The 57,671-nt window shown below is 50.4% G+C and carries 46 protein-coding genes (2 of these 46 running past the window's edge); 27 read left to right on the forward strand and 19 right to left on the reverse strand.

Annotation, left to right across the window (positions count from 1 at the left end):
• A protein-coding gene (locus M0L20_RS00510; protein WP_232558871.1) for a glutamate synthase subunit beta crosses the window boundary here: on the forward strand, nucleotides 1-552 show its end. The gene continues 939 nt to the left of window position 1, outside the view; 552 of the gene's 1,491 nt are visible here — the last part of the coding sequence; the start codon falls outside the window, past its left edge; its stop codon occupies nucleotides 550-552.
• A 57-nt stretch (nucleotides 553-609) separates the two neighbouring features.
• Here M0L20_RS00510 and M0L20_RS00515 read toward each other — a convergent pair whose 3' ends face one another.
• Together M0L20_RS00515 and M0L20_RS00520 are read right to left on the reverse strand one after the other, a co-directional pair.
• On the reverse strand, nucleotides 610-1,056 hold the full coding sequence (locus tag M0L20_RS00515; protein WP_248475178.1) for a RidA family protein: 447 nt from the start codon (nucleotides 1,054-1,056) through the stop codon (nucleotides 610-612).
• 16 nt (nucleotides 1,057-1,072) lie between these two features.
• Nucleotides 1,073-1,783 carry a DUF2461 domain-containing protein gene (locus M0L20_RS00520; protein WP_232558873.1) on the reverse strand — a complete coding sequence of 237 codons (711 nt, stop codon included), beginning with the start codon at nucleotides 1,781-1,783 and terminating at the stop codon, nucleotides 1,073-1,075.
• A gap of 299 nt (nucleotides 1,784-2,082) precedes the next feature.
• On the opposite strand from M0L20_RS00520, the gene M0L20_RS00525 reads away from it, so the two are divergent.
• From M0L20_RS00525 to M0L20_RS00535, 3 genes are read left to right on the forward strand one after another with little or no spacing between them, the layout of a single operon-like run.
• Entirely contained in the window at nucleotides 2,083-2,517 is a 435-nt protein-coding gene (locus M0L20_RS00525) for a DoxX family protein (protein WP_248475179.1), read from the forward strand.
• A gap of 34 nt (nucleotides 2,518-2,551) precedes the next feature.
• A complete protein-coding gene (locus M0L20_RS00530; protein ID WP_232558875.1) occupies nucleotides 2,552-2,749 on the forward strand; it encodes a hypothetical protein in 198 nt (65 codons plus the stop codon).
• A gap of 20 nt (nucleotides 2,750-2,769) precedes the next feature.
• Nucleotides 2,770-2,952 carry a hypothetical protein gene (locus tag M0L20_RS00535; protein ID WP_248475180.1) on the forward strand — a complete coding sequence of 61 codons (183 nt, stop codon included), beginning with the start codon at nucleotides 2,770-2,772 and terminating at the stop codon, nucleotides 2,950-2,952.
• 36 nt (nucleotides 2,953-2,988) lie between these two features.
• On the opposite strand, the gene M0L20_RS00540 is transcribed toward M0L20_RS00535, so the two are convergent.
• Nucleotides 2,989-4,026, reverse strand: coding sequence for a spore photoproduct lyase family protein (locus tag M0L20_RS00540; protein ID WP_248475181.1), 1,038 nt, complete (start codon nucleotides 4,024-4,026; stop codon nucleotides 2,989-2,991).
• 369 nt (nucleotides 4,027-4,395) lie between these two features.
• On the opposite strand from M0L20_RS00540, the gene M0L20_RS00545 reads away from it, so the two are divergent.
• On the forward strand, nucleotides 4,396-4,806 hold the full coding sequence (locus M0L20_RS00545; protein ID WP_248475182.1) for a DUF4345 domain-containing protein: 411 nt from the start codon (nucleotides 4,396-4,398) through the stop codon (nucleotides 4,804-4,806).
• A 75-nt stretch (nucleotides 4,807-4,881) separates the two neighbouring features.
• Here the strand turns inward: M0L20_RS00545 and M0L20_RS00550 are convergent, their stop codons facing one another.
• The 3 genes from M0L20_RS00550 to M0L20_RS00560 all read right to left on the reverse strand — a co-directional run bounded on the left by M0L20_RS00550 (nucleotide 4,882) and on the right by M0L20_RS00560 (nucleotide 10,838).
• Entirely contained in the window at nucleotides 4,882-8,121 is a 3,240-nt protein-coding gene (locus M0L20_RS00550; protein ID WP_232558879.1) for an efflux RND transporter permease subunit, read from the reverse strand.
• 78 nt (nucleotides 8,122-8,199) lie between these two features.
• Nucleotides 8,200-9,363, reverse strand: coding sequence for an efflux RND transporter periplasmic adaptor subunit (locus M0L20_RS00555; protein ID WP_232558880.1), 1,164 nt, complete (start codon nucleotides 9,361-9,363; stop codon nucleotides 8,200-8,202).
• A 128-nt stretch (nucleotides 9,364-9,491) separates the two neighbouring features.
• Nucleotides 9,492-10,838: a TolC family protein gene (locus M0L20_RS00560; protein WP_248475183.1), complete on the reverse strand. Its 1,347-nt coding sequence runs from the start codon at nucleotides 10,836-10,838 to the stop codon at nucleotides 9,492-9,494.
• A 184-nt stretch (nucleotides 10,839-11,022) separates the two neighbouring features.
• On the opposite strand from M0L20_RS00560, the gene M0L20_RS00565 reads away from it, so the two are divergent.
• Nucleotides 11,023-12,750 (forward strand): glutamine--tRNA ligase/YqeY domain fusion protein, encoded by a 1,728-nt coding sequence (locus tag M0L20_RS00565; RefSeq protein WP_248475184.1) that lies wholly within the window; start codon nucleotides 11,023-11,025, stop codon nucleotides 12,748-12,750.
• Nucleotides 12,751-12,895: 145 nt separating this feature from the next.
• Here M0L20_RS00565 and M0L20_RS00570 read toward each other — a convergent pair whose 3' ends face one another.
• Both M0L20_RS00570 and M0L20_RS00575 read right to left on the reverse strand, forming a co-directional pair.
• Nucleotides 12,896-13,396 (reverse strand): YybH family protein, encoded by a 501-nt coding sequence (locus tag M0L20_RS00570; protein WP_248475185.1) that lies wholly within the window; start codon nucleotides 13,394-13,396, stop codon nucleotides 12,896-12,898.
• Between the two features lie 6 nt (nucleotides 13,397-13,402).
• On the reverse strand, nucleotides 13,403-15,046 hold the full coding sequence (locus M0L20_RS00575) for a M14 family metallopeptidase (protein WP_248476588.1): 1,644 nt from the start codon (nucleotides 15,044-15,046) through the stop codon (nucleotides 13,403-13,405).
• A gap of 326 nt (nucleotides 15,047-15,372) precedes the next feature.
• On the opposite strand from M0L20_RS00575, the gene M0L20_RS00580 reads away from it, so the two are divergent.
• Nucleotides 15,373-16,704, forward strand: a complete 1,332-nt coding sequence (locus tag M0L20_RS00580) for a M20/M25/M40 family metallo-hydrolase (protein WP_248475186.1) — start codon at nucleotides 15,373-15,375, stop codon at nucleotides 16,702-16,704.
• Between the two features lie 98 nt (nucleotides 16,705-16,802).
• Here the strand turns inward: M0L20_RS00580 and M0L20_RS00585 are convergent, their stop codons facing one another.
• Nucleotides 16,803-17,828 carry an SDR family NAD(P)-dependent oxidoreductase gene (locus M0L20_RS00585; RefSeq protein ID WP_232558885.1) on the reverse strand — a complete coding sequence of 342 codons (1,026 nt, stop codon included), beginning with the start codon at nucleotides 17,826-17,828 and terminating at the stop codon, nucleotides 16,803-16,805.
• 146 nt (nucleotides 17,829-17,974) lie between these two features.
• Here M0L20_RS00585 and M0L20_RS00590 point away from each other — a divergent pair, with 146 nt between their 5' ends.
• Complete coding sequence (locus tag M0L20_RS00590) at nucleotides 17,975-18,544, forward strand: type 1 glutamine amidotransferase domain-containing protein (RefSeq protein WP_232558886.1); 570 nt, start codon at nucleotides 17,975-17,977, stop codon at nucleotides 18,542-18,544.
• A gap of 67 nt (nucleotides 18,545-18,611) precedes the next feature.
• Here the strand turns inward: M0L20_RS00590 and truA are convergent, their stop codons facing one another.
• From truA to M0L20_RS00605, 3 genes are all read right to left on the reverse strand, one after another.
• Nucleotides 18,612-19,379 carry a tRNA pseudouridine(38-40) synthase TruA gene (gene truA, locus M0L20_RS00595; RefSeq protein WP_248475187.1) on the reverse strand — a complete coding sequence of 256 codons (768 nt, stop codon included), beginning with the start codon at nucleotides 19,377-19,379 and terminating at the stop codon, nucleotides 18,612-18,614.
• Between the two features lie 84 nt (nucleotides 19,380-19,463).
• Nucleotides 19,464-20,786: a DUF6600 domain-containing protein gene (locus M0L20_RS00600; protein WP_248475188.1), complete on the reverse strand. Its 1,323-nt coding sequence runs from the start codon at nucleotides 20,784-20,786 to the stop codon at nucleotides 19,464-19,466.
• Between the two features lie 104 nt (nucleotides 20,787-20,890).
• Nucleotides 20,891-21,343 (reverse strand): hypothetical protein, encoded by a 453-nt coding sequence (locus M0L20_RS00605; protein WP_248475189.1) that lies wholly within the window; start codon nucleotides 21,341-21,343, stop codon nucleotides 20,891-20,893.
• 226 nt (nucleotides 21,344-21,569) lie between these two features.
• Here M0L20_RS00605 and M0L20_RS00610 point away from each other — a divergent pair, with 226 nt between their 5' ends.
• Nucleotides 21,570-22,421 carry a pirin family protein gene (locus tag M0L20_RS00610; protein WP_248475190.1) on the forward strand — a complete coding sequence of 284 codons (852 nt, stop codon included), beginning with the start codon at nucleotides 21,570-21,572 and terminating at the stop codon, nucleotides 22,419-22,421.
• Between the two features lie 73 nt (nucleotides 22,422-22,494).
• Here the strand turns inward: M0L20_RS00610 and M0L20_RS00615 are convergent, their stop codons facing one another.
• From M0L20_RS00615 to M0L20_RS00630, 4 genes are all read right to left on the reverse strand, one after another.
• The gene (locus M0L20_RS00615; protein WP_232558891.1) at nucleotides 22,495-23,331 is read right to left on the reverse strand and encodes a mechanosensitive ion channel family protein; all 837 of its coding nucleotides are present in this window, start codon (nucleotides 23,329-23,331) and stop codon (nucleotides 22,495-22,497) included.
• 100 nt (nucleotides 23,332-23,431) lie between these two features.
• Entirely contained in the window at nucleotides 23,432-24,382 is a 951-nt protein-coding gene (corA, locus tag M0L20_RS00620) for a magnesium/cobalt transporter CorA (protein WP_232558892.1), read from the reverse strand.
• Nucleotides 24,383-24,490: 108 nt separating this feature from the next.
• Nucleotides 24,491-25,783: an amidohydrolase family protein gene (locus tag M0L20_RS00625; RefSeq protein ID WP_248475191.1), complete on the reverse strand. Its 1,293-nt coding sequence runs from the start codon at nucleotides 25,781-25,783 to the stop codon at nucleotides 24,491-24,493.
• A gap of 50 nt (nucleotides 25,784-25,833) precedes the next feature.
• Nucleotides 25,834-28,887 carry an amidohydrolase family protein gene (locus M0L20_RS00630; protein WP_248475192.1) on the reverse strand — a complete coding sequence of 1,018 codons (3,054 nt, stop codon included), beginning with the start codon at nucleotides 28,885-28,887 and terminating at the stop codon, nucleotides 25,834-25,836.
• 199 nt (nucleotides 28,888-29,086) lie between these two features.
• Between M0L20_RS00630 and M0L20_RS00635 the strand changes: the two genes are divergently transcribed.
• The 4 genes from M0L20_RS00635 to M0L20_RS00650 all read left to right on the forward strand — a co-directional run bounded on the left by M0L20_RS00635 (nucleotide 29,087) and on the right by M0L20_RS00650 (nucleotide 33,906).
• Entirely contained in the window at nucleotides 29,087-29,809 is a 723-nt protein-coding gene (locus M0L20_RS00635) for a hypothetical protein (RefSeq protein WP_248475193.1), read from the forward strand.
• 94 nt (nucleotides 29,810-29,903) lie between these two features.
• Nucleotides 29,904-31,202, forward strand: a complete 1,299-nt coding sequence (locus M0L20_RS00640) for a BamA/TamA family outer membrane protein (protein ID WP_248475194.1) — start codon at nucleotides 29,904-29,906, stop codon at nucleotides 31,200-31,202.
• Nucleotides 31,203-31,417: 215 nt separating this feature from the next.
• A complete protein-coding gene (locus tag M0L20_RS00645; RefSeq protein WP_435531812.1) occupies nucleotides 31,418-33,622 on the forward strand; it encodes a carbohydrate binding family 9 domain-containing protein in 2,205 nt (734 codons plus the stop codon).
• Nucleotides 33,623-33,717: 95 nt separating this feature from the next.
• Complete coding sequence (locus M0L20_RS00650; protein WP_232558897.1) at nucleotides 33,718-33,906, forward strand: hypothetical protein; 189 nt, start codon at nucleotides 33,718-33,720, stop codon at nucleotides 33,904-33,906.
• A gap of 149 nt (nucleotides 33,907-34,055) precedes the next feature.
• Here the strand turns inward: M0L20_RS00650 and dapA are convergent, their stop codons facing one another.
• Nucleotides 34,056-34,952, reverse strand: a complete 897-nt coding sequence (dapA, locus tag M0L20_RS00655; RefSeq protein ID WP_248475195.1) for a 4-hydroxy-tetrahydrodipicolinate synthase — start codon at nucleotides 34,950-34,952, stop codon at nucleotides 34,056-34,058.
• A 123-nt stretch (nucleotides 34,953-35,075) separates the two neighbouring features.
• On the opposite strand from dapA, the gene M0L20_RS00660 reads away from it, so the two are divergent.
• Nucleotides 35,076-35,582 (forward strand): hypothetical protein, encoded by a 507-nt coding sequence (locus M0L20_RS00660; RefSeq protein ID WP_248475196.1) that lies wholly within the window; start codon nucleotides 35,076-35,078, stop codon nucleotides 35,580-35,582.
• Nucleotides 35,583-35,597: 15 nt separating this feature from the next.
• Here the strand turns inward: M0L20_RS00660 and ligA are convergent, their stop codons facing one another.
• Nucleotides 35,598-37,643 carry an NAD-dependent DNA ligase LigA gene (gene ligA / locus M0L20_RS00665; RefSeq protein WP_248475197.1) on the reverse strand — a complete coding sequence of 682 codons (2,046 nt, stop codon included), beginning with the start codon at nucleotides 37,641-37,643 and terminating at the stop codon, nucleotides 35,598-35,600.
• A 261-nt stretch (nucleotides 37,644-37,904) separates the two neighbouring features.
• Here ligA and rpe point away from each other — a divergent pair, with 261 nt between their 5' ends.
• The 13 genes from rpe to M0L20_RS00730 all read left to right on the forward strand — a co-directional run bounded on the left by rpe (nucleotide 37,905) and on the right by M0L20_RS00730 (nucleotide 57,510).
• Nucleotides 37,905-38,576 (forward strand): ribulose-phosphate 3-epimerase, encoded by a 672-nt coding sequence (gene rpe / locus M0L20_RS00670; protein WP_248475198.1) that lies wholly within the window; start codon nucleotides 37,905-37,907, stop codon nucleotides 38,574-38,576.
• Nucleotides 38,577-38,629: 53 nt separating this feature from the next.
• The gene (locus M0L20_RS00675) at nucleotides 38,630-40,030 is read left to right on the forward strand and encodes an alpha-amylase family glycosyl hydrolase (protein ID WP_248475199.1); all 1,401 of its coding nucleotides are present in this window, start codon (nucleotides 38,630-38,632) and stop codon (nucleotides 40,028-40,030) included.
• A 111-nt stretch (nucleotides 40,031-40,141) separates the two neighbouring features.
• A complete protein-coding gene (locus M0L20_RS00680; protein ID WP_248475200.1) occupies nucleotides 40,142-42,253 on the forward strand; it encodes an OmpA family protein in 2,112 nt (703 codons plus the stop codon).
• 30 nt (nucleotides 42,254-42,283) lie between these two features.
• Nucleotides 42,284-44,077: a glycosyltransferase family 39 protein gene (locus tag M0L20_RS00685; protein ID WP_248475201.1), complete on the forward strand. Its 1,794-nt coding sequence runs from the start codon at nucleotides 42,284-42,286 to the stop codon at nucleotides 44,075-44,077.
• Entirely contained in the window at nucleotides 44,074-44,925 is an 852-nt protein-coding gene (locus M0L20_RS00690) for a transketolase (protein ID WP_354004167.1), read from the forward strand. The genes M0L20_RS00685 and M0L20_RS00690 overlap by 4 nt, the downstream gene beginning before the upstream one ends.
• Nucleotides 44,926-45,011: 86 nt before the next feature.
• On the forward strand, nucleotides 45,012-47,012 hold the full coding sequence (locus tag M0L20_RS00695; protein ID WP_232558906.1) for an NAD-dependent epimerase/dehydratase family protein: 2,001 nt from the start codon (nucleotides 45,012-45,014) through the stop codon (nucleotides 47,010-47,012).
• 49 nt (nucleotides 47,013-47,061) lie between these two features.
• The gene (locus M0L20_RS00700; RefSeq protein WP_232558907.1) at nucleotides 47,062-47,973 is read left to right on the forward strand and encodes a transketolase family protein; all 912 of its coding nucleotides are present in this window, start codon (nucleotides 47,062-47,064) and stop codon (nucleotides 47,971-47,973) included.
• 83 nt (nucleotides 47,974-48,056) lie between these two features.
• Nucleotides 48,057-49,859, forward strand: a complete 1,803-nt coding sequence (locus M0L20_RS00705; protein WP_248475203.1) for a hypothetical protein — start codon at nucleotides 48,057-48,059, stop codon at nucleotides 49,857-49,859.
• A 50-nt stretch (nucleotides 49,860-49,909) separates the two neighbouring features.
• The gene (locus M0L20_RS00710; RefSeq protein ID WP_248475204.1) at nucleotides 49,910-51,076 is read left to right on the forward strand and encodes an acyltransferase family protein; all 1,167 of its coding nucleotides are present in this window, start codon (nucleotides 49,910-49,912) and stop codon (nucleotides 51,074-51,076) included.
• A 347-nt stretch (nucleotides 51,077-51,423) separates the two neighbouring features.
• The gene (locus M0L20_RS00715) at nucleotides 51,424-52,185 is read left to right on the forward strand and encodes a glycosyltransferase family 2 protein (protein WP_232558910.1); all 762 of its coding nucleotides are present in this window, start codon (nucleotides 51,424-51,426) and stop codon (nucleotides 52,183-52,185) included.
• 83 nt (nucleotides 52,186-52,268) lie between these two features.
• Nucleotides 52,269-53,660: a protoporphyrinogen/coproporphyrinogen oxidase gene (locus tag M0L20_RS00720; RefSeq protein WP_232558911.1), complete on the forward strand. Its 1,392-nt coding sequence runs from the start codon at nucleotides 52,269-52,271 to the stop codon at nucleotides 53,658-53,660.
• 109 nt (nucleotides 53,661-53,769) lie between these two features.
• Nucleotides 53,770-56,496 carry a hypothetical protein gene (locus M0L20_RS00725; RefSeq protein ID WP_248475205.1) on the forward strand — a complete coding sequence of 909 codons (2,727 nt, stop codon included), beginning with the start codon at nucleotides 53,770-53,772 and terminating at the stop codon, nucleotides 56,494-56,496.
• Nucleotides 56,497-56,508: 12 nt separating this feature from the next.
• Nucleotides 56,509-57,510, forward strand: a complete 1,002-nt coding sequence (locus tag M0L20_RS00730; protein WP_248475206.1) for a hypothetical protein — start codon at nucleotides 56,509-56,511, stop codon at nucleotides 57,508-57,510.
• A 75-nt stretch (nucleotides 57,511-57,585) separates the two neighbouring features.
• Here the strand turns inward: M0L20_RS00730 and bshB1 are convergent, their stop codons facing one another.
• A protein-coding gene (gene bshB1 / locus M0L20_RS00735) for a bacillithiol biosynthesis deacetylase BshB1 (protein ID WP_232558914.1) crosses the window boundary here: on the reverse strand, nucleotides 57,586-57,671 show its 3' end. Its footprint extends 634 nt past the window's final position; only the last 86 of its 720 coding nucleotides appear in the window; its start codon lies beyond the right edge, outside the window; it ends in the stop codon at nucleotides 57,586-57,588.

The following is a 57,671-nucleotide window of genomic DNA, read 5'->3' on the forward strand; positions in this document are numbered from 1 at the left end:
GGAGCAGCCAGCATTACTCAAATCGAGTTAATGCCTATGCCACCGAAAGAGCGCGCTACCAGCACACCCTGGCCCAACTGGCCAATGATGCTTCGCACCAGCACTTCGCACGAGGAAGGTTGCGAACGCTACTGGTCGATCAACACAAAGGCGTTCATCGGTGATGAAAACGGCAATCTGAAAGCTTTACGTCTGGTCGATCTGGAATGGAAAAACGAAAACGGACGGATGCAGATGGTTGAACAGCCCGGCTCTGAGCGTGACATCCCCTGCGAGTTGGCTTTGCTGGCGGCTGGTTTCCTGCATCCCCAGCACAACGGTTTGCTGGACGATCTGGGTGTTGAATACGATGAGCGGGGTAACGTAAAAGCAACCAATTATCAGACGACGACCAATCCGAGAGTGTTCACAGCGGGCGATATGCGCCGGGGTCAGTCGCTGGTCGTATGGGCTATTTCTGAAGGACGGGAAGCCGCTCGCGCTGCTGACTGTTACCTGATGGGCGAAACCCTGTTGGAAGGCAAAACCGTTTCTCTGTTGGCCGAAGTATAAAATACGAGAAAAGTCCTACAAGAAAGGCCCCTGGTTTCGATCAGGGGCCTTTCGTTTTTATTTCTCAGCAATTACTTCAACCTCAACCAAGACCTCGTCACGGGCAATTTTGGGTATGCTTTTAATCTCGGCAATGCTTGGCGCTCCCTGCGTGAAGAACGTAGCGCCAACGCTATTGACCTGCTGTGATACAGCCGAATTGACCTGCGTGGTCGTTCCTTTGACGTGGTAGGTTACCTGTTTCACGTCACGCAACGTTAACCCAACGGTTCCTAAAGCAGTCTTGATGTTTTCGAAAACCTGCTGCGTCTGCGTCGTCAGATCGCCGGGACCAACCAGCTCGCCATTGGCGTTAAAAGGACGCTGGTTACTGACGTATACTTGCCTTCCCGACACGCCTGTTTCTACTTTGTACAGATAGCCGGTAGGCTGTTTGGGCTCGGTTTGCGCCTGCACGAAGGAGGTTGTAAGTGCGCAAAACAGAATTGCTAGACAGTGTTTCATCAAGGTATAGTTGGTTTTAAAGCATAACAGGTTCTTCCTTTTCATCGAAGAAAAGGTAATTCAAAAAATCGATGTACGGCTTGATGATACGGCAACCGCGTACAACTTCTTCCGCAAAATTGGCTTTCATTACTTCCTTGTCGGTGTACCGATGGACGAAAAATAACTCTTTACGGCGTAGTAAGTCGATTTCGGGGTGATCAGCCGAATAACCCTTGGGCATCACTTTCAACACTTCGCCGTGTATTTCCGGGAAGTAAGCTTTGAACTCGTCGGCTTCAATGATCTGCTTCAGCTCGTCAACATTATAATCGACCTCCTGACGAAATTTGGCCAGATTAGCTGGTGTCGGCTGCCACATACCTGCTCCTAGAAATGACTGGTTACCTGGCTGAATTTGTACATAATAATCGATTCGGCCTGAGTGCCGACCACCGGGACCAATGGCAAACGCCATGTTGGATTTGTACGGTGCTTTATCTTTAGAGAAGCGAATGTCGCGGTTGATCCGAAAAATGCAATCCTTAACGGCGGTGTTAGCCAAGGGCTCAAACGAGCTTAAATCCGTCAGCACCTGCTGTACAACCCCGCACAATTCATTTTTAGCTGCATCGTAGCGAGCGCGGTTTGTCTGAAACCATTCGCGATTATTGTTTTGAACGAGATCGCGCAGAAAGTCAAAGGTCGGTTTGGTAATGACCGCGTTTGAAGATGATTTTGTTGCCATAACTAACCAAAGATAAACAATTGTAGGCAACATTAATGAATAGACAGTACGGTTTCCGGCGAAAATTTATGGATCGACACCGTACAAAAATGATCGTACTTAATCCGAGAAAGTTACTTTTTGTTTCGATTGCTACACACCTTAAACGCTTACAGCACCAGAACGACAGGCGCTTCTAGGTAACTTGGTATGCGTTGCTTCATTCCACCTAATACAGTGAATAATAGATTGATAACCAGCTTGACTACCAGCGATGATTCCCGTAAATTCGGTTAGTTCTCACTAAACCGCTTACGACAATGAATCTGTTACATCGCATCGAGCACTGGGGCGACACGCATCACCCCGCCTGGACAGACGCCCTTCGTATTATGCTGGGTATTGTTCTGGTTCTGAAAGGAATCAGTTTCATTAGTGACACTACGTATCTGACGCAACTGGTTGGTGGTCTGCACTTCGATTTATGGTCTGTGATGGCCGTACATTACGTCGCGTTCGCGCATTTGATGGGCGGATTCCTGATACTGGTCGGCTGTATGACCCGATTGATGGTACTGTTTCAGTTGCCCATTCTGATCGGTGCTGTCTTTTTCGTCAACATCAGCCGGGGCTTTTCGGCATTAAATTCTGAACTCTGGCTTTCGCTGATTGTCCTGACGCTCTTGTTGTTATTTCTGGTTATCGGTTCAGGTCGGTTTTCGGTCGATGAGTATCTGAAACAAAATGCCCGCTGACCAGTTAAACTCCCATTACTCAACTAACAATGTTATGGCAGACAAGACCCTCGAAAAAGTCGAAGAGGAATACAAAGATCAGCGAATCACTGGTAACCAGGATAACGGTACCGCACATGGTTCGAAAGGCAATGGCCGGAGTTCAACATCGCACAAGAGCGCGAAGCATTCCAAAGGAGGAAGCAGCGCAGGACACGCTAGTGGTGGTAGCAAAGGCGGGCATAGCAACTAGACCATAAAATCGTTTCTGCTATGAACCTGTTCGTTAAATACTACTCTCCGCAGAGTGGCGGTGGCAATAGCCACAAGAATCAGAAGGAAGAAGGCAAAGCGGGGAAAGATGGCAGCCATCAGCGCTCAACCAAAAAGACGACGGAGAAAAACGATCCCGACAAAGTTGAGCAGACAAAAAGTAACGCGAATAGTGTCGATTAATAGCTGAGAAGGCCCGTCCATGACGGGCCTTCTTTGTTAAAAGATATAGCGGATCTGACACCAAGGAATTTCATCCTGAACCAGTCGCTCAAACACAGCGATCATCTTACTCTTTAGCTGGTGGTCGTAGCGAATGTTCCAACCACCGTATTGACTAACCTTGCTTTCCTGCAATTCGGGTACCCATAACAATTCCTCCGCTTTCGGATTAATTGCCAGATTGGCTTGGTGCTGCACTTGGTTGTGTGTCAGGAAAATCACTTCGCATTTGAGCTGCTCCCTAACTTCGGGCCGTAACGCGGAATCGAGTTGACGAAACAACTCCCGATAATCATTTCGCCACTCTTTACCACCGTAAACGATAACCGGCGAAAAATTGACGTGCACTTCATAACCAGCATCGTAAAAATCGTTGATAGCAGCAATGCGCTTTTCAATACTGTCGGTTCGAACATCGACCAGCTTGCTTACATGCGGTGGCAGGAGACTAAACCGAATGCGTACTTTACGCTTCGGATCGAATGTAAGCATGTCTCGATTGACAAACTTCGTCGCAAATGTTGCTTTGGCACGCGGGTGATCACGGTAAAAGGCCAACACCTGTTGTACACCATCCGACAAACTATAGTCGAGAGAAATGTCCGAATTACAGCCAATATCGTAGGTATAGTAATCAGGATCGGTTTGGTTCGCGGCCTTCGGCCAAGGCTGGCTCATCACGTGCTTATCAACCGTTGCCATAATCTCGTCAACGTTGGTGAACAGCGTTATCGGATTTACTTTCTTGTGGCGGTCAACATAACAATAGGCACAAGCGCCAAAACACCCGTTTGCCAGACTCGGCGCGATAAAATCCGAGCTTCGACCGCTCCACTTGATATCTTGTGACTTGAGCTTTCCCAGCACCAGCACGTCCGACTTAACCTTGAAGTGGTTCATTCCCAGTTCGGGCAGACGATTATGCTGCTTTATTTCAAGCGTCTCAGCCTGAGGAAACTGAGCCAGCACAGCTTCTCCCTGCTGGTTCATTGCATCGGCTGTATACAAGATAACACTTGGCTGAAAATCAGGCATAAAAGGGTCGTTGTGTTAGTACATTAATAACATCGTAAAGCATTAGATGGTTCAGCATTCTTCTCGGATAAATAATTCACTTACAGACAGTTATGATAATAAAAATTAACTTCTACGACCGAGATCACAGCGACAACGTAAAAAAGTATATGGGCAGATTATGACGCATTTTTCGACATTATCATCAACAAAACCGATTACGATTTTTGACAAAACGTAGGCACTAATACCCGTAAACATTAGGTACAGACGGGTATAACCACCATAAAAAGAGCTGCTCATACGGAATTGAAACACAAAGAATCTTGGCGAATGCCAAGATTCTTTGTGTTTATCCAGCCCATTTTTGTGCGTCAAATCACAAATACTATGAAAAAACAAGCTCTTTTAAACCGTATTTCGCAAGGATTCATCCTGTTATCCGCAATTGCTCTTTTATCCGTCAGTGTCATGGCCTTCTCAAATCCGCAGTCAGTAATGGATTTGGTACGTGTTCAGTTGACGAATACCGATGCTTTTAGTTCAATCCGTGGTGTTTACGGCGGAGTGGGCCTTACGCTATTTATCAGCCTGCTTTATCTGATGGTTAACGACACCCGAAAAGGGCTGGCCTTTTTAAGTCTGCTGTGGGGCTTTTACGCCTTGTCACGTACAGTCACCATTTTTAGCGAAGGAGCACTCGGCGACTTTGGCAAGCAGTGGTTAATCACCGAATCGGCCTTATGCTTGGTAGCGGTTGTTCTGCTTGTCACAAACCGCAGAACACCAGTTCTTAACTAAACCGTTCTAAAATAAAATCGCCCGTTTAGTGTTAGTAGATCAACACTAAACGGGCGATTTTATTTTTACTACGCTCTAGGCGTTACGCTTATTCTCTTCATGACCGTTTCCGTTAGCGGGAACGGGTTGTGGAGCGGGATGACCGTGAGCATCGGAATGCTCATCTTTTTTGGCGTTCTTTTTCAGTTCTTCCAGCCCTTTCTTACCATAAGCCAGTCGCGTAATACCAACGTACAGTACCGGCACGACAAAGATAGCCAGCGACGTAGCGGCTAACATACCGCCCAGTACCGTCCGGCCAATGGTAGCACGCGCAACACCCCCTGCCCCGCTGGCAATAGCAAGCGGAAATACGCCTAAGATAAATGCCAGCGATGTCATCAGGATTGGGCGAAGCCGTAGCCGCACCGCTTCGATAGTCGACTCTAACAAGTCTTCGCCTTTATCGACGCGCTCTTTGGCAAACTCCACAATCAGGATAGCGTTTTTAGCCGCTAAACCGATCAGCGTAATTAAACCGATCTGCGCATACACGTTGTTGTTTAGATACGGGAACAGAATCAAGGCCAGGATAGCTCCAAACGCACCGATTGGAACCGACAATAGTACGGAGAACGGAACCGACCAGCTTTCGTACAGAGCCGCCAGGAACAGGAAGACGAACCCGACCGATAGCATAAAGATGTAGATCGAACTGCTGCCCGCGTTAATTTCTTCACGGCTTAACCCACCAAAATCATAGGCATATCCAGCAGGAAGAACTTTAGCCGCCACTTCGCGCAAGGCATCGTTGGCCTGACTACTACTAAAGCCCGGCTTGGACGCGCCGTTCAACTCTACCGATCGGAACAGGTTGAAGTGCGAAATCAAGGGTGCATTTTCAATCACACTGGTTGTGATGACGGCACTGATAGGAACCAGTTGCCCACCCTGGTTTCGAACGTAATACTGACCCAGGTTCTTAACATCAGCCCGGTACATGGTATCGGCCTGAGCAACAACCCGGAATTTACGACCGTAAATAATAAAATCGTTCACGTACTGGCTACCCAGGAACGTCTGCATCGTCCGATACACATCGCTCACCGCAATGCCCAGCTTTTTACACTTATCACGATCTACGTCGACGCGGTAGGCTGGACTTTTGGCCGTGAAATACGTAAACGCACGACCGATTTCGGGCCGTTTGTTGGCTTCGGCCAAGAAGTTCTGCACGACGTTGTCGAAGGCACGAACGTCGTCATTACTTTCACGCTGCTGTATCTCGAACGTGAAACCTGATGACTGACCAAGACCCGGAATGGCTGGTGGCTGCAACACCTGAGGACGCGCGTCGTTCAAGCTCGACAGCGCCTTTTGTAAGCGAACGACCAGCGAATCGGCCTGCATGTTTCGTTCTTTACGTTCTTCCCAAGGCTTAAGCTGCATAAACACCGTGCCGCTGTTTGACTTGGAAGCGAACGTAACGGCGTTCAATCCCCCCAAGGCGGCAAAGTGATTGACATAAGGCTCTTTTTTAAGGATAGCCATTATTTTGTTGAGTACTTCCAGGCTTCGGGTCGTAGAAGCTGCTTCCGGAATCTCGTAAGTGACAATCAGTCGTCCTTCATCTTCAGTCGGAATAAAGCCTGTTGGTTTCGACCGGAACATCAGCCCCGTTCCGATGTACAGGACAATTAACCCAACGATTACTAACGGGGTCGCTTTGATAAGCCGCTGTACAGCGTTCGAATACGAATTGGTTACCCGCTCGAACCACTGGTTAAACTTGTAGAAAAACTTGTTCAGGCCCGTTGCGTTCTCGTCAATGTGCATCGGACGAAGCAGCAGCGTACACAGCGCGGGAGTCAGTGACAAAGCAACGAACGCTGAAATCAATACCGAAACGGCAATGGTGATTGCGAACTGCTGATAAAGTCGCCCAACAATACCCGGAATAAAACCAACCGGTACAAACACAGCCGCCAGAATCAAGGCAATGGCAATTACCGGTGCCGAAATCTCACGCATGGCTTCTACGGTAGCCTCCTTGGGCGACATTCCCTTATCGATGTTCACCTGTACGGCCTCCACCACCACAATGGCGTCATCGACCACAATACCGATAGCGAGTACAAAGGCAAAAAGCGTCAGCGTGTTGATCGTAAAGCCGAGAGGTACAAACAAAGCAAACGTACCAATGATAGACACTGGAATAGCCAGCAGGGTGATGAGCGTAGCCCGCCAGCTTTGTAAGAACAGGAATACAACCAGTATAACCAGTACAAGGGCTTCGAGCAGCGTCTCGACTACTTCCGAAATAGACACCTGAATAACCGACACAGATTCGAACGGCACGACGTATTCAATGTCTTTCGGGAACGTCTTTTTCAGGTTGTCCATGGCGGCATAGACCCCCTTGGCCGTTTCCAGAGCGTTACTGCCGGGCAACTGATACACCAGCAAGTAAGACGCCCGATTGCCATCCACGAATGAGTTACTGGCGTACGAAAACTTACCCAGCTGCACCCGCGCTACGTCTTTCAGATAAACCAGCGAACCTCGTGCGGGATCACTACGAACAATGATATTTTCGAACTCGCTTTCTTTGCTGAGTCGACTGTTGGTGAAAACTGTGTACTCGAAAGCCTGTGAACCGGGCTGAGGTGGAGCCCCTACCGAACCACCGGCTACCTGCAAGTTCTGCTCCTGCAAAGCCCCTACGACATCGGTAGGTGTCAGACCAAGCTGCGCCAAACGGTCGGGCTTAAGCCAGATCCGCATACTAAAATCGTCGGCCCGGCTGAAAATATCGCCCACCCCCGGCACCCGCAGGAGCGCATCACGAATGTAAATGTTCGTATAGTTATCCAGGAACGAAACGTTGTGCGTACCTTTTGGCGAATACATAGCGACCAGCATAAACAGCGACGGGTTCCGTTTCCGAACCACGACACCCAGACGCGTCACTTCTTCCGGCAATTGTGGCTGGGCGATACCCACGCGGTTTTGCACATCGAGAGCGGCAATGTTTACGTCCGTACCGACTTTGAACGTTACGTTCATCGTCATCCGACCATCGTTGGTGGCATTGGTCTGTACATAATCCATGCCCGGCGTACCGTTGACCTGCGTTTCGATGGGGGTCGCTACGGTCTGTTCAACCGTCTGCGCATCAGCCCCGGTATAGTTTCCCGTTACCTGCACGACTGGCGGTGTAATATCAGGATACTGGCTGACTGGTAAGCTCAACAAGGCCAGTACCCCCAACGCTATAATAACGACGGATGTGACGATGGCCGTTACCGGTCGATTAATGAATATTTCTGCAAACATAACTTATTGAGTAGTTGAACAGATAAGCGAATGAACAAGCCTGATTTCGTCGGTGCTCGCTCATTCGCTCATCTTTCTTTATTTTGAGGCCGACTGATTCGTACTTGAACTTGGAGCTGAACTTCCACCCTGACCGGGCGGGGTTACTTTAACGACAGCGCCCTCGCGTACTTTTTGCGTTCCTTCGGTCACAATCGTTTCTCCTTCATTAATCCCATTTCGAACGACCACTTTATCATTGATACGCGGCCCGAGCGTTATCTTTTTCTGAGTTACCTTACTGCTGTCGCCCACTACCCAGACAAAGTATTCGCTCATCTGCTCGGTTACTGCCTGGTAAGGAATCAGTATCTGTGGCTGCCCGGTGCTGTTCTTGACCCGGACATTAGCCGCCAAACCAACTTTCAGCTGTTTGTTCGGGTTTGGAAAAGCGATTCGAATGCGAAGCGTACCCGTTTGCGGATCGACAGCGCGGTCAACAATCCGGATTGTACCGGGATACGGATACCGGCTGCCATTGGGCAACATCAGGATAAACGTGGAGTCACGGGCGGCTGTCTTCTGACTTTGAAGTTGCAGAAAACGAGGTATTTCAGATTCGTCAACCTGCACATCAGCCGCAATTGGATCATCGGAGGAGATGGTGTTCAACGGAGTCGAACCTGGCGCAACAGCCGCGCCAAGCCGCACTTGCGAGATACCAATGGTTCCGTCCAGTGGCGCGTAGATCGTCGTATATTTTAGATTGGTAGCCACCTGCTGAATGCTGGCCTGCGCGGCTGCTACCTGCATTTTCGTAGCTTCCAGACTGGCATTGGCATTATCGACCAGTTGTTTGGCAACAGCGTCCTGCTGCGCCAGCGTGTTGTACCGGTCGGCATCTTTCTGGGCACGGTTCAGGTTTGCTTTCTGCACGTTCAGGTTTGCTACTGCCTGATCGTAACTCGCCCGGTATTGCTGTGGGTCAATGGTGTACAGCTTCTGGCCTTTCCGAACGCGCTGTCCATCCTGAAAGAAAATACCCGTGATATTTCCCGCAACCTGCGGCTGGATATCAACGACTACTAGGCCCGTTACCGTCGCCGGAAATTCGTCGTAGTAGGTGGCACTTCCTTTAGCTACTTTAACGGCAGTCACAGCCGTCGGCGGTGGAGGGGCCTGCTGCTGATCATTTTTGTTACCGCCACAGGAAGCCAGTACGATACTTCCGGCTACAATAAGTACATGACTATAAAATTTCATATGTGTAATTACCTGAGACTCGATAAGGATTTTGTTAACAACGAAAGCCCTGTTCTAGTGAATCAGCCATCGTCTTATTCTGGTGTACTCGTGATTTATTGACTGGTACAAAGCCAACACGCTCATACTTATGGTTGAAACCGAATAGCGCCTAAAGCCTGCTGGACATCGAGTTTGCTCACGATCGTCTGATACAACGCGTTAAATACATTCAACCGCGCCGTCCGAAGGTCAGCTTCAGCAATCGTAACGTCCAGATACGTTTTTATACCGGACCGATATTGCAGGTTGATAATTCGATAGACATCCTCGGCCAGCAACTGATTCTCGCGTAGCGCCAGATAGTTAGCTAAATTACCCTTATACGTCGCTAATGATTGCGCGTATTCAGCGTCAACAGCGCTCGTCAGGGCCGCCAGATCCCAGTTCAGCCGCTGCACCTGTAACTCCGAAATCCGCAACTGCTGAATTCGCCTGCCCCCCTGAAAAATAGGTAGTGCTACGGCAAGCCCAATCAACGAGTTGGGAAACGTCTGTGAATAAAGTTGTCCGAAAGCGTTGTTTTGGTAGAGCAGGTTGTAGTTGGCAAATGCGCCGACCGTCGGTAGAAAAGCCAGGCGGTTGTACCGAACATTAGCCGTTAACAAACGTCCCTGCGTCTGTAACAACTGATACTCAATGCGGTCCTGTGGATTGACCAGTTGTAATGTATCCAAGGCAACTTCATTGGCGAGTTGCAGCGTATCGTATGTAACGCTCAGCTGGACATTGGGCGGATAGCCCATAAGCTGCTTTAGAACCTGGTATTTTGACCCAATCAGATCACTGAACTGCTTTCGCTGAGCGAGTGAGTTATTAAGCGCTATTCTGGCCCGCTGCGGGTCGGTCTTGTCAACGATACCACCCTGATACTGATTCGTTGCGTCCTGCAAGCTACGCTGTAACCGCGTAATATCTTCGCTCAGAATATCGACCTGCCGCTGCGTCAGGATCAAATCGTAGAAGGCTTTGCTGACATTCACGACCACATTAATCTTGTTGTTTACCGTGGTCTGAGCCGCCTGAAGCCGGTAGGCATCGGCGGTTTGACTAGCCAACAGTAAATCTCGATTGAAAATACTCTGCGTCACGGAGAATGACACCGTAGATGTGTTCTGCGCCCCCAGCGCTGTGGGAACACGTTCGCCGGTAACCGGATTGGGAATGAGCGTGACCGGAAGCTTCAGGAAATGCTGTAAATTGTATCCAGCCGCTATTTGTGGATACCAGGCGGCCAGTGAGCTTTGCACGGTTCGCTCGGCTACTTCCTGGTCAATGATAGACTGCCGAACTATCGGCTGATGGGTCAAAGCATACTGGATGCAGTCCGGAAGATAAGCCTGTTTTGCTAGTGAATCGGTGGTTTTCTGAGCCTGAACACTAAAAGGTAAAAAACAGCCAATACTTAAGAGGAAGCTAATAAAACTAGTTTTCATAACATAACGAAAGGCAACAAAGCCGTTTCTGGTAGATAGTCAACGGCGTGTACTATCTACAACCCGTTACAAGTATCGTTTTGTTCGCTTATAATGTAAAATATAAGAAAGCTTTAATCGTCCGTTTGCCAAACCCGTTTGATCACTGTAATTTCGGGACCTTATCAGTATAGTAATACGCGCCATGGCGGAAGCATCAAATGACCCGTTAGAGAACAGTACGACTGATCGTAGTCATACCGGAACATCGCTTAATTTTATTGAGCAGTTTGTAGAAGAAGATATATCAGCCGGTAAAAACGGCGGTTGTGTGCATACGCGCTTTCCGCCCGAACCCAACGGTTACCTGCACATCGGCCACGCCAAATCCATTTGCCTTAATTTCGGTCTGGCCGACAAATACGGTGGACAGACTAACCTTCGTTTTGACGATACCAACCCGGTTACGGAAGATACGGAATACGTTGATTCGATCAAGAACGACGTGCGCTGGCTCGGCTTTGACTGGGAAAATGAATTTTATGCGTCCGATTATTTCGATCAGCTCTACGCGTTCGCCGAAGCGTTGATTCAGAAAGGACTCGCTTACGTCGACGATTCAACGGCGGAAGAAATTGCCGCTCAAAAAGGCACACCGATGGAGCCGGGCCGCATGAGCCAATACCGCGACCGAAGCATTGACGAGAATCTCGACCTGTTCCGTCGCATGAAAGCCGGTGAGTATCCGGATGGGGCCAAGGTATTGCGGGCTAAAGTCGATATGGCTTCGCCGAACATGCAACTCCGGGACCCGATTATCTACCGGATCAAGCACGCGCATCATCACCGTACGGGCGACACCTGGTGTATCTACCCGATGTACGACTTTGCCCACGGCCAGTCCGACGCGATTGAGCACATTACGCATTCGCTTTGCACGCTTGAGTTCGAGGTCCACCGGCCTTTGTACGAGTGGTTTATTGACAAGCTGGCGCTTTTCCCCTCTCGCCAGATTGAGTTTGCGCGACTCAACCTGACCTACACGGTTATGAGCAAACGGAAACTCAAACAGCTTGTTTCAGAAGGTCATGTCAGCGGTTGGGACGACCCACGCATGCCTACCATTGCGGGTATTCGCCGTCGTGGGTATACGCCCGCTAGTATCCGTGAATTTGCTGACCGCATCGGTATCGCCAAACGCGACAACCTGATCGACGTGAGCTTGCTTGAGTTCTGCATTCGGGAGGAACTCAACAAAACGACGCACCGCGTCATGGCCGTTCTCGACGAAAAACCGTTGAAACTGGTCATTACAAATTATGAAGTTGGCCGGGAAGAGATCATGCGCATCGAAAACAACCCCGAAGATCCTAACGCGGGCGAACGCGATGTACCGTTTAGCCGTGAGGTGTACATTGAACGCGACGACTTCCTGGAGAACCCACCGAAGAAATTTTTCCGGTTGTTTCCGGGCGGTATGGTGCGGTTGAAAGGGGCTTACATCATCAAGTGCGATGAAGTTGTCAAAGATAACGCGGGTGAGATTATTGAACTGCGTTGCTCGTATATTCCCGAAAGCCGGAGTGGTTCCGACACGTCGGGGATCAACGTGAAAGGTACGATCCACTGGGTATCGGTTCCGCACGCCGTTGAAGCGGAAGTACGGTTGTACGACCGGTTGTTCTCGGTAGAAAATCCAGCCGCCGATGAGCGCGAGTTCCGTGAATTACTGAATCCAAATTCGCTGGAAGTTGTACGGGCGTTTGTCGAACCCGCATTGGTCGAAGCCGCGCGGTCGGGTGCGCAGCGTAATTTCCAGTTCATGCGCAAAGGCTACTTTATCCTCGATTCTGACTCAACTCCGGAACGGCCTGTTTTCAACCGAACCGTAACCCTGAAAGATAGCTGGGCGAAGGAAGTCAAAAAAGGATAGACTCTGTTTATAATGTATCAAATAGAAACGGGCTTTGTTTTTACAAAGCCCGTTTCTATTTGACTGTATGTCAAGTTCTAGTAAAAGCTGAGTAGCTCATAGCTCACTCGTCAATACTTCTAAAATCAAACCCTAACAGGTTTTCTCACTTCTCACAATCTGCGCTGCCCGTACAATCCAGGCTGACGAAGAGTTCAGAGCGTATTTTCCAGCCAGCGTCCGTTTTGCGCCACATTGCCAAATACGTACCCGTTATGGTCTGAACGCCATCCGACCGTTTGAAGCGTCCCGTCCAGTGTCCGTGCTCGGCGGCCAGCAGTCCGGACTTGCTCACTTGTACACGCTCGGTAGTTCGTACGTAACCCATGAAAGCAGGGTCCTTGAATTGTACCGAGACCGAAGCTAAAACGGAGTCACGCCCGGATACGTGTGAACCGCTCCCGCGCGTAACCTCAATATCCGACGACATCGTCTGACCAAATGCAGCTAGATCACGCGCCTGTATCGCTCGGTTCGACTGATTCCGTAATGCCCGTATCGACGCTTCGTCCGCCAGTTTGTCTTTCGTAGAATTGGTTTGAGCAGCAAGCAGATAAGGTAGTTGACAAAAAATAACCGTCAGCAACAGTCCCAGTAAACGATTCATAACGATCTAGTTTAACCGATAAATGGGATAGCGGTTATGCGTTTTTTCGTAGTAAGGCGTCTGCCGATAGATGAAATTCAGCTGTGCGTCGGCGTTATCGGCAAACGCTTTGTCAGCAGCCCGTTTTTCCTCCAGTTGCTTCCGCAAGGCCGGATCTTTCCTGACCAGTTCAGCAGCGGTATCCTCGAAAATGTAATCAGCGAAGTACTCTTTCTGATCAAGAATACTATCAAAAAAATTCCAGGCAAAAAACGAGTCAACGCCTTGCGGTTCAAGCGTTTCGACAATATATTGATTAGCCGCCTGATTGGTCTGAACCAGGTAATCACCTTTATAGAACTGAAGTTTTTGTGATTCTGTCCGCACCTTCACGCCCGTATGGAGGTAATGACCTTCGTAGGGTCGTTGCGGGCTTTTAAAATCGGTGATGTAATAAGCCGATACCGTTAGCAACGAATCTTTGGATAACGGTTGCAGGGTTACGCCATTACGTTTTAACTCACCAATGACCTCCTGCCACGCCTGCGGAATAACGTACGCTCTGGGCTTGTCGATCTGCGCGTCAACGACAAAGTTATTCAGGTAAGGGACTTGTTTTTTAAACGGTTTGTTTCGGTCGTAATAAAGCCGTTTCAGCCCCGACACATCACTCGGTTTGTACGCAGCTTCGTAGCCCAGAAACATAACGGAATCCACTTTACTCCGATCCAGTTTATAACTCAGGCCAAACGTTTTCTGCTGACGTACGGCCTCGTTTGCCCGCTGCTGATTCGCCAGAATGGTTTGGGCTTCCCGCTCACATAATCGCATCACTGCTTCGTCGAAAACGTACGAAGCAGTGACCCGCGCCGGGTACGGTTTCCACATATGCGTTTCCAGCGTAAAGCCGAAACAATTAAACAAAGCCGCATAACCCGTTGAGTAACGGGGCGAATCGTTATAGCCAATCAGGCCGCTCTCGGGCGTATCACCCGCGTGATTGACGTAGGGGGCAGACGGAAATCCTTTGGCAACCAGCATCTTGTCGATCTCAGGCTGAAATCGTTGGGTCATGTAGCCCGCCAGTGCTGGATGCAATTTATCTTTCTGCGTGGCAAAATACGTCAGGACATGCTGGTAATCAGCACCATCGCTAGTATGGTTGTCAATAAACACCTGCGGTTTCAGCGACTGATACATCGTCTGGAACGCGCGGGTATTTTCCGCTTCGGCTTTTATAAAATCGCGGTTGAGGTTCAGGTTTCTGGCGTTCCCCCGAAAGCCGTACGTATCGGGTCCGTTCTGATTCACCCGCGACACGCCCCGGTTCAGACAACCGCCTACGTTGTAGACCGGCACAATGGCGACCAGCACATTTTTAGGGAGTTTATTTGCTTTTAGTAGATCGCGAGCCAGCATCATACAGGCGTCGATGCCTTCCGGCTCGCCGGGGTGTATACCGTTATTGATTAGTAAGGTGACGCGGTTCGGACGGGCCGTAAACTGCTTATCAGCCGCTAGTAAAAACAGGTGTAGCGGTTTGCCAATATCTGTTTTGCCGATCTCGATCAGTTTGGCCTGATCGTACTGCTTATCCAGTTGCTGATACCAGCTAATAATCTGAGGGTAGGTAGCCGTCTGGTTTGTGTCGCGTTCGTACGGCGTCAGCATGGACGCGGTCGATTGCGCGTAAAGTGTGCTGAACAGAAACTGATACAAACAGCAGCCAAGACTGACAGTCTGCAAAATTCGGGAGGCAATGAACGAAATGAATTTCATGAGTAATGGTTGACAAAACGCGAGTGCTCCTTTATTTTTCTTCATTGGAAGCGCTACCAAGAGTTACACGTTGACAGGAGTCTACAGAATAAACTATAATTTTACAGCAGTTCTGTAGAATTATCAATCCAAAGCCAACCCCTTTTCCAAACAAATAGAATAAATCGTTCCAGAATACAACTCCGCATTACCTTCAGTACATTTTATACAACCTCTCTATGAACCGAATATTCGTCCCAACGGCACTCACGGCTCTGCTCATGGGCGCTACGACTTCACTCCTGCTAGCGCAGCAAACCCCAACCATCGACAAGCGTTATGCGGATGAAATCAAAAAGCTAGCGGATCAACCTGCCGTCAAAACAGCCTTTCAAACCTTTATCGATCTTGAACCACAGACGAAGCAAGACTTAATTACCTTAACGGAAACACCATCTCCGCCTTTTAAAGAACAGGTACGGGCGAAGAAATTTGCGGTCATGATCAAGGAAGCCGGAGCGGATTCGGTCTGGATCGATGAGGTAAACAACGTCCTCGCCAAACGTAAAGGTCGATCAGGCAAAAAGACCGTCGTTGTGGAAGCTCACCTGGATACGGTCTTTCCCGAAGGGACCGACGTAAAGGTCAAGCAGAAAGGTGACACGCTCTATGCACCGGGCGTTGGTGACGATACACGTGGTTTAGCCGCCGTACTGGCCGTAGTGAAAGGTATGGAGAAGGCAGGTATCGAAACAGAGGCTGACGTACTGTTTGTTGGTGCGGTTGGCGAAGAAGGTCTGGGTGATCTGCGCGGGGTTAAGCATCTGCTGCGTAAAGACGGGGGCATTAAGCCTGACTCCTACATCGCAGTCGATGGCGACGGTATCAGTAGCATCACCCATCGGGGTCTGGGTTCGCATCGCTACCGCATTACGTTCAAAGGTCCGGGTGGCCATTCGTACGGATCGTTCGGTATTGTCAATCCGCACAGCGCTCTGGGCAAAGCCATCTATCATTTTACTACCGAAGCTGACAAAGCCACTCGTCAGGGCGTCAAAACAACGTATAGTGTTAGTGTCATCGGCGGAGGCACGTCGGTTAACGCCATTCCTTACGAATCGTGGGCTGAAATTGACATGCGCTCGGAAAGCCCGGAGAAGCTTAATGAGGTTGACCAGTTGTTGCAGACAGCCATCCAAAAAGCATTGAAAGAAGAAAACGCTGTCAAACGGCAAGGTCCTGATCTGACCGTAGATGTAAAAAAAATCGGTGATCGTCCATCTGGAAGAACCGAAGCAACGGCGGCTATTGTACAACGGGCGGTTGCCGTTTCCAACTATTTGAATGCCGAGCCGCAACTGGAAGTTGCTTCGACGAATGCCAACACACCGATAGCGCTGGGTATTCCGGCTGTAACGATTGGTAGCGGAGGCATTGGCGGAGGTGAACACGCCCTAAACGAATGGTGGCTAAACGACAAAGGTTACCTGGGTATGCAACGCATTCTGTTGCTCTTACTCGCTGAAGCCGGACTGGACAAATCTACTACCGCATCCGCGAAGAAGAAGTAATGGGGAAGCTGTTATTTAGTGTTTGATGGTTTGAATTTCACACGCCATATCTTGGAGATATGGCGTGTGAAATTCAAACCATCAAAGTATAGCCTGTTCTACTTTATCTCATTATTGGCTACCGCAGCGTCGTCGGTCAGACGTGTGACTACCGATTCGGACAGTGCGGTTTCACTGTCTTTTCCGACCGCACGCTGCTCACCGATTCCACCGGGGCCAGGCAGCATCTCGTTCGCCAAAGCCATCATGTCCGTGATGAATCCAGGCGCGAAACCGTGAATAGCCGCGCCTACTTTAGCCGGAAGCGTAATGACTCGTTCCGCTTCTCCCGTTCGGCAAGCGTCAATAATTTCGCGGGCGCAGTCATCAGCGGCTATTGTAAAGAAAGGAATCGAATCGCCGATTTTGAAAACGGTATATTCTTTCTCGTTCTGTCCTTTGAAGAAGGCATTGCGCGGACTTCCCGTACGGATCAAACCGGGACATATGGTGGTAACCAGGATATTGTCTTTCATCAACTCGGAACGAAGGCCTTCCGAATATCCCACAAAGGCGAACTTACTAACCGAATAAGGAGCTAGATGTGGTACGGCAATCTTACCACCGAACGAGGTAATATTGACAATGCGCCCTGCCTTGCGTTCTCTCATCTGGGGTAGCACGGCATTGATCATGTTGAACGCCGACCAGAAATTAGCTTCCATCGTATCCCGGAAATCTTCTTCTGTCGCATGTTCCAACGGACTGACGATAATCGTTCCGGCATTGTTGACCAATACATCAACCGACCCCAACACTTGTCCGACGGCCTTGATAAACTGCTCGACCTGCGCTTTGTCGGTCACGTCACAGGCGTAGGTAAACACATCGCTGCCCCGTCGGCGTAAGTCCTCCTGCGCGCGATCCAGTTCATCCTGATCACGGGCGCAGATCGCAACGTTAGCTCCTTCCTGCGCAAACTGACGGGCCAGTTCAAGACCCAATCCGCGAGAACCGCCGGTAATAACCACCGTTTTCTCGTGAAAGTCAATCGTTCGTTTTTTGGTTAGAAAGGCTTTCGCAGCAACGACCGCTCCGATACCTGCCAGCGTCCACCAAAGTCCTTTACTGTTCAATGCACTCATTGGCTTTGTCGTTTTGTATTCGTTCCGTACTCAACCACGAGACCAAACCGATTGTTACGGGGAATCAGATGCGATTTTACATAACCATATGCCCTAACGAGCAGTTACAGTAAGCGTACAACAAATAAGTGACCAACTTAACGATTATGGAAAGTACACAGAATTTGCAAGGCAAAAAGATTGCGGCCCTAATGACGGAGGGCTTTGAACAAGTAGAATTTACGGAACCAAAGAAAGCACTGCAAGATGCCGGAGCAACGGTTCACCTCATTGCCCCGAAAGGCGGTAGCGTAAAAGCCTGGGACGAAACCGAATGGGGCGAAACGTTCGATGCTGACCTACCACTCGCCGGAGCAGATCCATCCCAGTACGATGCGTTATTACTGCCGGGCGGTGTCATGAATCCCGACAACCTGCGTACCGAACAGCAAGCCATTAAATTTATTCAGCATTTTTTTGAGCAGCAGAAACCAGTAGCGGCTATCTGCCATGCTCCAACGTTGCTGGTTGAAGCGGACGTGGTTGACGGATTAACGCTGACCTCCTTCCCATCGATCAAAACCGACCTCCGCAATGCGGGCGCGGATTGGGTAGATCAAGAGGTTGTCGTTGATGGTAATCTGGTGACTAGCCGCAACCCAAACGACATACCTGCTTTCAACCGCGAAACGATCAAGTTGATCAGCGAAGGTGTAAAAGAAAAACAGTCGGCCTAAGGTAGTAAGCTCAGAATAGCAAAAAGGGACGTTTCGGACGTCCCTTTTTTATTCCTACATCTTGTGGTTAGCCGTAGACTACCCGTTGTTCCAGTATGTTGGCGGGATAACCAACTTCCATCAGGTATAAGCCGTTGGGAGGAGCCGCCCGCCCGGCGATGGTCCGGTCCTGCGCGACAATCAACTGCTCAAATTGCTCAAGCGTCATACGCCCCTGCCCGATCTCAAGCATCGTTCCGACGATAGTACGGACCATACCCCACAGAAAACGGTTCGCTTTTATATGCAACGTCAGCAGATCAGCCTCGCTACGCTGCCAATACGCAAAATCAAGTCGGCAACGAAAGTGCGTTACGTTGGCCCTCACCTTACTAAAGCTCTTGAAATCAGTGTGCCTCATCAGAATCTGACACGCTTCATTCATTAATTCGACGTTTAGTTCTGGTCGAAAATGGTACGTTAATCCAGGTTCGAACGCGTTCTTGTACCGTGTAATATGATACTGATAATAGCGCGAAACCGCCGAAAATCGAGCGTGATGGTTCGGTGCTACAGGAAACAACGTACGAATGGCGATGTCTTCGGGCAGGATGCAATTGATTGAGTAAACCAATGCATCGGATAGCAAAATGGGTTCGTCAAGATCAAAATGGGCAAATTGCTGCCTAGCATGAACGCCCGCATCAGTACGCCCACTACCGACGACAAACACTGGTTTTCGAAGTCGCTGCGTCAACGCAGCTTCGAGTGTTGTCTGCACACTAACGCCGTTTGCCTGTGTCTGCCAACCGTGATAAGCCGTCCCGCAATACGACAATTCAATAAAATAACGCATACCGGACAAATGTACAGCCAATCGGTGAAAACAAAGAAACCGTGCATTCGGTGAATGCACGGTTTATGAGAAAGAATGTACGTGTTAGCGTGGCCCTCGCCCACCACCCTGAAACCCACCCGGCCTTGCGACGTTGCCTTGCGGATTCGGCTCCGGGTTGCGTTGCTGAAACTGAGGTTGTGATCCTCGGTTTTCGTTCATCCGTGAAAAACCGCTTTCGCGACCACCCGGCGTTGATTGGTTACCGGAAGGAGCCTGAAAACCGGGACGCTCATACGAACGATTCGGCGACTGAGGAAACCCACCTTGCGGGGCGTTATTGCCAGATTCAGCGGGCCGGTAGGTACCCCGATTGGATTCAAACGACCGGTTTGGCGCGGCATTGTTGCCCGGAATAGCACCATTCGCATCAGAGCCGTTAAACGAGCCACGTCGATTGGGAGAAAAACTGCCGTTGTATTCCCGATTTGGTTCGATGTCTCGGGTATAGCCCCGATCTGGCGTGCCGTTCCCATTGTAGGTACCACGACCCGGCACGTTATTTCTATTATAATCCCGGTTCGTTGTATTATCGCCGTTGTACCAACCCCGGCCAGAAGCATTATTGCCGTTGAACTCAGGACGTGGATCATTATTGAAGCGACCATTGCGGCCATAATCCTGGCGGTAAGCCGGACCGTGATCAGGCCGGTAAAAGCCTACTGAACCGTTACCCACAACCGAACGACCCGGTCTGTCCAGGTTGTCGACCCGGTACACCGGCACGCTCCGGCGGGTTACGCGTTCGATGTCAGCACGCGGTGGGCCGTAGGCGTATACCCGGTTGTTTGTCCGGTAGACGTTGTTGATGATTGTCGTGGACTGGTAAATATTGACCACATTAGGCCGGGGTACGCAATAGCTGTAAACCCGTGGACTCGCGATGTATACCTCCGGCACAAACGTCCAGTAGGGAGCGGGAATGTTGATATTGATGCTCACGTTCATGCCCGGAGCAAGAGGAGCCCAACCGTAATATCCTCCTCCCGAACGCCAGGCAACCCATGCCGGCCCCCAGTCGGTACCCGGAATCCAGAGCCAGCCGCCGTACCCAGGATCGTAAATCCAGCGCCCGTAGTGAAACGGAGCCCAGCCCCAGGCATAATCCGACACCCAGGTATTTCCGTATTCGGTAACTACCCAATGGCCACCTGTGGCATATGGCTGAAAGTCAGGGCCAGCATTTGGCATCCATACGTCCCCATAGCCGGGGTACTGCGTCCATTGTCCATACGGAGCCAATTCATCATAAAAAGACTCGACAGGAACGCTGACACCTGGCTGCGCCATCGTTTTCTGAGAGATCGATGGACTGAGCGCCAGTAGGGCTACCAGGCCAAGCAGCTTTATCGTTTTAAGGATAGTCATGACTCGATTCGTTTGTGGATTGAGTGTTAACACTCAACAAGGGTTAGATTGATAAACCACCCAAACGTTTAGTCACGCATCTAAAAGATTATTACAGGCTATCACTATGATTTCAATCGCTTGAAAACAGCCCCCGCAACAAGTCCACCGAACAGATACCACCCAACGGTCATGACTGCCGTTGCGGTTGTGCGTTTGGTTGGTGCTTCGCCCAATCCTATTGGTCCCGGCAGCGTAACGGCTCCGATTCCAGCTAGGGCTCCTAATGCAGCTCCCGCAACGACCGGTTGTTCTTTACTCACACCTACTAAACTGTAATAGAGCGCATTGGACGCTACATCGCCGAGCATTGCCAATCCGTAGAGCTTTTTTCCCTGCGGGGGTTGCTCCCCGGCCGCTTCAAATCCTTTAACAATACTACGCTCCCCGAGAAGGTCAGCGCGGGGGGCATCAGGCACAAACTGACGAACCGTTTCATGTAATACATTGAGGGCAATGGCTCCGGCAAGGCCACTGCCGAGCGCTTGTGAGAGGGTAGGCGTGATTGTAGCAGACATAAATACTGAGTAGTCAATGAATTTATCCATTGAACCGTCCAGTTAAAAAGATGTTTTATGCCCGTCGTCTCTCTCAACCGTTTTAGTGGAAGCAAACAAGTGTTTGACTGGACTTACCGGACGCTGTAATTGAGTACTTACGGGCACTAAACGCTTATTTTTTACCTTCTTTCTAACACCGCTTTTTCAGCAACGTTCTTACGATTACCGTTTAATACTTATTTCCATGTTAACCGTCCGTAAAATTCACCCGGCAGTTTATTCGCCCATCAGTGATCTGATCACCTATCGGGCACTGCCCACACGCTCTATTGAGTACGTCGATCCGTTTTTATTTTTAAATCATCATGGTCCGCAGGTTTACGAACCAAATAACAACGGACTTCCGTTTGGGCCGCATCCGCATCGGGGCATGGAAACGGTTACCTTTATTCTCGATGGCGACATTGCCCACCGGGATAGCAGCGGCCACGAAAGTGTTATCAATGCGGGCGGTGTTCAATGGATGACCGCCGGAAGCGGACTGATTCATGCCGAAGTCTCGTCGGACCAGTTTATGGAAGAAGGCGGCAAACTGGAAATTTTACAGCTTTGGCTAAATCTGCCCGCAAGTCTGAAAATGACAAAGCCGTTCTATAAAGGACTCCAAAAAGAAGCTATTCCCAGTCTCAGGCTGGACGACGGCAAGGTAATCGTCAACTTGGTGGCGGGTGATTGGGATGGTCATCAAGCCGCCTTTGACTCCCACATTGGTATCCAACTGAACACTATTTATTTTCAGCCGGGCGGTACTGTAACGCTTACGGTTCCTAATGATCACAACATTTTCTTCTACGTAATCAAAGGGCGTCTCAATGCCAACGGAACTGTCATCAATGCCTTACATCTGGCCGAATTTGACCACGACAGCAGCGAACTGGTTGTAACAGCCGCCGAAGATAGTATTCTATTATTCGGTCACGCCAAGCCGCTCAACGAGCCCGTGGTTTCACAAGGGCCTTTTGTAATGAATACCCAGCAACAAATTATGGAAGCCTACGACGATTATCGAAAAGGTAAGTTTGGTAGTTGGCACTGATCCGAAGCACCGGCAGCAAATTAATCGTCTTTAACCAATCAGCCCGCCACAGATCGTAGCGGGCTGATTGTTGTTAGGCAATAACGGGTTCTTCGTTGGTAATAAACATCTTGGGTTTCGGCGCTTCGATACCGTCTCGCCCAAACTGCCGGGCAACATTCTCCAGCATGTAGTAATAGGTTTCCCAGTACGTTTCGCTTTTGGTCCATACCCGTACATCATAATCACGCGAATTGGCGTTTAACTTGGCAATCAACACATCGTGCGACCGATCTTTGAGCGCATAAGGACACGCATTTACAACACGCAATAATGATGCTTTTGTAGCGTCCAGATCGTTCTGACTGCCAACCGTATATACCTGATCAACCCGGATTATACCTTTCGTACTGATATTCGTAATCGACGATGTGGATAGGGGTCCATTTGGCAAAATAATGGTTTTGTTGTCCAGCGTCACCAGAATGGTGTCGAAGATGCGGATGGCTTCAACCGTTCCCGTAAAACCCTGCGCGGAAATCAAATCACCAACCCGAAACGGTTTAAACGTCAGAATTAAAACGCCCCCGGCAAAGTTAGCTAAGCTGCCTTGCAGTGCCAGACCAACCGCCAGACCAGCGGCTCCGATGATAGCAACAAACGAAGTCGTTTCAACACCCAACGTATTGGCAATACTCAGCAATAACAATACGCGTAGGACGGCATTAACCATCGACAGCAGAAAGGGCTGGACGTCACGGTCTACGTGCTGTTTCGCCATCAAAGAGGATAATAATCGGGTAATCCAGCCAATCAGCCAGAGACCCACCATAAGGGTTATGATAGCCAGCAAAATGCGGCCACCATACAGTGCGGCAAAGGTAATTACTTGGTCGTAGATGCGTTCGGCGTTCGTCTGAGCCTGTTCCATGAGTAGTAAACGGGGGATTTGTTTGCAACTCAGACGTGAATACAGATAAAGGTAACGAAACCAGATACGAGTTAAGTAATCTTTTTTAGCCTTCTTGTTACTATAACCAGTTCTTCCGCCGGAAAATCCATACCGTCAGAGCGGATGACAATACCATCATCGCTAACGCAAATACATAGCCGTATTTCCAGTGTACCTCTGGCATTTCGTCGAAGTTCATCCCCCAGATACTCGCCAGTAAAGTCGGTGGCAAAAAGACCAGCGAAACAACCGTAAAGATTTTGACGACCCGGTTTTGCTCCAGATCAATCAAACCGAGGTAGGTATTTTGTAGAAATTCCAGCCGTTCGAAAATAAAGTTCGTGTGATCGATCAGCGAATTAATGTCCTTGATGAGCGTTCTCAAGCGCTGCTGTTCCGGGTCGCTAAACCAGCCGTCGGAACGAATCATTGATGAAATAACGCGCTGTTTATCAACCACATTCTCCCGAATCGACATGGTTAGCTCCTGGTAATCGTTGATATTCAGCAGCATCTCACGGTCCAGGTTAGCGTCCAGATCAAGCATCCGGTTGATTGCTTTGATTTCGCTCGACACCATTTCAACCAGATCCGCGTCGTAGTCGATCCGGGATTCGAAAATAGATATTAGAATCTGGGCTCCGTCACTGAACACGGCCCGACGCGATTTGATCCGCTTAACCGTATCGGCAAATGATTTCAGGTCGGCGTTGCGGTACGTAAACAGAGTATCATCTTTAAGCAAAAAACTTACCGGTACCGTGATGTAACGTTGCTCTTTATCTGGAATTAAAAAGTTTGAATTCGCAATCAGAAAATCGTCTTCCTCAATGTAGCGGGAGCTGCTTTCAATTTCGAGCTGCTCCTGCTGACTCAAAAAATCCACGTCGAATTTCTCCTCCACGCTCTTGATCTCGGCGGGTGTCGGGTTTTGCAAGTCGACCCAGAGCGTACGCTCCGTGTTGGAAAACGAATCGATGTCACGGATTTTACGAACAGAAGTTTCGTCGAGCTGGAAGATACGAATCATGAAGTCCAGTTTAGAAGTGCTGTAATTGGGACGCAAAGTTCATAAAAAAACGGAGCGGTGGAAAGCCGCTCCGTTAACTGTTTACTAAGTTAATGTCCCTGCCGGGTTTTATTTCTGCTCATATTTGTCTTTATACGTTTTATAGAGCCGCTTGTGGCGGTCATCCAGATTGACCTTACGGCCCTGAATGAATACCTGTTCGACCACGTTGGTACGCATATCGAGCGCGTCACCCGCCGACACAAATAAGGTAGCCTGTTTACCTTTTTCGAGCGTCCCGACCGCGTTATCGATGCCCATAATTTTGGCGTTGTTCAGCGTAATCAGTTTAAGCGCTTCTTCTTTGTCCGGAATACCAAAACCGGCGGCTGTTCCGGCCAGAAATGCTAGGTTTCGCGTGCGCCACCACTCATCGGCATAACTCAGCCCAACGAGCACACCCGCTTTTTGCAGGATACCCGGCATACGATACGGCAAATCCACGTCCTCATCTTCCCGGTTTGGCAGTCGATGCAACTGGCTTAGGATCACCGGCACGTTATTCTCTTTCAAAAAAGTAGCTACCCGATTAGCTTCTTCGCCACCAACGACCACTACCTTCGGGATACCCAGCGCTTTGGCGAAGGTTACTGCTTCGATAATATCTTTGCCGTAATCAGCCCGGATGTACAGGTTTTGTTTACCCGAAAATAATCCGCGCATAGCCTCTAACTTGAGATTCATTGGCATCGGATTCGACAGGGCCGCGTACGCCTTCGCGTCGGAAAACGTTGCCTGCAAGGCGCTGATCGCTTCGGTCCGCTTCGAGTTTTTCCGAACCGTGAGCGAGAAGTCATCGTAGTTGAACTCACGGGCGAAATAACCTGGCCAGTTGAGCCAGAGGCCGTCGTCTTTTTTCAAAACGGCATCTTCCCAGTTCCAGCCGTCGGCCATCATCACGCTCGAACTTCCCGACACTGTACCGCCTTGCGGCATAGCCTGCGTCAGCAAAACGCCGTTGTTGCGAATAGTCGGAATAATCTCCGAATCGGTGTTATACGCAATCAGAGCCCGAACGTTAGGGTTTAGATCGCCAATTTCCTGCTTATCGACCGTGGCTTTTACCGCACCAATTTCCTGCAAACCGACGGTTGCGGCTGGTGAGATAAAGCCGGGATAGACGTGCTTTCCCGAAGCGCTGATGACCTCGGCTCCCGCCGTTGGGGTACTACCATCACCAATGGCCGTGATTACCCCTTTGTCGAATACCACAACGCCATTCTGAATGATTTGCCCATTGCCAACGTGAATGGTTGCCCCGGTCAGGGCGATGGCCCGCTCCTGCGGTTTGGCCGGAGCCGGGTTCTGGGCGTAACTCGTAAGAACGCCCAGCGTAAGTATGGATGTCAGTATTTTTTTCATGTGTTTTTCTTGAATGCCCGAACGCCCGTAGAAGAATTACCGGGTTCAGTCTATTTTCCTTCTTCTTCGCCTTCAGCCATGACACCCTCAACGTCTTCGCAGTGCCACATCCGCGACCGTCTGAACGTTGGCCGCTGGGTTGGTACACCGCTCGCTTTAGCCGACAAGGTTTTCTGAATCAGCCGGGCCCGCTCGGCCTGCATGGCTTCCCGCTTGGCTTCTTCGCCTTTCAGGCTAAAGTAAATAGCGCCTTCGATCATCGTTATTTCGGGCCGGGCGTAGATAGACAGCGGGTGCGCATTCCAGAGGACCAAATCCGCGTCTTTACCCGCCTTGATACTCCCCATCCGATTGTCCAGATGCAACAGTTTTGCCGGGTTGAGCGTCACCATTTTCCAGGCATCTTCTTCCGAAACACCACCGTATTCGACGGTTTTGGCCGCTTCCTGATTCAACCGGCGGGCCATCTCAGCGTCGTCGGAGTTGATCGAAACCGTTACTCCCTGACGGTGCATCAGAGCCGCGTTGTACGGAATCGCGTCGTGCACTTCCATTTTGTACGCCCACCAGTCCGCAAACGATGAACCGCCCGCTCCGTGTTTCGCCATCTTGTCGGCCAGTTTGTACCCTTCCAGAATGTGCGTAAACGTGTTGACTTTGAAGCCCAGCGAGTCAGCTACTTTCAACAGCATGTTGATCTCCGACTGCACGTACGAGTGGCAGGTGATAAACCGTTTGTTCGCCAGAATTTCGGCCAGCGCATCGAGTTCAATATCCCGGCGCGGTGGCGTAGCGTTGGCTTTTTCTTTGGCGCTCAGCTTGTTATAAGCCGTCCACCCTTTCGCGTACTCTTTAGCGCGGGTGAAGTGATCCATGTAAACCTGTTCTACCCCCATCCGCGACTGTGGGAACCGAACACCACCGCTGGGGTTATTGGCTTGTTTGACGTTCTCGCCCAACGCAAACTTGATAAAGCCGTCGGCCCCTTTGATGAGCATATTCTCCGGCGACTCGCCCCATTTGAGTTTGACAATAGCCGACTGACCACCGATGGAGTTTGCTGAACCGTGCAGCAGTTGGGAGGTTGTAACACCACCCGCCAATTGCCGATAGATGTTTACGTCGTCGGGGTTAATAACATCAGCCATCCGCACCTCTGCCGAACTCGACTGTCCGCCTTCGTTGACTGAGAGCAGGGCAATGTGCGAATGTTCGTCGATGATACCGTTGGTCAGGTGTTTGCCCGTACCGTCGATCACGTTCACATTGGCGGGTGCTGTCAGACCTTTACCGATTTTGGAAATTTTACCGTCCGTTACCAGCACGTCGGCTCCGGTCATCACGCCATCTTTCTCGTTGGTCCAGACGGTAGCGTTGCGAATCAGTACGGTCTCTGCTTTGGGTTTTTGCAGATTACCCATACCCACGAATGGATACATGACAGCGGTAGACGACGTGGCCGACGTTGACCGGGCAGCCGTTACGGTAGTCGATTGCGGGATATCGCCCGATCGGGTTGCCGACCAGGTGATGCGTTTTCCATCGGGGGTTTCGCCGTCGCCCTTAAGGGTGGTTGGCGAGGTGCGGTAACCCGTTAGGCGCGTCGTTCCCGAATTGGGGCGACGATCCAGTTGGGTTTGAATCGAGATAATATCTCCACTGATAGCAACTTTCGGGGTGATTTTGGTTGTATCGACCTGGATTTGGTAGTCGGGCTTATCGGCTGACTTCCCGGTTATGTTCAACTTAATGTTGCTCCGGTCACCGATGGTCAACTGCCAGCTTCCGCGCAGATCAGCGGCATCTTTCTGATTGACGATGTACTGCTTACCGCGAATCCAGTTTTCGAAGATGACGTTATCCGCGCTGAACAAATTGCCGGAGGTTATAATAAAGTTGGCGACCCGGCCTTTCTGCAAGGTGCCAACCATGTCCTCAGCCTTCATGAGCCGGGCAGGTACGACGGTCAGCGCTTCCAGGGCTTTCTGCTCCGACAGGCCGTTTTCAATGGCTTTGCGCAGATTGGCCCAGAACTCAGTTTTATTGCGAAGTCCTGCCGTTGTCAGCGCAAAAGGAATGTTGGCACTGGCTAGTCGTCCCGCATTCATGGGTGCCATTTCCCAGTGCTTCAATTCAGAAATAGCCACGTTATCGGCATCCCAGGCATCTTCAACGTCGTACGGCTGCGGAAAATTAACTGGTACAATCAGTGATGCGCCCGTTGCTTTAATCTCGTCAAGACGCTGGTATTCATCGCCCGAGCCTTTGATGATGTACTGAACACCAAACTCGTCGCCTACTTTGTCGGCCCGGAGAACCGCCAGTTTGTCACCCACTTCAAAGATCGCGGGTAGCGACAGGTTACGGCTCAGAGCCTCGAGCGACAGGTTTGCCTGCTCCTTGTTCCCACCCCGTTTGTACCAGTCAGCATCGTACATGGCCTGCCGCAACAACGCTACGGAACCCATCGCCGAGTTTGGGTAATTTTGCCGCGATGTGCCTTTGCTGAACGAGTAATGAGCCGTAGCATTTGGTTTCAGCACAAGCGTATTTTCCCGGTCGTCGGCAAGAGCCACCAAAGCGCCCGTTCCCCGAACGATTCCATCGTGTGGGTGCGTCAGTACGGCTCCAAAGCCTAATTTGCGAAGTTCATCGGCCTTGGCTGGCGTCGCCTTGAAGAGTAAGCTGGCATTGTTTTCGGGTTGTACCGCCTGGTTCCAGTAGTAAGCCCCTTTTTTGGTTGATTCCAGTTGCGGAGGGCCACCCCGAAATCCGCCGGGACCACCCGTCTGTGGTATTTCCGGCATACCATAGTCAGAGTCGATATCGATCAGAGCAGGGTAAATGCGCTTACCTTTCAAATCGGCGACAACCGTTCCGGCAGGAAGGCTAACGTTGCTACCGACAGCCTCGACGCGACCGTCACGAATAAGTAGCGTAGCGTTTTGTAGGGTCGTTTGTGGATCAACAACGATGGTAGCGTTGGTGAATGCATACAATCCTGGCCGTTCGTCGTAGACACCGTTGCGGGGGAAGGTCGTCTGAGCTACAGCAGCGTAGGCCAGACCAGCCGCAAGTAGTGCCGTCAGGAAATGTCTTATCATGAAGTAGTTTGATTGGTTAATGATTGGGGTTAACTCCCAAAAATACGTAAACAATTGCCTTTACGGTCACTTTCCCAAATAATATATCGCCATCAAGACACAGCTGCGAATAGATTTATCATTATATTAAAATTGTTTCTTTGTATTGATCAACACCACCTGGTTAATTTGCAGCGATCAACACCAACCTTCAATCTGTATGCGCCATTCATCTTCTATCCTCCTGCTAATTGGCTTTTTTATCACACTTCAATTGCGGGCGCAAGGGTCTCTCCAGACAACCCGCGACCTTATGAATCACAATGGGCTGAGCGCAGCAACGACCAACCGGCAAAATAATGCAGGCAAGTTGCTTGGTAGCCCTTACCTCGACACAACCTGGCAGACCAGCAACGTAAAGTTTTACGGCAATCTTAATCTCGTTAGTGATTCACTCGCTAGCGTACCGGTTCGACTGGACCTTTATTCGCATGATGTTGAAGTGCGGGCGGGCGCTAACGACATTCGGGTAGCGAAAGGCCCTTCGGTGAAATACATTGTATCTACCAACCCATCCGATTCGCCGAGCCGGTTCGTCAACGTTCGCGAGTTCAAAGGTGAGGCCGACGCCCTGGCGGGCTTTTTCGAGCAAATCGCTGCGGGTAAGCTAACGTTGCTACAATATCCGTCTGTTTATGTCAAACGGGCCAATTTCAACCCGGCTATGGGTACTGGTTCCAAAGATGATGAGCTGATTCCCAAAAACGACTGGTACATCGTCCAGAATGGAAAAGCTACCCGGTTTTCTCCCGGCAGGAAATCACTACTTGAGCTGATGGCCGATAAAAAGGAGCAGATTGAAACCTACCTCAAAACGGAAAAACCGGATTTAAAAACCAAGCCGGGTCTATCAGCGCTGTTTGCTTACTACAATAGTCTTTAACGACATTTTAACCGCTGATTATCAAGAGCAAGCTAAATTGAGCCACTTATCAACCGAGTTAGACTAAGTAAGCTAATCCGATTGATTTCTGGCAATGCGTCGTCTATTTTCTTTGTCCTTTATTCTACCGGTTTCCTTCGCTTATCGAATAAGCGTTCGCAAGGATTGGGTTGCGGCTCTTTTTAGTACCCTCTTTTTGGTGAACGCCTGTCGCGCTCAATTGCCGTCGGGCAGGGATACCTCAACGGTCGGAGTAGATACCCTCAATAGCAGACGAACAATTCATTATCAGGATGTTGCCGACGTTCTTAAACGGTGCTTCCCACGTTTGGGCATCACCACTCACGACTCGGCCTCGTTGCAGGAAGGGAAACGGTTTATCCTGGTGCTTCCTCAGGTTGGCTACACCCTTCAAACGCGTGCCCTGGCTGCCATTGTCGTCAATACAGCTTTCCGAAAGCCACTCGCGAACATGTCAACCATGACCGGAACGCTTTCCTACACCCAGAATAATCAGGTGATTCTGATGGCGAATGCCGCCGTATGGAGTGCCGCCAACCGCTATTTATGGACCAACGACTGGCGGTTGATGCATTATCCACAGGCGACCTACGGATTAGGCATGTACACGTCCACCGACCGGGTGATCAACATGGATTATGCCTACTTCCGCCTGTATCAAAGCCTGTTACGGCGTCTGGCACCAAACCTCTACGCTGGAATTGGTTACGCACTGGATTTACATTGGGGTATCAACAGCTACGATAGTCGTCGGGAATTAACGCGGATCTCCCGCTATTCGGTTGGCGTGGCCGGTCGATCGGTATCCTCAGGTCCTACACTGCATATTCTATACGACAATCGGCAGAATGCGATCAATCCAAACGGCGGCTTGTACGTTAACGCCGTTTTTCGCGCGAACACGCAAGCACTCGGCAGCGATAAAACCTACCAATCGCTGTTGATCGAAGCCCGAAAGTACATACACCTACCTCGGCAATCAGACAACATTCTGGCCTTTTGGTCCTATAACGCGCTAACGTTGAGCAGCGATCCTCCTTTCCTGGATTTACCCAGCACGGGTTGGGACAGTAACGGAAATGTTGGCCGGGGGTTTATCCAGGGACGTTTTCGGGGCAAGAAACTACTGTATGCCGAAACCGAATACCGATTCCCACTAACGACCAATCGGCTTTTAGGGGGTGTCATTTTCGCCAATGCCCAATCCGTTACGGAACATCCCAGCGAACAATTCGAAAAGGTTGTACCAGCGGTTGGAGCGGGTTTGCGCTTGAAAATGAATAAAATTTCCCGAACAAACCTCTCTGTCGATTACGGATTTGGCTTCGATGGATCGAAAGGTTTGTTCTTTAATTTAGGCGAAGTCTTCTAGCTTAAATTACATTCATTTTATCCAATAATTAGCAGACTAACCTACCAAAAGGTATAAGGGAATCTCTATAGACTAAACAATTAGAAAGGGTGAGTAATTTGATTAAGTAAATTTTGACAAAAACCGGCTGTAAAGTAAAATTTTGACGTTTTTAGGAGGTAACTTGCTGCACAGTTTTCTTCTCTATAGATTACCTTCATAAACATACAGTTTTGGTGAAACGTCTCCCTTTTTTGTTGCTGGTGTTTGTCATTTTTGCGGTAGGCCAGCCGTGTCTGTACGCCCAAAAGAAAAACGAAGCCTATCAACTTCACATCAGCAAAGCCACATCACCTATTGTTGTCGATGGAAACCTGGACGAACCGGCTTGGCAGGCGACAGAAGTAGCAACGGATTTCTGGATGGTACTGCCTATGGATACCAGCCGAGCCAACGTTCGTACGGATGTTCGAATGAGCTACGATGACCAGAACATTTACCTGAGTGCCGTCTGCTATCACGGCGATGTAGCAGGGCCTTATATCGTTGAATCGCTCCGGCGCGACTGGTCTTTCCCGAAGAACGATAATTTCATTCTTTTCATGGACACCTTCGACGACCAGACCAATGGTTTCGCTTTCGGAGTTAATGCCGCGGGAGCGCAATGGGACGGCCTGTTGTACGAGGGCAGTAAAGCGAACTTAAGCTGGGACAACAAATGGACCTCTGCCGTTCGTAACTATTCAGATCGTTACATCCTCGAACTGGCGATTCCGTTCAAGACCATCCGCTATAAACGTGGCATTACCCGCTGGGGCGTCAACTTCGGTCGGCAAGACCTGAAAACAACCGAGAAATCGTCCTGGACGCCTATTCAGCGCCAGTTCCCGACTGCTTCTCTGGCTTATACGGGTGTGCTGGTCTGGGATCAGGCACCCCCACAACCCGGCCCCAACATTTCGCTTATTCCCTACGCCCTCAGCGGTTTAAACCGCAACTACGAAGGAAATACGCCGACAGACAGTCGCTTTGACGCGGGCATGGATGCCAAAGTGGCCGTCACCTCATCGCTGAATCTTGATCTAACCGTTAATCCCGATTTTTCGCAGGTTGACGTTGATCAGCAGGTCACGAACCTCGACCGTTATGAACTGTTTTTCCCCGAAAAGCGGCAGTTCTTTCTGGAAAACGGCGACCAGTTCACCAACTTCGGCTATTCAACCATCCGTCCTTTTTTCAGCCGTCGGATCGGACTCGGTGGCGTCCCGATTCGCTTCGGTGCCCGGCTAAGTGGTAAACTCAATAAAGACTGGCGGATCGGGTTGATGGATATGCAAACAGGCCGGGTAGACAATATGGGATTACCCGCCCAGAATTTTGCCGTAATGGCCCTGCAACGTCGGATTTTTTCCCGATCAAACATCGGTTTTCTGTTTGTCAATAAAGAGTCGCTGTCGTACGAACCCGTTTCCGATAAACCGATCTACTCGCGCTACAACCGAAATTTTGGTCTGGAATACAATCTCGCATCCTCGAACAACCTCTGGATGGGTAAAGCGCTGTATATAAAATCGTTTAGCCCCGAAACTTCGCAGGAGGACAACGCGGTTTACGCAGCCAACTTGCAATACAATAGTCGTCGATGGCTAATCAGCGGACAGCTCGAAATGGTGGGAGCCAATTACACCGCTGAAGCGGGCTACGTACCGCGCCGGGGTTACGAGCGGGGAACAGCAACCGTTGGGTATACGTTTCTCCCGACCAATGGACCCATTCTGAATCACGGTCCCACCTTAACGTCTACGTATTTTTTCGACAAAGCCGGGCGGCAGAGCGACAACGAAACGTACCTGGGCTATACGTTAACGTTCCGTAGTCGAAGCGTTTTAACGGCCTGGGCCGCCACCGACTATGTGCGGCTGCTGCAACCTTTCGATCCGACCAATTCGGGACGCGAAACCCTGGCGACCGATACCGAACACAACTGGACGGCCTGGGGCACTCAGTTTACGTCAAAACCACAGAGCCTGTTCACCTACGGATTTTCAACGCGCTACGGCGGTTACTATTCCAACGGCTCACGGCTAAACCTCACGGCGGATGTAGGGTACCGCTTTCAGCCTTACGTCAGTTTGGCAGCCAGTGCGAACTACAACGATATTCGCTTACCCGGCCCCTGGGGGAAAACGACGTTCTGGCTCGTCGGGCCACGCTTCGACCTGACCATGACTAATACGCTGTACCTGACGACTTTTTTGCAGTATAATGAGCAGGCTAAAAACATGAACCTGAACGCCCGATTCCAATGGCGTTACAAGCCAGCTTCTGATTTGTTTATTGTTTATACCGACAACTATCTGCCTACGATGGGACAACCGGGATCTTTTTCGGTTAAAAACCGGGCGTTGGTGCTCAAGTTTACGTACTGGTGGAATATCTGATGCTCAGCATTTAAAACAAAGCGTTCCGCTGTCTGTTATTTCTTCAATCACGCGCCAAACGTGATCAGTTTACTACACAAAAACCAACCAACGTTATGAAAAGTCTAATGCGTTTTTTCCCAATAGCCTTCGTGGCCCTGTTCATGACCTTGTTTCTGACCAGTTGCCAAGTCGTAGGTGATATATTTAAAACGGGTGTCTGGACCGGCGTCATACTCGTCGTCGTCGGTATTGGCGTTGTGATCTGGCTCGTCTCAAAATTGTTTGGTGGCGGTGGCCGGTAATAAAGTCAGATCGCTTCTACAAAAACAAAACCCGATCCAGCAATGAATCGGGTTTTGTTTTTGGGCTATTCAGGAGTTAGCCGCTAACGCAGGAGAGGCCATCTTTTCCGGACGAAAAGACGGCCTCTCCTGCGTTGACTTAAGTCGATTTAGGCTACCAGTTCCAGCAGACCGTCCCGCTGTAATACGGCTTTCTGACGTTCGCTCAGATCGTCGGATGCTTTCATAAGTGGCAACCGAACCTCCGCCGAAATCAAGCCCATGATTTCCATGATGTTCTTTACACCAACCGGGTTTCCTTCTTCGTACAGAAGCGGGTCGATGCGCAGGAAATGGCCGAGTTCTTTTTGGGCAAAACCAAAGTCACCCTGCAAGGCTGCATCAATTATCCCTGAGAACTTAGCCGGGAATGCATTGGCTATCACCGACATCACCCCTACTCCACCGATGCTGATAATGGGTACAGCCTGAATGTCGTCGCCGGAGATCAGCAGAAAATCATCGGGTTTGTCGCGGGCAATTTCCATGCACTGCTCAATTACGCACGACGCTTCTTTAACACCGATGATGTTGGGATGCTGAGCCAGTTCGCAAATCGTCTCCGCCGACATGTTGATACCCGTTCGGAACGGAATATTGTACAGGATCACGGGAACAGGGCTTGCGTCGGCAACGCGCGTGAAGTGTTCGATAACTCCCCGTTTGCCGGGTTTATTGTAATAAGGACAGACGGACAGAATTGCGTCGACCCCTTCGAAATCAATATCCTTCATCCCCGCCACAACATCCGACGTTACGTTACCGCCTACGCCAAACACGATTGGAAGCTTCTTGGTATTATTTTCTTTAAGATACTGTAACAATTGTTTTTTCTCCTGCTTCGTCACCGTTGGCGATTCGCCCGTAGTGCCTTGCAGAACAATGTAACGGACGCCCCCCTCGGAAACGTGCCGGATGATGCGGCCGAAGCCGTCGAAGTCGACAGAATGATCGGCTGTAAACGGTGTCACAATAGCCACACCGACGCCGTGAAATGTAGTGTCCATTATCGGATACAAGAGTTTATTACCACAAAGTTACGGGAATTGAACCGGAATTTTTTTGCAAATGCGTCAAGCATTACAACTATACGCGGCCATTGTAAGTCTTAGGGGTAAATTTTGACAACGATGCGCCTTATTTTCGTCATTTTCCTGATTGGTCTGTCGAGTTGTAACTGGGAATCCGTTTTACCCGATCCTGCCAGTACGGTTATCGATGTGAAAAGCCAGCGGGGATGGCGAACAACCGCGCTCGACAACGCGTACAAGATTCAGTTTCCTCGTGGCTACCAGGGTGGAATCGGCCCAACGATTGAAGGACCGGAGTTTAGTCTAAAACGATATGATCAACAGGCTTACTTCTTGGGTATTATGCCCTTTTTTGGCGGGGGTATGCCCCTACCGAATCCACAACCAGCCACCATCCCTCATGGGAACGTGCTCTTAGACCGGTTCGTTACCTTTCAGCGAAATGGACAAACCCAGGGCTTGTTTTACTATGCTCAGCAGCCTAAAGCCCTGGGTCGTTTATATTTACTTCACAACGGCACCCTTGGTTATAGCATGATTGTTCAATATGATTACAGCCTGCACCAGGAAGTTTTGGGCATTTTGCAAACCATTCAACCTCACTAGTCACGCATCGATACACTACACGTCCAGCATCGCCAAGAACTCATCTTCGCTGATCATGGACACATTCAGCTTCTGGGCTTTTTCAACTTTCGACGGTCCCGCGTTTTCGCCTACAATCAGATAGTTAAGCTTTTTGGAAATACCACTGAGCAGTTTACCTCCATTGGCCGCAATCCGGGCTTCCAATTCCTCCCGACTGAAATTAGCGAAGGTACCGGTGTACAAAAATGTCTTACCCGCGAGTGTGTCTCCCTCCGGTTCAACGACTTTTCGTTCGCCGACAAATTGCAGTCCGGCGGATCGTAGTCCTTCGACAAAGTCTTGGTTCAGTGGGTCGGCAAACCAGGCAACTACGCTTTCAGCGATGCGTGGTCCCGTATCAGGCACGGCCAGTAGTGCCTCCTGACTCGCGTTCATAATGGCATCCATTGACCCGAAATAATCAGCTAGTTTTTCGGCCGTTGTGCCCCCGACGTAACGTATACCTAAGGCAAACAAAACATTCTTGAAAGGTTGCGCTTTCGAGCGTTCGATTGCCGTCAGGATGTTTTCAACCGTTTTTTCGCGGAAACTAACCACCCGACGCTTTCCCGTTTCTTCGTCTTCGAAGACTTTTTCGATACCCAGCAACTCAGCTGACGTAAGTGAATAGAGGTCAGCGGGTGTCTGTACCAGTCCCCGGTCGATAAGCAATTCGATTTTGCCTTCCCCAAGACTTTCGATGTTCATCGCCCGACGCTGGATAAAGTGTTCAAACCGGGCTTGCCGCTGCGGAGGGCAACCCCGTTCGTTGGGGCAATAAAAATGCGCTTCGCCTTCTTTGCGAATGAGTGGCGTACCGCAGGCCGGACAGGTAGTCGGGTAAATAATCGGTTGGCTCTGACCGGTCCGTTTGCCCAGATCAACACCCGTAATTTTGGGAATGATTTCGCCCCCTTTTTCTACGAATACGGTATCGTGTAATTGAACACCTAACCGCTCGATCTCGTTGGCGTTGTGCAGCGACGCTCGTTTTACGATGGTTCCGGCCAGTAGTACGGGTGTCAGCATCGCAACGGGCGTTACGGCACCTGTCCGGCCAACCTGGTAATTGATACCGTTCAGCGTTGTGCTGGCCGCCAACGCTTTGTATTTGAAGGCAATAGCCCATCGGGGACTTTTAGCCGTATAGCCTAGTTCGCGCTGCTGATCATAGCGGTTTACTTTAATAACGATCCCATCGGTACCAAGCGGTAGATCGAAGCGCTTGGTTTCCCACTCGCTGATGTACAGCATTACGTCCTTGATAGTCGCGCATTTTTGCCAGGTTTGCGATACGTTGAAACCCCAATTTTTCAGGGCAACAAGGCTTTCTTCGTGGGTCTGGAAGATTTCGGGTTCGGACAGAAACGAGTATAGGTAACAATCCAATCGGCGTTTGGCTACGGCTGCGGAATCCTGCTGTTTAAACGTGCCAGAGGCTGCATTTCGGGGGTTTGCCAGCAGGGCTTCACCAATATCTTCACGCTCTTTGTTGATCCGTTCAAACTCAGCCAGTGGCAAAAACCCTTCGCCCCGCACCTCAAATAGAGCAGGAATGCCTTCCCGGTGTACGCGCAGGGGAACCGTCCGAATCGTCCGGATATTATTTGTGATGTCGTCGCCACGAACACCGTCACCACGGGTAGCCCCCTGCACAAGCACGCCGTTTTCGTAGGTCATACTCAGAGCCACTCCGTCGAACTTAAGTTCGCAGATGTATTCAAACTCCTGACCGTTCAATCCTTTCCGCACGCGATTGTCGAATTCAACCAGATCTTCCTCGGAATAGGTATTTCCCAGCGAAAGCATCGGAAAGCGGTGATAGACCGTTTGAAACTCTTTACTAACGGTTCCACCCACCCGGGCGGTCGGCGAGTCGGGTTTGCGAAATTCAGGATGCTGAGCTTCCAGACCAGCTAATTCGGCTAACAATTTGTCGAACGTAAAATCGTCTACTTCCGAAACGCTGTTCTGGTAATACTGATGATTATAATAATTCAGGCGGTCGGTCAATTCCGCAATGCGCTCCTGGGGTGTCATACAATAAAATTAAATAGGCGCTAAGGCACTCTACTGACTTATAAAACAATTAGATACACAAACAAACAAGCTTTTTTTGCCTCAAAAACTACTTTCGTCTATTCTCTACTTACTCCACAAACTACTTCTCAATACGGGGTTTGTTTCCTTGTTCAAGCAAAAAAACATAGTTTTACAGGATAAAATTGTAAGCAGTTTACGGAAACCAGTTGCATAACCGTTCTTTTTAGGCAATTAGTTTTCGACTGTTCCTGAATAACTATGACTCAGCCTTTCATTGCGCCTTCGTTGCTAGCTGCCGACTTTGCGAATCTGCAACGGGACCTCGAACTAATAAACCGTAGTGAAGCCGATTACCTGCACTTCGATGTGATGGATGGCGAGTTTGTTCCCAACATTTCGTTTGGCTTTCCTATTCTCGATGCTGTTCGCAAGCACTGCCAGAAACCACTGGATGTGCATCTGATGATCACCCAGCCGGACCGGTACATTGACGCCTTCGCCGAAGGCGGAGCCTCGGTAATTCATGTGCATTACGAAGCCTGCACGCACCTTCACCGCACCCTTACGCACATTCGCGAGATGGGCTGCCGGGCGGGCGTCGCACTCAACCCACATACACCCGTAACAGGTCTGGAGGATGTGCTGGAACAGATTGACGTAATCCTGATCATGTCGGTCAACCCCGGATTCGGTGGTCAATCGTTTATTCCCAATACCCTCCCCAAAATAGCTAAATTAAAGCAGATGCTGACGGCAAATCGCTCGTCGGCACTGATTGAAGTAGATGGTGGTGTCGGCCCGAAAAACGCAGCGTCCTTATTAGACGCGGGTGCAGACATATTGGTAGCGGGCAGTTCCGTTTTTGGTGCCAGCGATCCGCTGGAAGCCATCCGGCAACTGAAAAACAGTCGCCAACCGCTCATGGCTTAACCCGGCCGCTTACTATACCAACCCATAACGTTACGTTCCGCAAGCTTGTACTTATGAAGACATTATCCATGGCCATCACACTCAGTATCTTACTGCTGACAATGGCCTGTCGTAATACTACCCAAACCCAATCGGAAGCGACTAGCCCCGCCGACTCAACAAAAGCTCCCCCAGCCCCCGAATGGGCTAAAAACGCCACCATTTACGAGGTAAACACCCGCCAGTTTTCCGCAGCCGGTACGTTCAAAGCCGTTGAACTACAGCTACCCCGCCTGAAAGAGCTAGGCGTTGACATCATCTGGATGATGCCCATTTATCCAATCAGTCAGAAAAACAAGAAAGGAACACTGGGTAGCCCCTACGCCGTTGCCGACTATAAATCGGTGAACCCCGACTACGGTACGCTGGCAGACTTCAAATCGTTGGTCGACCGCGCTCACGTGCTCGGCCTGCGCGTGATTTTGGACTGGGTTCCCAATCATACTGGCTGGGATCATACCTGGGTCAAAGAACACCCGGACTGGTACACGCTCGTCAAAGGAAAGATGACAACACCACTCGACCCCAAAACCGGCAAACCGACCGACTGGACCGACGTAGTTGACCTCAATTATGACAATCCGGCTATGCGCAAAGGCATGATCGAAGCCATGCAATATTGGATCAAAGAATGCGATGTTGACGGCTATCGTTGCGATGTAGCGGGCTATGTCCCCGATGATTTCTGGGCACAGCTTCGACCCGAACTGGATAAAATCAAGACCGTATTTATGCTGGCGGAGTGGGAAGACGACCCTGCCCAGTTTAAGAAGTGCTTCAACATGAATTACGGCTGGGCCTTGTTTGCGATGATGAAAAATATTGCGCAGGGAAAATTACCCGCCACCAGCCTGGACACCTTGCGCAGCAGCAACCAAAAACGGTTTCCAGCCTGGTACTACCAGATGCTGTTTACCCAGAACCACGACGAAAATACAAACAATGGTACGCTGGAAGAATCGTTTGGCCCATCAGCCGACGCGTTCATTGTGTTGAGCAGCACCCTGGAAGGAATGCCTTTGGTTTACAATGGCATGGAATCCAATTTAACGAAACGACTCGCCTTTTTCGAAAAAGACACGATTCCCTGGGGCACCTACGAAAAGAGTCACTTTTTTAAAGCACTGCTAACCCTCAAGCACAGAAACCGGGCGCTCTGGAACGGTCTGGCGGGCGGAAAGGCCGAGAAAATTACAACCGACCACGACGAAACCGTCTACGCTTACTCGCGCCAGCGTGACAACGACCGGGTTACCGTTTTACTTAACCTCAGCAACCAGGCTCAGACGTTTCGTCTGTCAGGAGAAGGCTATGAAGGGTTGTACACGGAAGTGTTCAGTCGTCATCCGATGGAGCTAAAACCCGATATGTCTCTCACGCTAAAACCCTGGGAGTATAAGGTGTTAACCAATTAAGTTTTTGTAACTTACCAAACACAATCTGAATGTGTAGTTTGGAGTTTATAGGCTAGCGTTCGTCCGTACTAAAATCAGTACACGAATTTGTCCTGAATACTTTTTTCGTTTATGCGAGTTTGGAGCATCCTGTCAGGCTTGTTGATTATTATGGCCGAAGCAGTCAGTCTAGCACAATCAGCGGGCGGGCGCTCGACGGACACACAACGGCGTACCACTACTCAACCCGAATCACAAGGCCAGAACAGCGCCCCGGTTCAGTGGGCTAACCGTGTGGTGGGATTTTCGTCCGAGAAGGTAAGCGGAAGCGGTGAACAATATAAAGCGTCGCAGGCGTTGGGCCGACCCAGTAAGGTCCCGAACCTAGGCGAAAGTCCTGCGGCCTGGGCCCCCAAAACGTCCGACGGTACCGCCGACGAATGGATTCAGGTTGCCTTCGCCAAGCCAATGACCATACGGCAAATTGTTATTGGCGAAAATGTGAATCCGGGTGCGGTGGTACGGGTACAGGTGATTGACGCCCAAAAGAAAGAGCATACGGTGTACAAGAACGCCACACTATCACCCCGAACCGATCCTGTGCTACGAATCGCCCTGAACGATTCAGCCGTGGTAGGCGATCAGGTAAAAGTGTTTTTAAACGGGGCATCCATCGCGGGTATCAACCAAATCGATGCCATTGGTATCTCGGATGATACCAAGCCCATTACGGTCGGCATCAACGTATCGAACGAGACGCCAAAAGAAATTATCAAGGAAAATCTCGGCAAAACGGTCAACTCACCGGGGCAGGAAGTCGCACCCGTCATTGCACCCGATGGCCGAACGCTTTATTTTACCCGCAATTTCAACAAAGCGAACATTGGTGGGGCTGACCGGCAGGACGTCTGGTTCTCGACGCTTACCGCCGGTACTAGTGGCAATCCATCGAGTTGGAGTGAAGCCGTCAATATTGGCCCGCCCATCAACAACGCGGGTGACAATGCCATTAGCGGTCTTTCGCCCGACGGTCGCATCGCCTACCTGATCAACGTATACCTGCCCGACGGCGGTTTGTCGTTCGGCATATCCCGGTCGGTTAAAACCCGTCAGGGCTGGTCGCAACCCGTCGAGTGTAAAATCGCCAACAACTACAACCTACATGAGAAAAACCAGTTGGAGTTCTGCGTCTCGCCCGATGGCAGAGCGATCATTCTGGCCGTGCAGCGGAAAGACACCCGTGGCAACCGCGACCTGTACGTAGCGTTGCAGAAACCCGACAGAACATGGGCAGAACCCATTTCGTTAGGCCCTGTAGTCAACACCGCCGATTCGGAGAGTTCGCCTTTTCTGGCTGCCGATGGCCGGACGCTTTATTTCACCTCGGCGGGTCATCCGGGCTACGGCAACGGCGATATTTTCGTAACGCGCCGACTCGATGATTCATGGAACAATTGGAGCGATCCGGAAAACCTGGGACCAGCTATCAACACGGGCGAATGGGACGGTTATTTTACCATTCCGGCTTCCGGCGATTTCGCTTATCTGAGTTCGCGGGCAGGTTCGATGGGTGAAGACGATATTTTCCGGCTTAAACTTTACCCGGCTATCAAACCTGATCCGGTCGCTATTGTATCGGGACAGGTGCTGGATGCCAAAACGAAAAAGCCGGTCGCTTCCGAAGTAATCTCTAGTCTGGCGAACGAAGATAAGGAAACGGCCAAAGCGGATTATGATCCAGAAACCGGCGAGTACAAACTAATTTTGCCAACGCAAAAAATCTACACGCTCAAAGCCATCAAAGAAGGGTATTTTCCCACTACCGAAACCCTCGACCTAAGCAAAGACAAGCGCTTCCGCGACATCAAGCGCAATTTATTGCTGATCAAGATCGAGGCCGGTCAAAAAATAACGATGGGCGATGTGTTGTTTGAGCAAAGCCAGTTTACGCTACTTCCGGGTGCCTCGAGCGAACTGAACCGACTGGTTGACATGATGAACCAGTATCCGGTGATGGAACTTATGATTGAAGGCCATACGGATAACCAGGGCGATTGGGAGCCTAACATGAAGCTATCCGCCGACCGCGTCCAGACGGTAAAAGAGTACCTAACCAGCAAAGGAATTGCCGAGAGCCGGATCCAGACGAAGGCATGGGGACCGAGCAAACCCATTGCCAGCAACGGCACCGAAGAGAAGCGGAAACAGAACCGGCGGGTAGAATTCACGATTCTCAAGATGTGAGAACAAAGATTTTGCGCTAGTTTTGCCCCAATGTTTACCCCATCGTCCCGTACTACGCTGTTTTTGCTGGGTGCTTTGCTTATCCTGGCACTCGGTCTTCGCCTATACCGTGTCGGTACTTACGGCATTTATTTCGACGAAAAATCGACGTTACTGATCAGTCAGGGCGTTTGCCTGGAAGGCGCTAATCAAAAGGACGTTTTTAGCAAGACGTATTTTACGCCCGCTGAATTCTGGAAGCCAAAAACCTTCAACGATTTTATCGACGCCAACATTCGGGGCGACATCGGCAATAGCCCCTCCTATTATGGCGTACTGTGGCTTTGGATGGAAGTGTTTGGCTTGAGCGATACCTCCTTGCGAATGCCTTCGGTGATTTTCAGCACGTTGATCGTTTGGCTGCTGTTTGTTTTTGTCCGTCGGCATTTTAAATCGGACTCCTTAGCACTTACCAGTGCGGCCATCGCGGCTATTGAACCGTTTTTCGTTTCCTACAGCCACATTGCCCGTAACTACTCGATGACGTTCTTCCTGACGTTGCTGGCGACGCACTTGTTTCTGCTCATTATGGAACGGGTACGGGCCGGGGGAAGCGTCGCGAATCGAAGTCCTTCACTACCGGTGCTTTATGTTTCCTATGGATTCGTCTTTGTCGCTTCCGTTTTATCGCACTACCTGACCGTTACGGTATTCCTGTGTCATGGCTTATACGCGCTTATCTACCTGCGCAACATACGCGCCTGGGTATCATTGGGCATTACCGGCGCTATCGGCCTGGGGTTGGTTTCGCTCTGGTTCCTGTTTGGCGGGGGTAAATACACCTTCTTTACACTGGAATACCAGAAGAATTTTTACCGCAACATTGCCCTGACCAATCCGTATCATTCGGGCTTTGGGATCATCCTGCCCGCTACGATTCCTAACATTGCGGTACGCGCTGTACCCATCTTCTCCGACCTGTTCATCGTAACAAACGGCATGATTGCCGTTCTCGTCAGTGTTCGTAATGCGATACTGGCGTTGGGCTTGGGTGTACTGGCAACGGGCGTTATTCATCGCTTCATCGGCGTACAAAAGCCGCCAATCTGGGTTTATGCCGCGGTTCCCGTGCTGCTCCTGGCTGGTCTGCCATTTTACACGCTCGATCCGTTGCGTCTGCTGGTGTTGTCGATTGCCGTGCCGTTCGTGTACCTGATTGGCCGGTACGTAACGGATCACACGGATACCGCCCAGAAAAGACTTGTTGTCCTGTTAGTGCTACTGACCTTCGTACCTACCTTATTTCTACTGTTCATGGCGTGGCGGTCTGGTCACACGTTCGGTATCACGCAACGGTACTCCGGTTTTTCGTTTCCTTACGTTTGTATTCTGGTCGCGATGGGATTCCATCAACTGACTACCCTACGTTGGTGGTTCAGCGTACCTATTGCCATCGTTCTGCTCATTCAGGCGGGAAACATCGTTCAGCTGCTGGTTGATATTTACGCCGACAAAGCGCCTAAATACACCTATTTCGACAAGCCTCGCATCGCGAATCCGTATTGGTCATCGGCCCAGAAATTGAAGAGCCTCTATACGCCGGGAGATACGATCCTGTATCCAAACAAAAGGCGGCAGATCTTTTCGGAGAAAATGGACCGAACGTATTCGCCGGTGGCTTTGCTGGACGCTCAATTGGTAAACGTTTACCTACCTGAGGATGCTCAGTATATCCAACGCATCGATCCGAACGAACGAAACCGAATCGTACTTGTGAAAGGACGCTCTGGTGAAAAAATTACTATTTTTGACTTTAAAGGTTCGACATACCGCTACGGCGAATAAACGACTACCTTAATCAACCGACTACGACTTTGACAACAGAAGCCACCGACTTTCAATCGCTCCAGGGCCAGCTCCGGCTCAAGATCCTGGGTCTTTACAATCAGGCTCACGCTGGTCATATTGGCTGTTCGCTGAGTTGCGTCGATCTGATGATCGCCACGCTGGTACTACGCAAACGGCAGCAGGATACGTTTCTGCTGTCGAAAGGCCACGCTGCCGCTTCACTATACGCCTGTCTCAACCACCTCGGCGAAATTTCGGACGAGGTACTGACGACCTACTACAAAAATGGCACGACGCTGCCCGCTCACCCTGCGCCAAACAAACACGCGGGCATTCCATTTGCCACGGGTTCGCTGGGACACGGCCTGCCCATAGGAACGGGCGTTGCACAAGCTGGTAAATTACTCGGCGACGACTCCCGCGTCTACATCCTGATGTCCGATGGCGAAACCAATGAAGGAACCACCTGGGAAGCTGCTCATTTTGCGGTTCAGAACGGACTGGACAACCTGATTGTGTTGATTGACAAGAATGGTTTACAAGGCTTTAACCAGACGGCCAACGTGCTCGGCGATACAGCGGATGCCCGCACCTGGACAGCTATGGGTTTTGAAACGGTTGAGGTAGATGGTCACGACATACCGGCAATTCTGGACACGCTCGATCAGCTGACAACCACGTCGAACGGGAAGCCTAAAGTTGTTATTGCCAAAACCGTAAAAGGCAAAGGCGTATCGTACATGGAAAACCGGCTTGAATGGCATTATCTGCCCATGACACCCGCTCAGTATGAGCAGGCACACGCCGAAGTGGGTGAACGCTATTTGTCCGTAGATGTCGTCTAAAGCCAGGATATAGTCGATTACCGTTGACTATAAAACTTGTCATTAATACAACACATCCGCCCTTTTGCCGTAATATTGCGGCCTGAATGAATTCGTCTGATCCCATTTTGCTACCAGAAAAAATCGCCCGCCTTCAGGGACCAATCGTTGTGTTCGGAGCCAGCGGCTTCATTGGCGCGAACTTGTTTGAACAATTGTTTCGTGTACGCACGGACGTTTTTGCCCTCACCCACGATGCAACGAAGGCCTGGCGGCTCAAACTTTTAGATGTTCCAGCGGAAAATATTGTCCACTGCGACATTCTATCGAATAACTCCGTTCAGGACGTTTTTGGGAAAATCAAACCCAAAACCATTTTTAACCTGGCGGCCTACGGTGCCTACAGCAAGCAGAAAAACGTAGGGCTTACCTACGAAACCAATGTGCTGGGCACGGTTAACATTCTGGAGAATTGCTCGGCGGAAATGGTTTACATTCACGCCGGTAGTAGCTCCGAATACGGCTTCAACTGTACCGCACCCAAAGAAACCGACCCAGTAGAGCCGAACAGCCACTACGCGGTATCGAAAGTATCGGCGGCTTACACGCTTGACTACTACGCCAAGGTTCACAACCTCAACACGCTCAACCTACGGCTTTATTCCATTTACGGGGGCTGGGAAGAACCCGACCGGCTCATTCCGCGCCTGATCGAGGAAGTCCGGCAGAGTAAGCTCCCGCCACTGGTGTCACCGGACATCAGCCGCGATTTTGTGTATGTGGACGACTGCGTGGATGCCTTTGTACAAGCGGCCCTGCGGGTCGATCAGACGAATCGGGGTCGGTCCTATAACATCGCTACCGGCAAGAAAACAACCATGCGTGAGCTGGTTGACGTTGCTCGGCAAACGTTTGGCTTGGCACAGGAACCCGTTTGGGGAAGCATGAACAACCGGAACTGGGATCTGGCTGATTGGTACGGCGACCCGACCGCAGCCGAAGCTGATCTGGGATGGAAAGCGACAACCCCCCTCAGCGATGGCCTTCGCCGGACGGCTGACTGGCAGATATCCCATGCGTACGAAAGTCGCGTGATTCCGGCCTTCAACACGCCAACCCTGAACCCGGTTATCTCGCCAATTATTGCCTGTTATAAAGACGCGCAGGCCATTCCGTACATGTACGAGCGGCTGGTCAAAACCTTCAATGAGATGAAGGTGCGGTACGAAATCATCTTTGTTAACGACAATTCGCCCGACAACACCGACGAAGTCCTGAACGAGATTTGCGCCAAAGATCCGAATGTCATCGCCATCAAACACTCCCGAAATTTTGGGTCGCAGGCCGCTTTCCTGAGCGGTATGGAAATTGCAACCGGCGACGCAGTTGTGTTAATGGACGGTGACTTACAAGATCCACCGGAAGTTATTCCGAAATTTTACGAGAAATGGCAGCAGGGCTTCGACGTGACGTACGGGGTTCGGGTGCAGCGAGAAATGGCTCCGCACGTTCATTTCTTCTACAAGCAATTCTACCGCCTGTTCCGCAAAACGGCGTATATCAATATCCCGGTAGACGCGGGTGACTTTTCGATGATCGACCGGAAGGTGGTTCGGGAACTGGTCAATTTACCGGAGACCGAACAGTTTCTGCGCGGGCTGCGGGCCTGGGTTGGGTTCAAGCAAACGGGTGTTGACTACGTACGACCAGAACGTATGTTCGGCGTCTCGACCAACAACTGGACAAAAAATATCTGGTGGGCGAAGAAAGCGATCTTCTCGTTCAGCTTCGCGCCACTTGAGTTAATGACCTATGCCGGTTTTGTGCTGACGGGTCTGTCGGTACTGGGCATTCTGTGGCAGATACTGGCGAAGCTGGTCTTTTTTCCGGACACTCCCGCTGGCCTATCGACCGTTATTATTCTGGTGATGTTTTTCGGTGGTATCAACCTGTTGGGCATCTCGTTCCTGGGCGAATACATCAGCAAGATTTTTGAGGAAACGAAAAAACGACCGAAGTTCATTCGTACAATGGTTCGCAAGGGCCAGCGTGTTTATAAAACAGCGGCTGAGATCAGCACGCTGGTAGAGCAACGGAAGAGTAAATGAGTTTGTAGTTGGCGGTTAGCACGTTACTACAACCCACAACGTATAAACCATGCGAAACGAATTTTCTGCCGCTATCGAGCGCATTGCGCGTGAAGACGATAAAGTGGTATTTATAACGGGTGACTTAGGCTACAACGCTCTCGAAAATGTGGTTGAAGTCTTAGGGCCTCGCTTCATCAACGCGGGTGTTGCCGAGCAAAATATGGTGGGCGTAGCTGCGGGTATGGCTTACCGAGGGTACAAAGTGTTTTGTTACAGCATTGCACCGTTTGCGGTGTACCGGTGCCTTGAGCAATTTCGGAACGACGTTTGTCTGCACAACATGCCGGTTTTTCTGGTTGGCAACGGCGGTGGCTACGGCTATGGCATTATGGGCAGTACACACCACGCGATTGAAGACCTTGCCTGTTTGAGTAGCCTTCAGAACGTCAATACGTACATTCCAGCGTTTGCCGATGAGGTCGCGCCTATGCTCGACCAGATCCTTACCGAAAGCCGTCCGGCTTATCTTCGCCTAGGGGCAGGACCGAAGACACCCGATGGCGCGCAAACAGCTGGTACGTTCAAGCATATCGTACAGGCAAAGGAATCGATTGGTACCGTAGTGGCCCTCGGTCCGGTTGCGGCCAATGTGCTGACAGCTGTACAGGATGAGTTGCTGGTCGACCAGTTTGACGTGTACACTGCTACCAATCTACCCCTCGACTTGCCTGCTGACTTAGCCCATCGCTGGGGTGGAAAGCCGATGCTGGTTGTTGAAGAACACGTTTCGATTGGTGGACTAGCGCAGCAACTATCAGTAAAGTTACTGGCTTACGGAGCGGCCCCAAGTCATTTCGTCAGTCTATCGGCACAAGGGTATCCGAACGGTCTGTATGGCGACCAGAAATACCACCAGCAACTGTCGGGCCTTGACCCAGCTAATATTGCCCGTCAGCTGGCTTCATTTATGATCTACTAGTTTGTACTTTAGCGTACCATTGACCCTACCTGCTAGGGTCAATGGTACAGCATACTCCCGTAAACTGCTAACGGACCGTCCAGTTGCCAACACTTCAATACAATCCCGAAAAATCCCGGACAGCGGTTGCTTCTCAATCGACAGGCTGGCTATTGGGCGGTATTGGCATGGCCGTTCCCCTGATTCTGTTCGCGCTGGTTTGGAGCTACTATGCCGTCAACGTGCCCAAATGGGATGACCACGCACTTCGGGCCTTTTTGTACAATTTTGATCAGGAAACAACGCTTTCGGGAAAGATCTACCAGCTTTTTCGCCAACACAATGAGCATCGTATCGTTTACGACCGTTTTGTTGCGCTCCTAGACTATCAGTTGTTCGGCAAGCTCAATTTCCGGCACCTGATGGCAATCGGAAATTTGAGCCTGGTGGGTTTATTACTCGTTTTTGCCACGGTATGCCGTCGCGAAGGCCGATCCGTAACATTAGTTATCCCGATTGCCCTCTTCCTGTTCAATCTCTCCCACTGGGAAAACATGTTCTGGGGCATGGCTGCTTTGCAGAATTTCTCGGTGGTTCTATGGGTAATACTGACGTTCTTCTTACTTATCTACGCGAATCGACTAGGTCTGGCGATTGCTTCGGCAACGCTGGCAACGCTCACAAGCGGTAACGGCCTTTTAGTATGGCCAATCGGGTTAGTGCTATTGGCGTTGCTGCCAAACGAGGGGCTACCATTCAGACCCGGTAACTCAACTCGGTCGAAAGCGTTTTTGCCACTTGTTAGCTGGCTGTTGAGCGCAGTCGTAGTTTTAGGTCTATACTTTGCGGATTACGAAAAACCAGCCGGAAACCCGCCCCTCCGTGGAACCGTTGGCGACTTACTGAAAGGCTGGCTGGCTTTTACTGGCGCTGCTGCGGAAGCCCTACCACTAAAATCTTCGCTCCGGGCCAGCATCCTGCTCGGTGGCGCAATGACATTGGTAACGATTGGTCTGGTAGGCTGGCAAATCGTTCGTAACCGTCAGGCCATAAGCCGGACAATTCAACAGCGGTTACGTGCACACAGCGGAACGTCAACCCAGTCCATTCCGCCGTTGACGCTGTTTTTCTGGGGTTGCGCGCTGTTTCTGCTGGGCACAGCCGCTGTCGTAGCCTGGACACGAACGGGTTTTGGCCTCGATCTGATCATTACCAGTCGGTATAAAATTTACTCCCTAACGCTGTTATCCGTTCTTTACCTGCTAGTTGCCCTTGTTGTCGGCAAGCGTATTCGACCGGTTGTTGTAGCGGGCGGTTTGGCTGGAAGTTTTGTGTTCGCCTGGTGCGCGTACTTAACGTTTCTGGACGATTCGATCTGGTTCCGCAACTGGCAATTGACCAATCAATTTAACTGGACCTATACGACAAGTAGACCGGTAGCCGCGCTTGACTCCATAACGCGTCATTATTCGAATTCTGCTCCAGCCTTCTACGATTCCTCTTTGGGGGCGATATACGGTGCTCCACAACGGTCAGTCATTCCTTTGACGCTTACCAAAGCACCATTTGGCTACATAGCGCAAACAAACGCAGAAACCGACTTGAACGGGTTAATGGGTAAGGGCTTGACTCGTAATGCCGGAACGTACATTCTGCTTCGATCTTCCCGACGATCGTATCTGGTTCCGGTTTGGCAGAACCAACAGTCGCTGCGTCAAGCCCATTTTTTACCCCAGAGATTGTTCTCAAACGGGTTCAAAGCGGATATCTGGCTGAACAGTCTGGTAGCCGGTACCTATCAATTATTTATACTACAGGTTACGGACAACAAGCCCGCTACGGTATACCCGACGAATCAGCTTGTTACGTCCGTAGGCCAAGCAACCGACATTAAAAAGAACTGGTAAATTGACACGGCTTGTAGCAACTTCCGTATCAATACCCAATAAATAGAGTTATGCAAACAAACGCGCCAACGACTACTACCACCGCACGGCCAGCCTTGTATCATCTTCGTCAATTGGATGGTATTCGGTTTATCGCCGTTGCGCTGGTACTTTTCGATCACTGGATGGCTGGCCGCGTCGACGTACCACTTGGCCCGCTAGGCGTCACGATCTTCTTTGTTCTCAGTGGTTTTCTGATCACCCGCATCCTGCTATCGAGCAAGGATAAGCTTAAAGACAGCCCTAACGGTGGCTTAGGTAAATACCTGAAAATCTTTTACATACGACGAACAATCCGCATCTTCCCGGTCTATTATCTGGTCTTGGTTGTTCTCTATGCAATTAACGAACCACCCGTCCGGCAGACGTTTGGCTGGCTGGCTCTTTACGCAACCAACCTGTACATGGCTTATTATTCCGTGTGGATGGGTACCGTGGATCACTTGTGGTCACTGGCGGTAGAAGAACAGTTTTATTTATTTTTTCCACTGCTTTTGTTTCTGGTGCCACGCCGGTGGGTTCCACTAACGACGATGCTCATGATTGTGGGTGCCGTCGCATTGCGTTACGTGCTCTACCGGGCGCGGGCACCCTGGTTCATTGGTTACGTAACCATGCCTGCCTGTCTGGATTCGTTTGGACTGGGTACGATTATGGCATTCTGGTGGTTGTATCAGCGTGAACGCTTCCAGCAGGTATTCCAGAACACCATATGGATCTGGTTTAGTATACTGCTGTTCGTTGCCGTACTCATGTTGACGAAAATTGTACCCGCCGTTCCTGATCCACGTGGATGGCAGGGTCATCATAATGTCATGTCTGATGTGTGGGAGCGGCTGGCTGCTTCTTTAGTCGGATTCTTTCTGATTGGACGAGCCGTATTAGGGTTTGGTGGTCCCATGAAGTGGTTACTCGAAAATCCGGTTAGCCAATACATGGGTAAGATTAGCTACGGGCTGTATCTTTATCACAATTTTGTCTTCAACGTATACCATACCCGCCCAACGCATTTTACGATACGAGCCTGGCGACGCATTACCGATGTATTACCATTTCTGAATAGTTCGTATATTTTTCAGTTCAGCTTTTACTTAGCCCTGACGCTTGTTATTGCCAGCTTATCATGGTATCTGATTGAAAAGCCGATCAATAACCTGAAAGACCGCTTCTCCTATTGATTGTGGGGCTATTCAAAATACCAGTATACGCACTGAGGAAAACACCTGATTTACAATTAACACTTTTTGACGACATCAAACAGTCAAAGTATAGCGTAGACACCGCTGCTCAACGACCAGGCTTATCGTGGGATTGTACACAAAGATTGCTGAACTACCTTGCCTTATATGCATTCAGCTTTCCCGCTCAATAAAGTCCTATTCAGTTTACAGGAGCACCGACAACTATTTCCTATATTTGCGCAATTTAAGTTTGTACACCATTTGCGTCGCGGCTGTCAGATTGCTCGGCCTTTTGGTGGACCGGCCCAACGGCCCACCTGTTACGAAATCCATAGATACGCTGCATGAGCATCCTGCTGTCAATTGTAATGCCCGCTTACAACGAAGAAGAAGTTATTGACGTTGTTGTTAAGCAATGGACCGATTTACTGACCCGTCAGTTTCCAACCGATAATACTAAATTGATTGTCGTTAACGACGGCTCACGCGATAACACAGGTGCCATTCTCGATCAGATCAAGAGTAAGTACCCTAAACTTCTGGTTGTTCACCAACCCAACGGTGGCCACGGCAACGCTGTTGTAAATGGCTATCGGCAGGCGGTTGCGCTGGATTCAGAATACGTCTTTCAAACGGACAGCGACGATCAGTTCATTACCGATGACTTTGGTAAGCTGTGGGCTAAGCGAAACGAATCCCCGTTTATTCTGGGTTACCGCGAAGAACGCTTCGACGCTCCGGCTCGTCTGGTAATTACCCGCATCCTTCGGTTCAGCATTGCGTTTATCTACGGAACGTACATCATGGATAGCAATATTCCGTTCCGGCTTATCCGGGGAAGTTTCCTCAAACGATTACTCGCTCAATTGCCGACTCCGACTCCGTTTGCCCCTAATATATTCCTGGCCGTTATGGCCAAGAAAGCGGGTTACAATACCTTCGATATTCCCATCACGCACAAAGAGCGTCAGACAGGTACCGTTTCGATCCTGAAATGGAAGCTTTTAAAGGTGTGCATACAGAGCTTCAAAGAACTCGCTCAATTCCGGCTTGACCTTAGTAGCAAGGTGAAAGCACTCAAAAAGCCGGAACCAGTAACTGCATAAATTAACAATACGTTATAGGGTTTATAGGTTAACCAATATGGCGGCTCAACTTTAACTAATATACCCGGGTACATTATACAACCATGAATTATAAATACGTCATTATTGGCTCAGGACCGACGGGCCTTGGCGCGGCATACCGCCTGAAAGAACTGGGTATTACCGACTTCATCGTTCTTGAAAAAGAAAACCGCATTGGTGGTTTGTCGAAAAGCTTTGTCGACGAGAAAGGGTTTACGTGGGACGTTGGTGGTCACGTGCAATTCTCGCACTACAAGTACTTTGATGACCTGATGCACAAAGCGCTGGGTGCAGATGGCTGGCTGTCGCACCAACGCGAATCGTGGGTCTGGATCGAAAACCGGTTTGTTCCGTATCCGTTCCAGAACAACATCAAATACCTATCGCCCGAAACGATGTGGAAGTGTCTCGAAGGCATTATCCATAACTACAAGTTTCCAACGAATAAGAAACCAGCGAACTTCCGCGAGTGGATTCTGGCAACGTTTGGACCAGGTCTGGCCGAAACGTTCATGTTCCCTTACAACTTCAAGGTATGGGCCTATCCTACAGAGGAAATGAACGCCGTCTGGGTTGGTGAGCGGGTAGCCGTAACGGATCTGCAACGGGTTACGAAAAACATTATCTTCGATCAGGACGATTTCTCGTGGGGTCCTAACAGTACGTTCCAATTCCCCAAACATGGCGGAACGGGCGGTATCTGGGAGGCAGTCGGTGATCTGGTCGGCCGGGAGAATATCAAGCTGAATGCAGCTGTTCAAAAGGTCGTTGGTCCCGAAAAGAAAATCGTGCTGACCAACGGGGAAGAAATTCATTACGAACACCTGATGAGTACGGTTCCGCTCGATATCTTCACCAAACAGGTAGAAGGTCTGGACGCGGATACGGTTCAAACGGCGCAGGGCCTGAAACACTCGTCGACCAACGTTGTCGGTATTGGTTTGAAAGGCAAGCCAAAACCAAGTCTGGAAACGATGTGCTGGATGTATTTCCCGGAATCAAACAGCCCCTATTACCGCGTAACGGTATTCTCGAACTACAGCCCTAATAACGTTCCGGATATCAACCAGCACTGGTCGCTGATGACCGAAACGAGCGAGTCGACCGCCAAGCCCGTCAACCGCGAGACGCTGATCAACGACACGATCCAGGCGTTGATCGAAGACAAGCTGATCGAATCAGCCGATGACGTAATTTCGACGTTCCACATGCCATTCGAATACGGTTATCCAACGCCTTCTGTTGAACGGGATGCCATTCTGAAAGCAGTACTACCCAAACTGGAGCCGTTCGGTATTTACTCACGCGGACGGTTTGGCGCCTGGAAATACGAAGTTAGTAACCAGGATCACTCGCTTATGCAGGGTGTCGAATGGGCTAACCGCGTTGCTGCCAACGTTCCCGAATTAACGCTGCCTTTCCCCGAAACGGCCAATGCCATGTGGGGTAAGTAAGCCAGTACCTTTTTAGTCAATAGTCGTTAGTCATTCGTCGTAGCTATCCGGTAGTTTTCTACCGAAAGCCTATGTCCGTTGACTAGCGACTATTCACTATTTTGCACCTATGAAACGAAGCGTCTGGATTGGTCTTGGGGCAGTATTACTCGTCATTGGCGGATGGCTTGGGTATCGATCTTTTTATCCAGCCAAGCGCACAGTATGGTCTTTGATGCCTTCGGGCCCCTTGCTCGTGCTAGCCAGCAACCGTCTACAGGATACCGTATCCGCGCAGGCGCTAAGAACCCAGGTTGCACTCCAGCAGCTGCCGGTATTCGACGAAGCCCGGCAACGACTCGACCGGTTTCTGTACGCAACGACCGACTCGGTAACCGCCATCCGGTTCGCGAAAGGCAAAAACATCCGGTACTCCCTTCATTCTATTTCGCGGACAACGCTTGATTTCATTTTTTACATCCCTACGACGGACGACGATCAGGCTTTCATCAATCGCCTGACCAATCCCGATCCGCGCAAGTATCGAATTTTGCGTCATACCTTTGCGGGTGAACGCCTTTTCGATTTAGTATCTCGCTCCAACGAACCCGTTGGCTCGTTTATTCTTACCGATGGTTTTCTGGTTGGTAGTTCGTCCGGTATTCTGATCGAGAATGTAGCCAAACGGATGCACGAATCATTGCGGCTACCCCGATCAGAGCCGAAGTTTCAGGTCGATGCCGACCATTGGGCGGGTTTGTCCATGCGTCCCGAAGTACTTCAATCGCTCTTTGGCAACGCAAGCTCGCTGGTTCGGCTTTTCCTGCCCGAAGAGTTAAACCTGCAAATTCGTGCGTCAGCGTCGCCTTCGCATTTAATTGGATACGCATCGGATGAGATCGGTGGGCGGCAGGATGTTGCTTCCTTATTTACGGGACAAACGCCCCGACGCATTCAAAGCGGGGACTTAATCCCCCAGACAACGGCTACTCTTTATTACATTGGCGTAAGTGACGCCCCTCGCTTTGGCCGGTCGCTCAGCAAGCTGCTCCGGTCAGCGTCCAGCGATTTTTTACGCGACCGATTTGATCAAATTGAACCGGCCACCGAAGCACTGTATCAATCATTGGGATCGGATATAATGCTGTGCCGGATGGAATCGCCTTCGGGTGCTCGTCAGCAGGTGATGGTCCTCAACGCGACCACTATAAAAGCGCTATCGAGTGCTTACCAACAGGCCGCTTACCTGGCTGGCGCGAAATCACCTGCCCCATTAAAGACATTTCTTGGGCACAAGACGCTCCTGCTCGATGTGCCCGAACTTCCAGCCTCGCTTTTCAGCAGTTTGTTTACGGGCTTTCAACGAAGCTGGATCACGCAGCACGGCAACTCCCTGATTGTGGCGAATGGCGAAGAAGCCATGCAGGAATATCTGTTGCAACTTCAGCGCAAGGCGGTTTGGTCAACGGACCAGCGACAGGCTGACCTGATAAAAAACACGCTTCGCCCGGCTAATTTTACCGCTTTTGTTCGGCTGAACCGCGTTAATGCTGACCAATCGCAAACGCTGCTCACCTCAACCTGGCCGTTAGCCTGGCAGAACCTACTTGACGGCCCCGAAGGAGCTGATCGCGGCTCAGCCCTGGCGAACCTGGAAAATATGGCTTATCAGGCCAGCTACGGAAACGAAAAAATATTGTCTACGCTGGTTCTGGGCCGTACCACCCGCCGAGCCAGCAAGGCCGTTCTGAATCGACTGCTATTGCAGAAAAAGACGGCGTTTGAGGCTGCCCTGATTGCTGCTCCGGTCGTAGCCGGCAGCTTGAGCGAAGGGTTAGCCCCGTTTTACGCGCAGAACGATGCAGGTCAGTTTGTTTTGGTGACACCCGATGGTGACAAGATTGTACAGAAAAATATCGACGGTCCCGTTCGGAGCAACACGTTGGCGGTTGACTTCCTGGATAACGGAAATCTACAATACCTGTTTATGACCGACCGAACGCTGTACATAGCCGATCCGCGTCAGAAGTCGGTGCGTTTGAACACGATCAAACTTCCGGCGGGTATCGACCCCACGTACCTGACTCGTCCGCGTGGTAGCTTGCAACGCAACTGGGTAGCGCTGGTTGCCCACCAGGATGGACAGGTGTATGCCCTCGACCGGCAACGAAAAGCGTTTATCCAGATCATGAAAGCCCCCCGTAAAGGACCGCTTCTCTTGCCTTTTCAGGTTATTGCAACCCGAACAGGCATGGAAGTGCTGGCAGCACAGCAGGACGGTACGCTGAATCGCTGGCGCGAAAATGGTCAGTCACTCCCCCACTTTCCAACCCGTATTGAACGATCTAGCGAGGATGAGTCGGAAATTCGCTTTGCCGGACCCGCCTTTCAGCCCATTGGTCAGTCGACCATTCGGACGATTACCGAGGAAGGTCAATTGTTGACGTTGAATGCCAACGGCTTGATTGCGCAAAAAACACAGCTTTACCGGCCAGTGCGTAGCGGCTCGTTTCGACTTTTCCCCGACGAAGCTCAAACAAACTGGCTGTTGCTGCGCACAAGCGATACCGAAATGACCATACTCGATCAAAACGGACAACGCCGGTTCGACGTTCGGGCCTTGCAACCGGGTCGTAACAACGTTCGCTACCACCGACTTGGCGCAGGTATCGAACTCATCAGCGTCAAATCAGGCAGTTTTACCGTGCTCTACGATCTAAATGGGCGTATCATCGGCGACCGCCCTATTCCCAGCGATTTCCCAATTGCTTTGCAATTCGACGAACGAACCAACGAATTATACATTTTAAGCGGAGCTAAACAGGCTGTTCAGTTATTTAGCATCCGACTTCGGTAAGTAGTATCCACCATGCGTTTTCTTCGATATACTGTTCTTTTTGTCGCCCTTATTCTGTGGGTAGCTGGTCTTTCCTCAACCGTTTCACACTGGTTATACAACGCCGGTGTCATCGTTGATGATTACCGCCACGGCGATCTGTACCGGATTTCGGCCCTATCGCAGTTTAAGGATGATCAGCCCGTTTGCCCCCCATCGAACCGGGCGAGCGACACGGCTTCCACGCATTTATACATCATCGGCGATAGCTTCTCAGAAGAGCAACGCATCGGTCAGAACGATTTTCGGGTAAGCCATTACCAACGGGTAAAATGGGGCTTTACGCAACGGGCGCAACTAGACCCAAGCAAACGAAATGTGTTGTTGCTGGAAACGGTTGAACGGCATTTTCGCGAACATTTTGCCCAACCCGTGAATGAACTAGTAGTCGAGAAGGATACCGCGCAAAACCCTACTCCCATCCAGATGTGGTGGGAAAAACTGAACGCCGACTACCACCGATCTGACGTCGAAGAACGGCTGGCGTCTACCCTGTTCAGCCAGGACTGGGCCTTCTGGTTTAAAGAGGCCAAAGCGGCTCTGACGCTCGACTGGTTCAACCGGGCGAGTACGGGTGTCAGCTTATCCCGCGATCAGAAAAACATTTTCCTGGATTTCGATACGGACACTACCCGGAAGAAGCTATCGTCTTTTTCCGAGCTGTCGGATGCGGAGGTCAATACACTGGTAGACAGCCTCAATTCGGTGGCCGACCGCTACCGTCAACTGGGTTTCGACGACGTTTATCTGTCCATTATTCCAAACAAAGCTACTATTCTGGAACCGAATCGTGGTGCTTATAACCACCTGATCGAACGGGTACAGAACAGTCCCGCTTTACGCGTTAAAACGGTAAATATTTACTTGCCTTACAAGCAGGCAAAACAATCCCCGTATTTAAACGGCGATACGCACTGGAACTGCCAGGGCCGGTCCCTGTGGCTGGAAGCGGTCCGGAAGCAACTGGCTATATAAACAAACAGGCCGTGTCAGCAAGACACGGCCTGTCTAAAACTAATTGTCAATCGGCTTATTAACTGGTCCAGAACGCTAGACGAGCTGAAACAAATCTTTTACGCCAAGCATCCGCTTCGAAATAAAGCCTTCGCCAAACTCAGCGCCAATCATGTGGCCAT

This window comes from Spirosoma liriopis, assembly GCF_023196085.1.
GTDB lineage: Bacteria > Bacteroidota > Bacteroidia > Cytophagales > Spirosomataceae > Spirosoma > Spirosoma oryzicola.

What these genes read in the sequence shown, in the direction of transcription:
- M0L20_RS00515 (WP_248475178.1), bottom strand. Translation starts at nt 1,056, where the DNA reads ATGAAACACTGTCTAGCAATTCTGTTTTGCGCACTTACAACCTCCTTC.
- M0L20_RS00520 (WP_232558873.1), bottom strand. Translation starts at nt 1,783, where the DNA reads ATGGCAACAAAATCATCTTCAAACGCGGTCATTACCAAACCGACCTTT.
- M0L20_RS00525 (WP_248475179.1), top strand. Translation starts at nt 2,083, where the DNA reads ATGAATCTGTTACATCGCATCGAGCACTGGGGCGACACGCATCACCCC.
- M0L20_RS00530 (WP_232558875.1), top strand. Translation starts at nt 2,552, where the DNA reads ATGGCAGACAAGACCCTCGAAAAAGTCGAAGAGGAATACAAAGATCAG.
- M0L20_RS00535 (WP_248475180.1), top strand. Translation starts at nt 2,770, where the DNA reads ATGAACCTGTTCGTTAAATACTACTCTCCGCAGAGTGGCGGTGGCAAT.
- M0L20_RS00540 (WP_248475181.1), bottom strand. Translation starts at nt 4,026, where the DNA reads ATGCCTGATTTTCAGCCAAGTGTTATCTTGTATACAGCCGATGCAATG.
- M0L20_RS00545 (WP_248475182.1), top strand. Translation starts at nt 4,396, where the DNA reads ATGAAAAAACAAGCTCTTTTAAACCGTATTTCGCAAGGATTCATCCTG.
- M0L20_RS00550 (WP_232558879.1), bottom strand. Translation starts at nt 8,121, where the DNA reads ATGTTTGCAGAAATATTCATTAATCGACCGGTAACGGCCATCGTCACA.
- M0L20_RS00555 (WP_232558880.1), bottom strand. Translation starts at nt 9,363, where the DNA reads ATGAAATTTTATAGTCATGTACTTATTGTAGCCGGAAGTATCGTACTG.
- M0L20_RS00560 (WP_248475183.1), bottom strand. Translation starts at nt 10,838, where the DNA reads ATGAAAACTAGTTTTATTAGCTTCCTCTTAAGTATTGGCTGTTTTTTA.
- M0L20_RS00565 (WP_248475184.1), top strand. Translation starts at nt 11,023, where the DNA reads ATGGCGGAAGCATCAAATGACCCGTTAGAGAACAGTACGACTGATCGT.
- M0L20_RS00570 (WP_248475185.1), bottom strand. Translation starts at nt 13,396, where the DNA reads ATGAATCGTTTACTGGGACTGTTGCTGACGGTTATTTTTTGTCAACTA.
- M0L20_RS00575 (WP_248476588.1), bottom strand. Translation starts at nt 15,046, where the DNA reads ATGCTGACGCCGTACGAACGCGACACAAACCAGACGGCTACCTACCCT.
- M0L20_RS00580 (WP_248475186.1), top strand. Translation starts at nt 15,373, where the DNA reads ATGAACCGAATATTCGTCCCAACGGCACTCACGGCTCTGCTCATGGGC.
- M0L20_RS00585 (WP_232558885.1), bottom strand. Translation starts at nt 17,828, where the DNA reads ATGAGTGCATTGAACAGTAAAGGACTTTGGTGGACGCTGGCAGGTATC.
- M0L20_RS00590 (WP_232558886.1), top strand. Translation starts at nt 17,975, where the DNA reads ATGGAAAGTACACAGAATTTGCAAGGCAAAAAGATTGCGGCCCTAATG.
- truA (WP_248475187.1), bottom strand. Translation starts at nt 19,379, where the DNA reads ATGCGTTATTTTATTGAATTGTCGTATTGCGGGACGGCTTATCACGGT.
- M0L20_RS00600 (WP_248475188.1), bottom strand. Translation starts at nt 20,786, where the DNA reads ATGACTATCCTTAAAACGATAAAGCTGCTTGGCCTGGTAGCCCTACTG.
- M0L20_RS00605 (WP_248475189.1), bottom strand. Translation starts at nt 21,343, where the DNA reads ATGTCTGCTACAATCACGCCTACCCTCTCACAAGCGCTCGGCAGTGGC.
- M0L20_RS00610 (WP_248475190.1), top strand. Translation starts at nt 21,570, where the DNA reads ATGTTAACCGTCCGTAAAATTCACCCGGCAGTTTATTCGCCCATCAGT.
- M0L20_RS00615 (WP_232558891.1), bottom strand. Translation starts at nt 23,331, where the DNA reads ATGGAACAGGCTCAGACGAACGCCGAACGCATCTACGACCAAGTAATT.
- corA (WP_232558892.1), bottom strand. Translation starts at nt 24,382, where the DNA reads ATGATTCGTATCTTCCAGCTCGACGAAACTTCTGTTCGTAAAATCCGT.
- M0L20_RS00625 (WP_248475191.1), bottom strand. Translation starts at nt 25,783, where the DNA reads ATGAAAAAAATACTGACATCCATACTTACGCTGGGCGTTCTTACGAGT.
- M0L20_RS00630 (WP_248475192.1), bottom strand. Translation starts at nt 28,887, where the DNA reads ATGATAAGACATTTCCTGACGGCACTACTTGCGGCTGGTCTGGCCTAC.
- M0L20_RS00635 (WP_248475193.1), top strand. Translation starts at nt 29,087, where the DNA reads ATGCGCCATTCATCTTCTATCCTCCTGCTAATTGGCTTTTTTATCACA.
- M0L20_RS00640 (WP_248475194.1), top strand. Translation starts at nt 29,904, where the DNA reads ATGCGTCGTCTATTTTCTTTGTCCTTTATTCTACCGGTTTCCTTCGCT.
- M0L20_RS00650 (WP_232558897.1), top strand. Translation starts at nt 33,718, where the DNA reads ATGAAAAGTCTAATGCGTTTTTTCCCAATAGCCTTCGTGGCCCTGTTC.
- dapA (WP_248475195.1), bottom strand. Translation starts at nt 34,952, where the DNA reads ATGGACACTACATTTCACGGCGTCGGTGTGGCTATTGTGACACCGTTT.
- M0L20_RS00660 (WP_248475196.1), top strand. Translation starts at nt 35,076, where the DNA reads ATGCGCCTTATTTTCGTCATTTTCCTGATTGGTCTGTCGAGTTGTAAC.
- ligA (WP_248475197.1), bottom strand. Translation starts at nt 37,643, where the DNA reads ATGACACCCCAGGAGCGCATTGCGGAATTGACCGACCGCCTGAATTAT.
- rpe (WP_248475198.1), top strand. Translation starts at nt 37,905, where the DNA reads ATGACTCAGCCTTTCATTGCGCCTTCGTTGCTAGCTGCCGACTTTGCG.
- M0L20_RS00675 (WP_248475199.1), top strand. Translation starts at nt 38,630, where the DNA reads ATGAAGACATTATCCATGGCCATCACACTCAGTATCTTACTGCTGACA.
- M0L20_RS00680 (WP_248475200.1), top strand. Translation starts at nt 40,142, where the DNA reads ATGCGAGTTTGGAGCATCCTGTCAGGCTTGTTGATTATTATGGCCGAA.
- M0L20_RS00685 (WP_248475201.1), top strand. Translation starts at nt 42,284, where the DNA reads ATGTTTACCCCATCGTCCCGTACTACGCTGTTTTTGCTGGGTGCTTTG.
- M0L20_RS00695 (WP_232558906.1), top strand. Translation starts at nt 45,012, where the DNA reads ATGAATTCGTCTGATCCCATTTTGCTACCAGAAAAAATCGCCCGCCTT.
- M0L20_RS00700 (WP_232558907.1), top strand. Translation starts at nt 47,062, where the DNA reads ATGCGAAACGAATTTTCTGCCGCTATCGAGCGCATTGCGCGTGAAGAC.
- M0L20_RS00710 (WP_248475204.1), top strand. Translation starts at nt 49,910, where the DNA reads ATGCAAACAAACGCGCCAACGACTACTACCACCGCACGGCCAGCCTTG.
- M0L20_RS00715 (WP_232558910.1), top strand. Translation starts at nt 51,424, where the DNA reads ATGAGCATCCTGCTGTCAATTGTAATGCCCGCTTACAACGAAGAAGAA.
- M0L20_RS00720 (WP_232558911.1), top strand. Translation starts at nt 52,269, where the DNA reads ATGAATTATAAATACGTCATTATTGGCTCAGGACCGACGGGCCTTGGC.
- M0L20_RS00725 (WP_248475205.1), top strand. Translation starts at nt 53,770, where the DNA reads ATGAAACGAAGCGTCTGGATTGGTCTTGGGGCAGTATTACTCGTCATT.
- M0L20_RS00730 (WP_248475206.1), top strand. Translation starts at nt 56,509, where the DNA reads ATGCGTTTTCTTCGATATACTGTTCTTTTTGTCGCCCTTATTCTGTGG.